Here is a 57,671-nt window from a genome sequence, read left to right on the forward strand (position 1 = left end):
TATGGGACATGATAAAGTAGTTGTTTCCGTTACTGCCGATGTAGACTTTACCCAGGAAAACAGAGAAGAAAACATCGTAGAGCCTGTTGATAAAGAAAATATTGAAGGAATCGCAATCAGTGCCCAGCGAATTACTGAAACCTTCACTGGGAATGCAGATCAGGCAGGTGGAATCCCCGAAGGAGGAAACCCTGGTGAAACCACTGGGGCTCAATACCTTGAGGGAGCAAACGGCAACGGAGATTATGAGAGAGTCGAAGAAACCATTAATAATGAGGTCAGCAGAATTCGCAAGGAAATCACTGAGAGTCCATACAAGGTGAGAGATCTTGGGATTCAGGTGATGGTCGAGCCGCCAACTCCAGATGACCGTAATTCATTGCCTCAGGAACGAGTAGAGGATATTACAAAAATTCTTGGTACCATCGTCAGAACGACAATTGATAAGGGTTCGTTAGGCGAAGAACTGACAGATGAAGTCATCGAAGATAAGGTCGTTGTATCCGTGCAGCCGTTTAACGGTAAAGTCACTTTCGATAATAATAATACTGTAGAGAAGCTGCCATGGTGGGTATACCTTGTTGGCGGAATATTGCTAGCAGGTATTGTAGTCTTATTACTTCTATTTATGAGATCGAGAAAGAAAGAAGTAGAAGAAGAAGAAGAATATGTAATGGAAGAAAAATATGAGCAAATTCGTGTTCCAGATGTGAACAAGGAATTTGAGACAGAAGGCACAATGAAGAAAAAGCAGCTGGAAAAAATGGCGAAAGAAAAGCCAGAGGATTTCGCAAAGCTATTGCGAACTTGGATTTCTGAGGATTAGGAGGAGGACCAATGGTGAGGAAAGACCAAAAGGAATTAACAGGAAAACAGAAGGCAGCAATCCTCCTGATCTCGCTTGGCCCAGATGTTTCTGCTTCGGTTTATAAGCATTTAAGTGAAGAAGAAATCGAGAAGCTTACACTTGAAATATCAGGTGTGAAGAAGGTTGACTCGCTGGCAAAGGAAGAAATTCTGGAAGAGTTCCACAGCATTGCCCTAGCGCAGGATTATATCACACAAGGTGGAATCGGTTACGCGAAGACGGTGTTGGAAAAAGCGTTAGGGACCGATCAGGCTGCTGTGATCATCAATAGATTGACCTCATCCCTGCAAGTAAGGCCGTTTGATTTCGCTCGGAAAGCGGATGCTGGGCAAATTCTCAATTTCATTCAAAACGAGCATCCACAAACAATTGCACTTATACTTTCTTATTTAGATTCAGCACAAGCAGGCCAGATTTTATCTGAACTGCCGCAGGATGTCCAGGCGGATATTGCACGCCGTATTGCAGTAATGGACAGCACATCACCAGAAATTATCAATGAGGTTGAGCAAATCCTAGAAAGAAAGCTTTCAGCCACTGTTACTCAGGACTATACGCAAACTGGCGGTATTGAGGCTGTAGTGGATGTGTTGAACGGAGTGGACCGTGCAACCGAACGCACGATTCTTGATGCTCTTGAAATCCAGGACCCAGAGCTTGCAGAGGAAATCAAAAAGCGGATGTTCGTGTTCGAAGATATCGTTACACTTGATAACCGTGCAATCCAGCGTGTTATCAGAGACTGTGAAAACGAAGATCTCATGCTTGCTCTTAAAGTTTCAAGTGATGAAGTGAAAGAAATTGTCTTTAAAAATATGTCTAAGCGTATGGTCGAAACCTTCCAGGATGAAATGGAATTCATGGGTCCTGTAAGGCTTCGCGATGTTGAAGAAGCACAATCCCGGATTGTAGCTATTATCCGTCGTCTGGAAGAAGCTGGTGAAATCGTCATTGCCCGTGGCGGAGGAGATGATATCATTGTCTAGGCTTATCAAATCCCAATACACCAGTAACATGCCAGCAGAAAAAAAGGTCATCTCTATCAGAGTATTGGAATCATCGGAACAACAGGAAGTCCCACAGGTTTTCACTCATACAGAAGATGAAAGAAGGCGGATCCTTGAGGGTGCTGTGGCTAAGGCGGATAACATTGTGTCAAAGGCCATGGAGGAAGCAGAACAGATTCGGCTGCAAGTCCAACTGGAACAGCAAGAATGGGATCAGCAAAAGTCTTTATTAACTGAAGAATCCAGGCAGCTGGGCTTTGAACAAGGCTATCAAGAAGGCAGAACCCAGGGGTATGAAGAGTACCGCCAAACAATCATGTTTGCTCAGGAAACGGTAGATGCATCGAAAAGAGATTACGAGAATCATATTGACTCATCAGAAAAGGTGATTCTCGATCTTGGAGTGAAAATTGCCGGGAAGATCATCGGGGAAAAACTAGCTGCAGATGAAGCGTTCCTTCCCCTGGTAAAAAGGGCGTTAAAAAACTCCAGGGATTATAAGGATATTCAGCTTCATGTACATCCGAAATACTATCAAGAGCTGCTCAATCAAAAGGATGAACTGATTGCCATCTTTCCAAAGGATATTGATTTCTATATTTACCCGGATGACGACCTTGAGGAGACATCATGCATCATCGAATCTGAAAATGGCAGGGTAGACGCAAGTGTAGACAGCCAATTGGAAGAAATGAAAAATAAGCTGTTTGAAATGCTGGAGAGTGAACAATAGTGAAGGCCAAAGATTTATTGGAACATGTCGACTTTCTGGATAGTTTTAAACGTTATGGACGTGTAAAAAGAGTTGTCGGCTTGATGATTGAGTCACAAGGGCCTGAAAGTTCAATAGGCGATGTCTGCTTTATTCATGTCGGTACAAAGAAAAAGCGGAGAATCCAGGCGGAGGTTGTCGGTTTCAAAGATGAAAACGTCATTTTGATGCCGTATACATCTCTTCATGATATATCACCAGGAAGTCTCGTTGAAACGACAATGAAACCACTTGAAGTTAAAGCAGGCCCGGGTTTGATTGGCAAAGTCGTTGATTCGTTAGGTGCTCCATTGGATCAATCAAGCCTGCCAAAAGGATTGGCGTCAGTTCCTACAGAACAAGACCCTCCCAACCCTTTGAGCAGACCGCCAATCTCGGAACCGATAGAAGTCGGGGTCAGGATGATTGACAGCCTGCTGACAGTTGGCAGCGGCCAGCGTGTTGGGATATTTGCCGGCAGTGGGGTAGGGAAAAGTACTTTGCTGGGAATGATCGCGAGAAATACTACAGCAGACCTGAATGTTATTGGGTTGATTGGAGAACGGGGCCGGGAAGTCAGAGAGTTCATTGAACGTGATCTAGGGCCTGAAGGACTAAAGCGTTCGATAGTTGTTGTTGCCACCTCAGACCAGCCTGCATTAATGCGAATCAAAGGAGCCTATACAGCAACAGCCATCGCAGAGTATTTCCGTGATAAAGGATTGAATGTCATGCTGATGATGGATTCAGTTACTCGTGTGGCTATGGCTCAGCGTGAAGTAGGTCTCGCAGTTGGAGAACCTCCTACCACGAAAGGCTATACTCCTTCAGTGTTCGCCATCCTTTCAAGGCTTCTTGAAAGGACAGGGACGAATGAATTTGGATCAATAACAGGCTTTTATACCGTCCTTGTAGATGGTGACGATATGAATGAACCTATTGCTGACACAGTAAGGGGAATCCTGGATGGCCACTTTGTATTAGACAGGGACTTAGCCAATAAAGGCCAGTACCCTGCATTGAATGTGTTAAAAAGCATAAGCCGAATCATGAACAATATTGTCGCCGATGAACATGTCAAGGCAGCTGAAAGATTGAGGGAATTACTAAGTACCTATATCAATGCTGAGGATTTGATTAATATTGGTGCATATAAAAAAGGTACATCTGCAGAGATAGATGAAGCGATTATGAGATACCCTCAAATCCTTGATTTCTTGAAGCAAGGCACCAATGAAAAAGTCTCAATAAATGAAAGTGTTCAAGCTTTATTGCAGTTAGTAAGGAAAGGTTGATGGATCAATGCGGTATCAATTCAAGTTTGATAAGATCCTTTCACTCAAGTCGAGAGAAGTGGACGAAGCACAAGTCGTATACCAGGATTCAGTGAAAAAGTTCGAAGAGGCGGCTGACAGGCTCTACCATCTTCTGAAGAAAAAAGAAGATCTTGAGAGCTTTCAATCAGACCGGCTGCTAGATGGTTTGCCGGTCCAGGAAATACGACACCATCAACAGTTTATCGGCAATCTTGAAAAATCCATTGCCCACTATCAGAAAGTCGTGATGAATGCGAGAAACATCATGAATTATCAACAAGTACAGCTTATGGAAAAAAATCAGGAAGTAAAGAAGTTTGAAAAAATCAAAGAGAAAGACCATCTACAATTTCTGGCAGATGAAAAGTATGCAGAAAGCAGGATGATGGACGAAGTCTCGATTCAGCAATACATGAACCGGGAAATTAGGTGATCAGCGTGGAGGAAAAAGAAAATCAGGATGGCAACAGGTTTCAATGGTTTTTATATGTGATAGCAATTCCTACCTTGTTTGCAATTGTTATTGCTTTGGTTGCGCTCTCGATTCTAGGGATCAATGTTTTCGATACAGCGAAGGACATCGGTGGCAAATTACCCTTCATATCTCAATATGTAAAGGAAGAAAAGCCGCTTTCCATAGATGAATTTGAAAAAAATATCATCAGCCTTGAAGCAGAAATTAAAGACCGCGAAGCACAAGTGGAACAATTGCAGTCTAAAGTCGACAGTAAAGATACACAGCTTAAACGAATGGAACTGGAAAAAGCACAGCTGCAAGCGCAAATAGAGGAATTAACCGCGATTCAGGAGGAAAACAAGAGAGCCTTCCGGGAAATCGTCAAGACCTATGAAACGATGTCAGCAAAGAGTGCCGCTCCGATTATTTCTAAAATGGGTACGGAGGAAGCAGTGAAGATTCTGACAAACATTAAACCAGAGTCACTTGCTGCCATAATGGAAAAGCTCCCTGCCGAAGAAGCGGCAAAGTATACAGAATTATTGACCAACGAAACGAACGGAAATTAGCCTGACGAAATCTGAGAGGAGGTGAGAAAATGGAAATAGGAGGTCTTGGATTTTTTAATACCATTGTTACGGGAAATCATAAAGTATCCGAAAAGGCAGTAAATGGGGGAAGCTTTGCTGGAATAATGTCCACAGTCTTATCCGGAAAGGCAGAGTCAACACCATCAACTGAATCTGCGAAGGGTGAAAAAAACCTTGAAAGTCTGGGTGCCTTAGCGGAAATGATCAACATAAAAGATCTCTTAGAGATGGAAGATGGAATGAAGTTGCTGGATGAATTGAATTCAGACTCTGAAAATCTATTAATTAAGGCGCTGGCGCATTTTGGAATCAACAAAGAAGACTTGAAACTTTTCATCCAAAAGTGGACCGGTAACAGTGAAGTTGATTTCGAAAGTGCTTCTGAAGATGAGCTGTTGTCATCCTTAGCGGCAATAATAACGGGAATCGCCAACCAAAATGGAAATCAATTACTGGTTAAGTTAGAAAAAAATGATTTGCAGACATTAAAGGCATTAAAGCTATTGGAGTTAATGACTAGGTATGCAGATGGGAACGAATATAAAAGCTCTGATTCTGTTAAAGAATCGCTGAAAAACCTTGGTGGGGAATTAAAGAACCTTTTAGAAACGAATAAACCAAATCCTCACACGGAATATTTACAAAAAAGATTTACCCAGTTAGCGAGTGATCTAAACCTTGCAAACTCAAAAAAAATAACTTTGACAGAGAGTAGCTCAGGATTAAGGACGGACGGTCCAGCAGGAACAGTTGCTTTTCTCCCACAGATGACAAAGGCTGAGCAATTGATGTTAACGATGAATAGCCCTGAAAGACCGGTTTCACCTGAACAATTAATGAAGCAATTTGAATCCATTCTATCAAAATCGCATTTCATGAACAGTGGGGGAACTCAAAAACTATTCATAAAATTATTCCCTGAGCACCTTGGCAGTATCCGTATAGAGCTTTTCCAAAAGGATCAAACGATGATGGCCCGAATCATAACTACATCTGGCACGGCAAAAGAAACGCTGGAATCCCAGATCAATGGTCTCAAGCAGGCCTTTGCGGCACAAAACCTTTCAGTTGAAAGAATTGAAGTGACACAGCAGCAGGCCCAGCAAGAACGATTCATGAATCGAGATTCTCAGCAGCAGGAGAGGCAGCCTGACAGAGGGAACCAGGAAAAGAAAGAAGAAAAAGGAGATTTTAACCTTTCCTTCGAAGAAGCACTGCTAAATACTGAAGCATAGGAGACAGAACATGGTGAATAGTATTAATTCTTCTTATCTGCTGTCGAATCTTCAAAAGGACAGGAAAGCGGGTTCAGATATTCTTGGGAAAGATGATTTCTTGAAAATCCTGATGACCCAGCTTCAGAATCAGGATCCTTTGAATCCGATGCAGGATAAAGATTTCATAGCCCAAATGGCAACATTTTCAACACTTGAGCAAATAACGAATATGGGAAAATCAATCGATCGATTTGTACAGGCTGAACAGCAAAATAAAATGATTTCCTATAGCCAGTTTGTGGGCAAAGATGTCACATGGCATAAGATTGAATCAGTAAATGGTGAGGAAACCGTTCAACAGGGAAATGGGAAGGTAGCCTCTGTGCAGTTCAAGGAAGACACCGTTTCTTTTGTGCTTGAGGACGGCACGACCCTGGAACCGGCGAACATCTCCCAAATCAATGAGTTGTCCAGTGAAAATCATATGTTGCAGGCGAGTATGCTGATTGGGAAAACAATTACCTATCTTGATGAAAATAAACAAGAAAAATCGGCTAATGTCCTGTCTGTTTCATTTAAGAATGGCAAAACATCTTATTTACTAGATGATGAAAATAATACAAGCATCATTTCTTCACAAATCACCAAAATTCAATAATGTAAGGAAGTGATGTAATGGATAAAACAAACTTTCATCCAATTCATTCACTGCCTGTTAACAGGACACAACAAAAACCTGTAAAAGCCAATAAATTAACACAAACACCTTTTTCCTTGCAATTGCAAAGTGCTATCCAATCAAAGAATGGACTAACAATAAGCAAGCATGCAGCTGCACGGCTGGAGCAGCGTGGAATTAATATATCGCAGGAGCGCTGGAACAGGATTGAGGAAAAAGTTAGTCAGGCTAAGGCCAAGGGCGTGAGTGATTCGCTTGTCCTGCTGAAAGACGCGGCGCTGATTGTCAGTGCAAAAAACAACACAGTCATTACCGCAATGGGAAGGCAGGAAGCAGCTGAACAAATATTCACCAATATAAATGGAACCATCGTTATGGAAAATTAAAAAATAAATAGGCTGGACCTTCACGGAGGCCTGGGCTGTGGACTGATTGAAGCAGCCCCCAAATCGAAAGGAGTTTTAAATAATGCTTCGTTCAATGTACTCAGGAATCAGTGGGATGAAAAACTTCCAAACAAAACTTGATGTGATTGGAAATAATATTGCCAATGTAAATACATACGGCTTCAAAAAGGGCCGTGTTACTTTTAAAGATACTATGAATCAAACCATCTCGGGCGCAAGTGCTGCTACAGAGAATAAGGGCGGAAAGAACCCAATGCAGGTAGGACTGGGCTCCACGATTGCGACCATCGATATGATCGACACTCAATCAAGCTTGCAAACTACAGGACGCGCTCTTGACCTTGCGATTGCAGGCGATGGATATTTTGTTGTAAAACAAGGGCAGTCCCAGATGTATACACGTGCTGGAAACTTCTATTTGGATGATAACGGAACACTCGTTACTGGTGAAGGTATGAAAGTGCAATCCTATAACCAAATTGGTCAGTTAGAAGATATCACTGTCAATGTTAATGCGTTGCTGCCTGCAAAACAGACGACTGAGCTAGTGATGAAGGGGAACCTTCCGAAGGATGCTAAGGGCAATTCAGAATTACTTCAGCAAATCAAAGTAGTGGATGATCTAGGCATTGAGCACGTAATTGATTTGAAGATCTCTCCTGTTAACGCAGCAGCTGGATCCTGGAATTTATCTTTTATAGATAGGTCGATCACTGTGGACCCTAACAATCCAAATGCCAATGTTGTTAATCAGCCAATTACAATTCCTGACTATAATCCTGCCAATCCGCCTGCGGATATGTCGATTACATTAAAGGTTAATGACGGGAATAATGGAGTCAGAGAACTGGCTGTACAAATGCCAGTCAAGGATTTAACAAAAGAAGGCGGTAGCATGGACGCTAACGCCTACCCTGATGGCAACACCCAGGGAGCTCTCGAAAGCTTCAATATTGGATCGACTGGTGAGATAAATGGTGTATTCTCAAATGGTTTAGTATTGACACTTGGACAGCTTGCATTGGCTAAATTCAGCAATCCATCAGGACTTTCAAAAGTAGGGAATAACACATTCCAGGAATCGGTTAACTCTGGTACAGCCAATATCAATGTTGCTGGAGAAGGAAGAGGATCGATAGCGGCAGGGGCGCTTGAAATGTCCAATGTTGACCTTTCAGAGGAGTTTACCGAAATGATCACGGCTCAGCGTGGTTTCCAGGCAAATACCAGAATCATTACAACATCTGATGAAATCCTCCAGGAGCTCGTAAACTTAAAACGATAGACTAGGAGAGGAGCAGGGCTGAAAGGGTAATCCTTTTAGCCCCCTGTGAATTATTGTGATTAAAGTAACTAAATTAAACGGCAAATCATTTAGAATTAATTCATTATTTATCGAAGTGGTTGAAGCTTTTCCGGACACAACGATTACATTAACCAATGGGCGAAAGTATGTCGTAAGGGAAAGTGAAGATGATGTAAGTAAATTAATCCAGGAATTTTATCAGAGTGTCGGCCTTCTAGGTGGGCGAGTGTTGGAGGAACAGAACCATGAAGAATAATAAGCTGGTAATGATTATGTCGGTCATGCTGGTAGCCATATTGCTCGTAGGGACTATTGCAGTTGTAGCGGTTATGAAGCTAAGTGCTGGGGATGGCGAAAAAGAACCAAGCATTGATGAAGTGCTGGAAGCTTCGGTGGACATCCCTGAAGTCACAACGAATCTGGCATCAAATGATTTTATTAAAATTTCTTTTAAAATCGAAACAGACGGCAAAAAAGCAAAAGAAGAGTTGCAAAAGAGAGATTTTCAGGTGAAAAACCTGATTATTTATGAATTATCCGAGAAAAAGGCGGAAGAGCTGCAAGGCAAGGAAGGCAAGATGAACCTTGAAGAAACCCTCAAAACAAAGCTGAATGACCTGATGCAGGATGGAAAAATCAATAAGGTCTATATAACGGGTTCTCTCCTCCAATAACAGAATGAATGAAATAACCGTAACCACATGGAGGTGAAGAGAATGTCGGGAGAGGTATTATCGCAAAGCGAAATAGATGCTTTGTTATCCGCTTTATCAACAGGAGAAATGGATGCGGATGAATTAAAGAAAGAACAAGTAGAAAAAAGGGTTAAAGTTTATGATTTTAGAAGAGCTTTGCGTTTCTCGAAAGACCAGATCCGCAGCCTTACCCGAATTCATGAAAACTTTGCCCGGCTATTGACGACCTTTTTCTCAGCTCAATTAAGGACCTATGTCAATATTAGTGTCGCGTCAGCTGATCAGATTCCATATGAGGAATTCATCCGGTCCATTCCCAAGATGACAATCTTGAATGTATTCGATGTAGAACCTCTCGAAGGCAGAATCCTGATGGAGGTTAATCCGAATATTGCATACGCGATGATGGACAGGCTCCTTGGAGGAAAAGGGACAAGTCATAATAAAGTCGATAGCTTGACTGAAATCGAAACCAGGATCATGTCAAATATGTTCGAGAAGGCTTTTGAAAATTTTCGGGAGGCTTGGAGCTCGATTTCTGATATCGATCCGCAGCTTTCAGAATTCGAAATCAATCCGCAGTTCTTGCAGATGGTTTCGCCAAATGAAACCGTCGTGGTCATTTCACTGAATACCACGATCGGAGAAGCAAGCGGAATGATCAATATCTGTATACCTCACGTGGTCCTTGAACCAATCATTCCTAAGTTGTCAGTGAAATATTGGATGCAGTCCGATAAGAAACAAAGCTTGCCAATCGAAAATTCAGTATTGCAAAGTGAAATCCGGAAAGCTGATGTATCAATTACAGCTGAAATTGGTTCATCTGAAATATCGATCCAGGACTTCTTAATGCTTGAGATCGGCGACGTGATTGAATTGAATCAGCAGATTGATAAACCATTACTGATAAAAGTCGGAGATATCCCTAAATTTGTAGGACAGCCAGGGAAAATCAACAAAAAGTTAGCCATTCAAGTGTTTGATACATTTAAGGGGGGAGACGATGATGGTGAGCGATGACATGTTATCTCAAGATGAAATTGATGCGCTTCTAAGAGGAAGCTCTGATGAAGCGGAAGAAACAGAAAGTACCATAAATGTAGATGACTATTTTTCTTTCATGGAAAGAGATGCGTTAGGAGAAATAGGCAATATATCATTCGGTAGTTCAGCTACCGCACTATCAACTTTATTGAACCAGAAGGTGGAAATTAATACCCCTACGGTTACAGCTGTGCACAGGTCAAAACTTGAAGAAGCTTTTCCAGATCCTTATGTAGCGGTGCAGGTATACTATACCGAAGGATTTACCGGCAGCAATATGCTTGTGATCCAGCAAAATGACGCTGCGATTATCGCTGATTTAATGCTGGGTGGCGATGGATTGAACCCAAGGGATTTACTTGATGAGATTCAGCTGAGTGCAGTACAAGAGGCTATGAACCAGATGATGGGATCTGCTGCAACCTCGATGTCGACAGTATTCAGTAAAAGAGTCGATATATCACCTCCGAATATCAATCTGTTGAATGTCGTTGAAGGTGAAGGAACTGATTCAATTCCTGAAGACGATATTTTGGTGAAGGTATCATTCTCGTTAAAGATTGGCAATTTGATAGATTCGAATATTATGCAGCTTTTGCCCGTCAGTTTCGCTAAAAGTCTGGTTGATGAATTATTGAATCCAGGTGGATCACCGTCGCCAGCACCACTACCTGAAACCCAGGCGCCAATTATGCCGCAAAATAATCAGGTTGAAATAAATAATGCAACTGCAAGTCAAGAACATCAGGACTACGCTCAATTTCAGCAAGTCCAGCAGCCGGTATATCAGGGCCATCAAGAGACAATTTATCAGCAGCAAGCTAATCAGGGATTTCCACAAGGACATGGCTATTCACAGCCAATGCAATCAGCACCACAGCATATAGGAAATGTGATGCCAGGTGCTCAGCCAACGGTTCAGCCAGCAGTATTCTCAAGTTTTGAGACAGTACAGACACAGCAGGCGGAGACAAAGAACCTGGATATGCTGCTTGATATCCCGCTGCAGGTCACAGTTGAACTTGGCAGAACGAAACGTTCGGTCAGGGATATCCTCGAGCTGGGATCGGGTTCAATTATCGAACTAGATAAACTAGCTGGAGAACCAGTCGATATTCTTGTTAACAATCGCCTGATTGCACAGGGTGAAGTAGTTGTTATTGATGAGAATTTTGGAGTCCGTGTTACGGATATAATCAGCCAGAGCGATCGCATTAAAAAATTGAAATAACCTACAGGAGGAATTCCAATGGCAAACAAGATTTTAGTCGTAGACGATGCGGCTTTCATGAGAATGATGATTAAGGACATTTTGACAAAGAACGGCTTTGAAGTTGTCGCAGAAGCAGCAGACGGTGCACAGGCACTTGAAAAATATAAAGAATTCCAGCCTGACCTTGTCACAATGGATATCACAATGCCGGAAATGGACGGCATCACTTCTTTAAAGGAAATCAAGAAGATCAATCCGAACGCAAAGGTCATCATGTGTTCAGCCATGGGCCAGCAAGCGATGGTCATTGATGCAATTCAGGCAGGCGCCAAAGATTTCATTGTAAAACCATTCCAGGCAGACCGCGTTATTGAAGCGATTTCCAAAACACTGAGTTAGTGAACTTTTATTATTTAGAGGGTGCGGCAATTGTTAAGATTAATCCGAACTGCCTCGACAATTCTTTTCTTATTAGCTGCTCTGTTCAGTCCGATTGGCATGGCGAGCGCAGAGCAGCTAAATAAAAGTGTGAAGGATTGTTTGAAAAACCCTGATTCGTGTGATGATGGTCAGGCAGAAAAAACAACAACAAACATATCAGACGATGAACAATCCGGGGTAGGGGTCGGATTCCTTGATTTTCTAAGAATGATCCTTGCTACCGCCTTTGTTGCAGCATTAATTTACTTTCTCCTCAAATTCATCAATAAGAAGAGCGTCATGTATAAAAGCTCCCAGCTTGTTGAGAATCTCGGAGGCACAAGCCTTGGCGCTAACAGGTCAGTCCAGATTGTTAAAGCGGGCAATAAGCTGCTCATTGTTGGTGTGGGAGAAAATATACAGCTATTAAAAGAAATAGACGACCCGGAAGAGTACAGCCAAGTCATCCAGGAATATAACAATAAAATGGAGCAGCTTGTACAGCCAAGCGATATTGTGACAAAGTTGCTTAAAAGAGCGAAGAAAGATGACGGCAATCAGCGTTCGGAATTTTCCGCGTTACTGAAGAATCAACTGAGTGATATGGCGAGCGGAAGAAAGAAAATGCTTGAGGAGATGCAAAAGAAAGGGTCAGAAAAAGATGAATGAGTTTATGGAGTTTTTCAACAGCAGTGCTCCTGAGAGTGTATCGACATCCGTAAAGCTGATGCTCCTGCTGACTGTACTTTCTATTGCGCCAGGCATCTTGATTTTAATGACAAGTTTTACAAGGATCATCATCGTTCTTTCCTTTGTCAGAACGGCGCTTGCAACACAGCAAATGCCGCCCAACCAAGTGTTGGTCGGTCTTGCGATGTTCCTGTCATTCTTCATCATGGCCCCTACTTTCCATGAAGTGAATGAACAAGCTCTGACGCCTTTATTCAATGAAGAAATCAATTTGGAGCAAGCGTATGAGAGGGCATCAATTCCTTTCAAGGAATTCATGAGCGCTCATACAAGGCAGAAGGATTTAGCGTTATTTCTTGAATATTCAAAGGCTGATACGCCTGAATCCGTTCAGGATATCCCTCTGACAGCCCTTGTTCCGGCATTTGCCATCAGTGAAATCAAAACAGCATTCCAGATCGGGTTTATGATATTTATCCCTTTTCTGGTGATCGATATGGTTGTGGCAAGTGTCCTGATGTCGATGGGGATGATGATGCTGCCGCCAGTCATGATTTCACTCCCATTTAAAATTTTGCTTTTCGTCATGGTAGATGGATGGTATTTAGTCGTGAAATCATTATTACAAAGTTTTTAAGCAGGTGAATGAAAATGACATCAGAAGCGGTTATTTCGATAGCTGAACGAGGAATTTATACAGTTTTAATGATTTCAGGTCCATTGCTGGTATTAGCACTGGTAGTTGGTTTGATTGTCAGTATTTTTCAGGCAACAACGCAAATACAGGAGCAGACACTGGCTTTTGTCCCGAAGATTGTGGCCGTCCTGGTCGGAGTCGTTTTCTTTGGTCCGTGGATGTTAAGTTATATGCTGAGCTATGCGAATGAAATATTTTCAAATCTTACAAGGTTTGTAGGCTGATGAGATGCTAGATTTTATTCCGTCGTTTCCGGCATTCCTGCTGATTTTTGTAAGGGTTACGTCCTTTTTCTTGATGATGCCTTTATTTTCATATCGGACGATACCTGCATCACATAAAGTAGGGCTCGGATTCATGCTTTCTATCATCATGTTCACTGCAATAGGTGCTCCAGAAATCGCAATAGACAACACGTATTTTATGCTGGTCATCAAGGAAGCAATGGTTGGGTTATTCATAGGCTTCATTGCGGCTTTGATGATGGCTGCCATCCAGATAGCAGGGGGATTCATAGATTTTCAAATGGGGTTTGCAATTGCGAATGTCATCGATCCACAAACAGGGGCACAAAGCCCGCTGATGGGCCAGTATTTATATACGATTGCTCTGTTGTTTCTGCTGACAGTCAATGGCCATCATTTGTTGATGGACGGAATATTTTACAGTTATGATTTTATCCCGATTGATCAGGTGATGATTCCATTTGGGAATGAAAATATTGCAGAATTCATCATCCTGGCTTTTAACAAAATGTTCATTATTGCCTTCCAAATGTCCTTGCCGGTTGTCGGCAGCTTGTTCCTGGTTGATGTTGCGCTGGGGATTGTAGCGAGAACCGTCCCGCAGTTGAATATATTCGTTGTCGGATTGCCGGTTAAAATTGCTGTCAGCTTTCTCGTGCTTATTGCGGTAATGGGTGTGCTGATCATGGTGATAACGGATCTGTTTTCCACCACTCTTGCAACTATGAGAGGGTTGATGGAATTGATCGGAGGAGCTTAAATGGAATTTTTAAGGTTAGACCTGCAATTCTTTGCGGGCGAGAAGACAGAAAAAGCGACTCCCAAAAAGAGACAGGACGCACGGAAAAAAGGACAGGTTGCCAAAAGCCAGGATGTCAATACAGCTATTGTTCTCCTTGCTGTGTTTTTGTTTTTGATGTTTTTTGGCAGTGTGATGATGGAGGGGCTTATCGGAATTCTTCGCCATTCCTTGCAAAATTATATGTTGATGGATTTGACAGCAACGAACATTGAATCCATTGTAATCGAAATATTGGGTGAACTGGTCATCTTCCTAGGCCCTGTCATGATTGTTGCGTTGATCGCAGGGGTGGCTGCCAACTACATCCAGGTTGGCTATATGTTTTCTACTGAAGCCATACAAATGAAACTTGAAAAAATCAATCCGATCAGCGGCTTCAAGAGAATCTTTTCCATGAGGGCTATTGTAGAATTGCTAAAATCAATCCTCAAAATCACCTTTGTAGGAGTGATTGCTTTCTCAGTTCTGTGGCTGAGATTGGACGAAGTCCTGCTGCTCGCAAATAAGAGTGTTGGTGCTGCATTGGCGACAATTGCCGGGCTGACGCTCCAAATGGGCCTTTTTGCTTCCGGAGCATTGCTATTTCTATCATTATTGGACTATCTTTACCAAAAATATGATTATGAGAAAAGTATCCGCATGTCAAAGCAAGACATGAAGGATGAGTATAAAAATATCGAAGGTGACCCTCTGATCAAGTCAAAAATCAAGCAGAAGCAAAGAGAGATGGCAATGCGGCGGATGATGCAAGAAGTCCCAAAAGCGGATGTGGTCATTACAAACCCGACCCATTTTGCGATCGCGTTAAAGTATGACGAACAGAAGTCCGATGCTCCGATTGTTGTAGCAAAGGGTGTCGACTTTGTCGCACAGAAGATTAAATTGATTGCCAAGGAAAATGATATTATATCTGTCGAGAACCGTCCCTTGGCAAGAGCTTTATACAGCCAGGCTGAAATCGGGGATGCCATTCCTGAAGAATTTTTCAAAGCGGTGGCAGAAATCCTGGCCTATGTGTATCAAACAAAAAATAAAGTGCTGTAATTCTTAGGTATGCAGTGTTTAGGAGAGAAGTACTATGTCAGCAAGAGATCTGTCCGTCCTGCTTAGTGTCATATTAATCGTAGCAATGTTGATCATTCCTTTTCCGCCATGGCTATTAAGTATACTAATCATGGTAAACATCTCAATTGCACTTCTGGTGCTTTTGAACACAATGAATATGACCGAGCCGCTCCAGTTTTCTGTTTTTCCTTCACTGCTGCTGTTGTTAACTTTATTCAGGCTTGGCCTGAATGTATCGACAACCCGTTCAATTTTGTCAAAAGGTGAAGCCGGCGGGGTGGTTGAGACTTTCGGTACCTTCGTTGTCGGAGGGAATGTGGTTGTCGGTATGGTTGTGTTCCTGATATTGATCATTATCCAATTCATCGTCATCACGAAAGGTTCCGAGCGTGTATCAGAGGTTGCAGCAAGGTTTACACTTGATGCGATGCCTGGTAAGCAAATGAGTATCGATGCTGATTTGAATGCCGGGATGATTTCCGAACAGCAGGCGCGTGAACGACGCGAAAAAGTAAGCCGTGAAGCCGATTTTTACGGCGCGATGGATGGTGCGAGTAAATTCGTAAAAGGAGACGCGATAGCGGGAATCATTATCGTCCTGATTAACTTGATCTTCGGAATTGTCATCGGCATGACTCAATTAGGGTTAAGTATTGGCGATTCGGCTCAAAAATTCTCACTACTGACTGTAGGAGATGGAATTGTCAGTCAAATCCCTGCACTGTTGATTTCGACAGCGACGGGTATAGTGGTTACTCGAGCTGCTTCTGACGGGAATCTTGGAATAGATATTACCTCACAGTTACTTGCTTATCCTAAAATGCTGTATGTCGGAGCAGCAACGATTTTCCTGTTGGGGCTGTTTACGCCAATCCACGATATGCTTACGATTCCGATTGCGGCATTGATGGCTTTTGGCGGGTACTCATTCTCCCGAGTTCCAGAGCCTGATAAGCAGCAGCTGCAGGAAATGGAAGAAGACATTCAGATGGACGAGATGAAAAGTCCTGAAAGTGTTGTCAATCTATTGAATGTTGATCCGATTGAGTTTGAATTCGGGTATGGGCTGATCCCGCTTGCAGACGCTAACCAGGGAGGAGACCTGCTTGACCGGATTGTCATGATCAGAAGGCAGCTGGCGATTGAGCTTGGCCTGGTCATTCCAGTCGTCAGGATCCGGGACAATATCCAGCTCCAGCCGAATGAATACAGACTGAAAATCAAAGGAAACGAAATGGCGAGAGGAGAGTTGCTTCTCGATCATTATCTGGCAATGAGCCCTGGCATTGATGATGATTCAATTGAAGGAATCGATACAATCGAACCAAGCTTCGGGTTGCCTGCTAAGTGGATTACGGAAGAAATGAAGGAACAGGCTGAAATCTTCGGCTACACTGTTGTCGACCCGCCTTCGGTTGTGTCGACCCATATTACTGAAGTAATCAAGGCTAATGCCCATGAACTGCTGGGAAGACAGGAAACGAAGCAGCTGATCGATCACCTGCGTGAAAGCTACCCGATCCTTGTCGAGGAAGCAACACCTAATCCGTTATCTGTTGGTGAAATCCAAAAAGTACTTGGCAAGCTGCTTAAGGAGAATGTATCAATCAGGAATCTGCCGATTATCTTTGAAACACTTGCAGATTACGGAAAAGTAACAACAGATACAGACATCCTTGCTGAATACGTTCGCCAGGCGCTTGCTAGACAAATCACGAACCAGTATTCGCGAAATGGAGAAACCTTAAAGGTGATTACACTATCAGGGCGAGTGGAAAAGGTCATTGCAGATGGTGTTCAGCAAACTGAGCACGGTAACTACTTATCTCTTGATCCCGCCGTTTCTCAAGGGATTTTGGAATCGGTGGCAAACCAGGTTGAACAATTGAGCATAATGGAACAAACACCGATTATTTTATGCTCCCCTGCGGTCAGGATGTATGTGCGCCAGTTGACTGAAAGGTATTTTGCACAGATTCCAGTATTGTCTTATAACGAACTTGAAGCAAATGTTGAAGTCCAAAGTGTCGGAGTGGTGAATGTAGAATGAAAGTGAAAAAGTATACAGCTTCATCCATGCCGGAAGCAATGAAACTAGTCAGAGGGGAACTTGGAAGTGATGCAGTAATCTTGAATTCTCGTGTCATCCAGACAGGAGGGTTCATGGGATATTTCAAGAAAAATAGCATTGAGGTAATTGCCGCCATTGACCCGGACACTGAAGCAAGCCAAAAGCCTGCAAGTATGGATAAACCTAATAAATATAAGCCGTCCTTAAAAGATGACGAAGCTAAAAAGGACTCACAGTCTGGAAGGATGAATCCTATAACGGTAACACCTCCAAAAGCCGACAGGGATCTTTTAAAAGAAATTTCACAGCTTAAGGAAATGTTAAAGGGAACGGGTAAAACAGAAGGAGTCTCTTTGCCAGAACCGGTGAGCAGGCAAATACAATGCTTGAGAGATCAGGAAGTAGACCACGAAATCATTGATGAATTGGCTGCAGTCCTTCTTGAAAAGTGGTACCTCGGCGGAGCGAAAGCAAGCGAGGAGGAAATCACTGAATGGATTGGCACAGCTATTGGACACAGGCTTTCTCCCCTTTCATTTGAAGGTGTTTCTTTTAAAAAGAAGTTCGTCAATGTTATTGGGCCGACTGGAGTAGGGAAAACGACAACACTGGCAAAGGTTGCTGCTGAATGTGTATTGAAGCACCAGAAGAAGGTGGCTTTTATTACGACAGACACCTATCGAATTGCGGCAATTGAGCAGTTGAAAACATATGCAAAGATCCTCGATGTCCCAATTGAAGTTTGCTACAACCTGGATGATTTCAAGGCTGCAACAGATAAATTCGCTGAGTATGACCTTGTCTTTATTGATACAGCAGGACGGAATTTCAGAAATCAAAAATATGTAAACGATTTGAAAAATGTGATTGATTTTGGTAAGGACATGGAAACTTACCTTGTCCTCGCTTTGACGGCGAAACAAAAAGATATGGAAGAAATACGCAGGCAATTTTCGCTGATTCATATTGATCAATTCATTTTTACTAAATTGGATGAAACGGCGGTTTACGGGTCGATGCTTAATATGGCAATAAAGTTCTCGACTGGAATTGCCTATCTGACCAATGGACAAGATGTGCCAGATGACCTGATCGAGGCAAATCCTGAAATGATTGCAAATACTATTCTTGGAGCAAGAAGCTATGAATGACCAGGCAGAAAAATTAAGAAACCGTCTTAAAATGGATACTCCAGCGAAGGAAGCGAAAACTCTTGCTGTGGTCAGCGGCAAGGGTGGAGTCGGAAAATCGAATTTTTCACTTAACTTCTCGATTTCTCTGGCCAAAAAGGGCTATAAGGTATTGCTGTTTGATCTTGATATCGGAATGGGGAATATCGAGATCTTAATGGGTAAAAATTCTTCGCTCTCCATTGCCGATTTTCTTTCAGGTAAATCATCGATGGAGGAAGTTATTTTTCAAGGGCCGCATGGCGTTGAATATATTTCAGGCGGTACAGGTTTAAGCCAGTTGGTCAGGATGGACCGTGATAGCGTCGAATATTTCATTTCCAGCTTAAGTGAGGTACTAAGAAAGTATGATTATCTTATTTTTGATATGGGGGCAGGATTGAACGAAGAAACTTTATCAATCCTGCTGTCTGTCAACGAGATATTCGTAATTACTACGACTGAACCAACTTCATTAATGGATGCATATGCCACTATGAAATACATCCATCTTGCAGATTCAGAATTGCCTTTCTATTTAGTGGTCAACAGGGCGGGTTCTGACAAAGAGGGCAATGAAACGATGGCAAGGCTCGAGGATGTTCTTGTTAAATTTCTGGGCAGGACGCCTACCAAGCTTGGGATTCTGCCAGATGATAAAACGGTTCAAGAAGCTGTGAAACGCCAAATACCATTCACATTGTTCAATGAAAGGTCACAAGCTTCTAAAGGAATGGCAGCAATTATCGAAAAATATATCAATAAAGAGAGCTACAATGCCGAAAAGAGAGATAACAGGAGTTTTACAGCAAGATTAAAACAATTCCTTTTCGAAAGGTAGTGGTCGAGTGGCAAAAATTAGAGTTCTCATCGTAGATGATTCGGCTTTCATGCGTAAGCTGATCAACGACTTTCTATCAGAACATCCAGAGATTGATGTTATTGGCGCAGCTCGTAACGGAGAGGATGCCATTAAAAAATGGCGGGAATTACGTCCGGATGTTATTACACTTGATGTCGAAATGCCAAAATTGAACGGGTTAGAAGTTTTGAAAACGATTATGAAAGAGCAGCCGCTTCCGGTTGTGATGCTTTCAAGCACTACGAAAGAAGGCGCTGACACGACTTTGCAGGCGATTCAAGCCGGAGCTGTGGATTTTGTGGCAAAGCCATCAGGCTCCATTTCTATTGATTTACATAAAATCAAAACGGAGTTAATCCAGAAGGTTTTATCAGCCAGTAAAGCCAACTTATCCAAAATAAACTTTCTTGAAGACTCCCAATCTGTTGGAAAGAAGCAAAAGAGTTCAATAGGTTCAGAGATCAAGGAAGTTCGGCATGTAACAACCAGGGGCTTTACCCGTGAATCCAAAAAGATTGTCTGCATTGGAACATCTACCGGGGGCCCGCGGGCATTGCAGCAGGTTATAACTTCATTGCCAAAAGATATTGATGTACCTGTACTTGTCGTCCAGCATATGCCGCCTGGTTTTACAAAGTCCCTTGCCAATCGACTTGATTCCTTAAGCCAGATAACAGTCAAGGAAGCGGAAGATGGAGAGCTTTTACAAAAAGGGACGGCTTATATAGCTCCAGGTGGATTTCATATGGAGGTTAAGAATTTAGGATCAACGCTGGCAGTCAGCCTTAGCCTATCACCGCCGCGAAATGGCCATCGACCTTCAGTCGATGTGATGTTCGAGTCCGTCAGCAGCGTCAAGAACTACTCTAAAATTGCTGTCATCATGACAGGAATGGGTTCAGATGGCTCCAAGGGACTGGTTGAGATGAAAAAAAGCGGCACAGTTAAAGCGATTGCCGAATCGCAGGAGACTTCAATCGTTTTCGGGATGCCGAAAGCAGCGATTGCAACGAACATGGTTGATGAGGTTGCGAATGTAGAAAACATTGCTCAATCAATCATGAATTATATATGAGGCCGGAGGTGCTGAGCACATGGAATTGAATCAATATCTTGAAGTCTTTATTGAAGAAAGTAAAGAACATTTACAGGCCTGCAATGAACAGTTGTTGGAATTAGAGAAGAACCCACAGGATTTATCGATCATAAATGAAATCTTCAGATCAGCCCATACTCTTAAAGGGATGTCAGCGACAATGGGTTACGAGGATCTGGCAAGTCTTACTCACCAAATGGAAAATGTATTGGATGCAATCCGCAATAACAGATTGACAACAACACCAGAAATTGTCGATGTTATTTTCATGGCTGTCGACCACCTAGAAGATATGGTTCAGTCAATCGCGTCCGGGGGCGATGGCAAAAAGGATGTTTCCGAAACAGTCGAAAAGTTGAAATTGATTGAAAAAGGGGAACCTCTCTCAGGTTCTGCCAAGAATGAGGTAGCTGCTACAGCAGTTTTAGAAGCCAATCAAGAATCCCACTATGATGAATTTGAATTGACCGTATTAAAACAGTCCAAAGAACAAGGATTCGGTGTTTATGAAATCGCCATCGCTCTGCGCGAAGATTGCTTATTGAAAGCTGCTCGGGTCTATATGGTGTTTGAGGTACTGGAGAAGCTTGGAGAAGTAATCAAAACCAACCCATCAGTAGAGCAGCTGGAGGAAGAACAATTTGACCATGAATTTACTGTAACAATTGTCTCAAAAGATAATCCAGAGGATATTAAAGGCATGATCATGAAGGTGTCTGAAGTTGTCAAAACTGACTTAAGATCCTTAGAATTTGATGACAAAATGAATGAAGAAACTATTGAAGCGGTGGATACTTCAAGAGCTCCAGGCGAATCCAATTCTCCTGCCCTTGATCAATCACAATCGAGTGCATCTGAAGTTTCTCCGGTTATAGATAAAAAAGGCAATGTCAAACAGCAAACTAACAGCAGTAAAACAATAAGGGTAAACATTGAGCGTCTTGATATTTTAATGAATTTATTCGAAGAGCTTGTAATCGACCGCGGCAGACTAGAGCAGATTTCCAAAGACCTCGAAAATAGCGAGCTTACTGAAACAGTCGAAAGAATGTCAAGGATCTCCGGTGACCTGCAAAATATCATCCTGAATATGCGGATGGTCCAGGTTGAAACGGTATTCAACCGTTTCCCAAGAATGATCCGTCAATTAGCGAGAGACTTAAATAAAAAGATCAACCTGGAAATCGTTGGTGCTGAAACTGAATTGGACCGCACTGTAATTGATGAAATTGGCGATCCGCTTGTACATTTATTGAGAAACTCTGTTGACCATGGAATTGAATCACCTGAAGTGCGCAGGGCAAAGGGCAAGAATGAAGAGGGTACTGTCATACTTCGTGCGTTCCACAGCGGAAATCATGTGTTCATTGAAATTGAAGATGATGGAGCTGGAATCAACAGGGATAAAGTTTTAAAGAAGGCAATCAGCAAGGGAATCATTACCGAGCAATCCGCTTCTGGCTTTACTGACAAACAGGCGTATGAATTAATTCTTTCATCTGGCTTCTCTACCGCTGATACAATATCCGATATTTCCGGACGCGGGGTAGGATTGGATGTTGTAAAGAATACAATCGAGTCATTGGGAGGATCAATCTCTATCGATTCAAAGGAAAATGAGGGAACCATTTTCTCGATTCAGCTTCCGCTGACATTATCGATCATCTCTGTGATGTTAGTCGAAATCCAGAAAGAAAAATTTGCTATTCCTTTGTCTTCGATCATTGAGACAGCCATAATCAAAGACACTGACATCATGAATGCGCATAATCAAAAGGTGATTGATTTTAGAGGCAAGGTCGTACCGCTGCTGTTCTTAAAGGATATCTTCGAGGTACCGTCAGAGCAGGCTGATGATCAATTCCACTCTGTCATTATCGTTCGCAAAGGAGATAAAATGGCTGGTTTGATTGTAGATTCATTCATCGGCCAGCAAGAAGTAGTCCTTAAATCACTAGGGAATTATTTAACGAATGTATTTGCGATTTCCGGAGCTACGATCCTCGGAGATGGGCAAGTAGCTTTAATAGTGGATTGCAATGCCTTAATAAAATAGGTTCCTGCTTAATTCAATGATGATGATATTTTAGGAGTGATGAAAATGGCTGAAAATCTGGTTTCAGACTTGAAAGTAATCGTGTTCCAGCTGAATGATAAAGAGTATGGTGTTCCAGTAAGCCAGGTGAAATCTATTGAAAAAATCATGCATATCACAAGGGTCCCTCATACAAATCCTTTTGTAAAAGGGGTAATGAACCTCCGGGGAGTAGTGACTCCGCTTTTGGATTTGCGCGTCAGGTTTGGTATGGGGGAACAAGCATACAACGAAGGTACCCGTGTAATCATTGTTTCTGTAGAAGATAAAGAAGTAGGACTGATTGTAGACGGCGCAAATGATGTTATTGATATCCCAACAAGCTCGATCGAACCACCGCCTGAAGTCGTGGGGATAGCAGCTGAAGGTTTTATTGATGGAGTAGCCAATCTGGATAAGAGGCTGTTGATTTTAATAGATTTGAACAAAATCCTTGAGTCTGATGAAGTTAAAGCTTTGTAAGTGAAGGGAATATAACTATGACTTTTCTAAAAAGCATTTCGGACATTCACCTTGATATATTAAAAGAGGTAGGAAATATTGGGGCAGGACATGCTGCAACGGCTTTATCAACTTTATTGGATAAAAAAATTGATATGAAAGTTCCCAGTGTCAGGGTCGTATCCTTTGACGAAGTGATGGACCTTGCCGGCGGACCTGACAATGTGGTGGCAAGTGTTTTTCTTCGGCTAGAGGGCGATGCTCCAGGGAGCATGTTCTTTATCCTTCCGCTTCCACAGGCGGAGAAATATATCGGACAACTTACAAAAAACCAATCATTCTCGTTTTCCGAAGAACATGATAATGAACTGGCATTATCCGCTCTCCAGGAATTAGGCAATATTTTATCAGGGTCATATTTATCTTCTCTTTCGGATTTCACAAAACTGAGCCTGTACCCTTCAGTGCCGGCTTTAAGTATAGATATGGTAGGAGCAGTCATCAGTTTCGGGCTGCTGGAATTGTCTCAGGTGAGTGATTATGCAATCGTAATCGATACGGCTTTGGATGAAGAAGAAGCCCAGCTTCCTGACAGTGTCAATGGCCATTTCTTTCTATTGCCAGATCCGGATTCGTTCCATATCATTTTTTCAGCATTAGGAGTAAGGGTTGATGCATAAAACAGCAGAAATCATCAAAGTTGGCATTGCTGATATGAATATCGTCAAGGTTCCGGATTCAATACGGACTACGGGTCTTGGTTCCTGTGTTGGTGTGGTATTGTATGACCAGGCAAGGGAAATCGCGGGTATGGCACATATTATGCTGCCGGATTCATCCTTATCTCGTGCGGAGCCGCTGAATAAAGCTAAATTCGCTAATACTGCCATCAAGGAACTGTTAAATACATTGGTAAAAACAGGAGCAAGACCTTCAGGAATAAAAGCGAAGATTGCTGGCGGCGCGCAAATGTTCCAGTTTTCCGGAAGCAGCGACATGATGAGAATTGGACCTAGGAATGTGGAAGCAGTTTTACAAGAATTGAAGGAACTAAGGATTCCGGTTTTAGCCCAGGATGTAGGCGGGAATAGCGGAAGGACAATTGAGTTCGACCCAAAAACCGGTTTGATGCAAATCAGGACTGTTAATAAAGGGAATAGTGAAATTTAATGGAAGTTGATTTATCTGATAGCTTCAAAGAATAATGCGTAATGCGCGTGAGGAGGATTACAATGGTACGAGGATCCACTTCGGAAGAACAGGTAACATGGGATAAATGGGTACAGTTCCGCGATCCGGATGCAGGTAATTTGCTGATAAAAAAATATATGCCACTTGTTTCCTACCATGTGCAAAGAATTTCAGTGAGTCTTCCGAAAAGTGTGTCTAGAGATGATCTAAAAAGTCTGGGAATGATTGGTTTATATGATGCTCTCGAAAAATTCGATCCAAACAGGGATCTGAAATTTGATACATATTCTTCATTTCGAATTCGCGGTGCGATACTGGATGGATTAAGAAAGGAAGACTGGCTGCCAAGAAGTACCCGGGAAAAGGCCAAAAAAATTGATGCAGCGATTGAGAGACTTGAACAGCGGTTTATGAGGAATGCGACCACCGAAGAAATTGCCAGAGAACTGAACATGGATGAAACAGAAATTTACACAACAATAAATGAACATTTTTTTGCGAATGTATTATCCATAGATGAACACCCAAGTGAAAATGATGAACGCGATAACCAGTCATTTGTGATCAAGGATGAAAAGGCTGAAATTCCTGAAGATAAACTCATTAAGTCTGAATTGCTGGAAGAGATTGCTGAAAAAGTTTCAAAATTAAATGATAAAGAACAACTTGTATTGAGCTTGTTTTATAAAGAAGAATTAACACTGACAGAGATTGGACAAGTCATGAATTTATCTACATCGAGGATCTCACAAATTCATTCAAAAGCGATATTTAAACTGAGAAAATGGTTAGAGACAGCTTAACAGAAGGCAGGAGATCAACTTGGCGACGGAAAATAAGGTGAAGTTATCCCATGACAGGCTTACAGCTGAATTGTTTCTGGATATCGGAAGTAAAGAGAAAGCTTTTTCCGTAGACGAATTAATGAATGTTTTAAAAAATGAAAAAATCGTGTTCGGTGTTAAGATGGATGTTATAACAAAAATCTCAGAAGATCCTAATTCTATCGAATATCCGATCACTATCGCTGCAGGAGAACCAAAAGAAGATGGTGCAGACTCTTATTTGCGCAACGAACTCCGGCAAAATAATCATGAGGACCATAAAGTCTTTAATTTTCGTTCTGTTATCCACATTCCATCAGTTAGAAAGGGTCAGTTGTTGGCATCTGTAGTACCGCCAACGAATGGACGACATGGGACAGATGTCACCGGGAAAACGATTCCCGCCAAGCCTGGGCGTCCCCTCAGGATCAAGCCGGGAAACAATGTGTTACTAGAATCTCAACAATTCTTTGCAGCATGTGATGGCCAGGTCAGCATTACTCAAAAATCAATCTCAGTCAATCCTGTTTTCGAAGTCAAAGGTGATCTTGATTTAAGGACAGGCAATATCGACTTTGTGGGGAATATCACCATTAAAGGGAATGTGCCAAGCGGATATGAATTGAAAGCCGGGGGAGACATCGTAGTCGATGGACTTGTCGAGGCAGCCAATCTCCATGCAGAAGGCAATATCATCATCAAGGGTGGTATAGCCGGAGCGATGAAAGGTAAGGTTTCAGCGGAAGGAAATGTGCTGGCGAATTACCTGAACCAGGCCAACGTAAAAGCAGGACAGGATATAATCGTGAAGTCTTCCATACTGCATAGTAAACTTACTGCTGCCGGCAATGTAGAATGCCGTACTGGGACAATCATCGGGGGGGCAATCTCTGCCGGCCGAAATATTTCCGTCAAGGAACTGGGAAATGAGCTTTTTACCAAAACCGAATTAGCCGTTGGCTGGGATCCATTGCTGGAAAAAGCTGAGCTCGAAACTCTCCAATCCATTGAAACAGCAAAAGCCAATATTAGAAAACTTACTGATATAGAAGTGAAGCTTGCTGAAATTGGCAAACGGTCAGGTGTACTTACTGCTGAACAAAAACAGATGATTGCGAAACAGCGGAATACAAGGCGGAATGTTGAAGCTGGTTTAGCTGAATTGCTTTCTGAACTCGAGTTTTTGCAAATTGAAAAACAGGATAGATTATTCTCGGCCTTATCCGTATACGATAGAGTATTTCCAAATACAAAGGTGTTTTTCGGGAAGTATGCGATCCTGACAAATCAGTTTTACAAGAAAGTTAGCTTTCATCTGGAAAATAGCGAGATTTCTATTCATCCGATTGTTGATACGGAAAGTCCACTAGTTAGGAAGTGACATGATGAGCCTCAAAGCAATCGAAATGCAGATTGCGCTTCCGAGGACACATGATGCCGGCAAGATACAGGAACAACTTCAGCAGCGGGGACAGCATCTTCAGGAGCATGCCACACAAAGTGTGACAAAGGAAGATGATTTAAAGCGCAAGACGGTGGTTAAAAATAATCAAAAGCAAGAAGCCCGCCTAAATCAGGAAGGCAGCCAATCAGGACAACAGGAGCAAAATGGCAGGGGAGATAAAAGGAACAAGAGTGACCAACCTGCACAGCACCACCACCCTTATAAAGGGAAGGTGATTGATTACAGCGGATAGAGGGATGTTATGACCACTTTTCTACTACTTTTAAGCCTCATTTTAAACGGTGCAGCAATCTTCGCAATTATCCTATTATACCTACGTCAAAATCGGCTTGTAGAAGCAGAGAAAAAGCAGGAAAAAATCATCAAAGAAATTGAAGAGATATTTTCAGCTTATCTCTTTGAATTAAAAGAGGAAAATGATAAATTCCTCGAAGTGATGACGAAAACAAAAGTTCAAAATCAAGCTAATGATAAAGGTCCGGCTGCCATCGTGGCGTCAGATAAGGACCCGGAAAAAGGCTTCGATCATAAAGCACAGGAAGAGCATCCGAATCGGCTTGGGAAAGGCATTGCCTACCATGCTGCCAGGAAGGCGTACAAGCAAAACCACGAGCCGGTACCAACTGATTTACATTTGGCTGAGAATGATATAATTGCAGTGGATTTACAGGAAACTAAAGTTGAATTAAAACAATTAAGTTTTATTGACCAGGTTCTGCACATGAAAAAACAGGGATTGACGATTGAAGAAATTGCCAGGGAACTGGATAAAGGGAAAACAGAAATTGAACTTTTGCTTAAATTTCGGCAAAAAACGCAAGAATAACTTGAATGTCAGTTTTATATATGCTATATTATCTCATGGTGTTAATACACACGTTCATTGATTCGGCCAGATGGTGCTGTTATGTCAGTTCCTGGCTGAAGATGATCTGGACGGAGGAAATCAAAACCATTAGGAGGAAACACAATGTCAGTAATTTCTATGAAGCAACTGCTTGAAGCTGGTGTACATTTCGGTCACCAGACTCGCCGTTGGAACCCTAAGATGAAGAAATATATCTTCACTGAGCGTAACGGCATCTACATCATCGACCTTCAAAAGACTGTTAAGAAGGTTGAAGAAGCATACAACTACGTGAAAGAGCTAGCTGGTAACGGCGGTACTGTTCTTTTCGTAGGTACTAAGAAACAAGCTCAAGATTCTGTTAAAGAAGAAGCAGCTCGTTCTGGTATGTACTATGTTAACCAACGCTGGTTGGGTGGAACTCTAACTAACTTCGAAACAATCCAAAAGCGTATCTCTCGTCTTAAGAACATCGAAAGAATGTCAGAAGACGGAACTTTTGAAGTACTTCCTAAGAAAGAAGTAGTTCAATTGAAGAAAGAGCAAGAGCGTTTAGAAAAGTTCTTGGGCGGAATCAAGGACATGAAGGGCCTTCCAGATGCTCTTTTCATCATTGACCCACGCAAAGAGCGCATCGCTGTTGCTGAAGCACGCAAATTGAACATTCCTATCGTTGGAATTGTTGATACAAACTGTGATCCAGACGAAATCGACGTAGTTATCCCTGCGAACGATGACGCGATCCGCGCAGTTAAATTGCTAACTTCTAAAATGGCTGACGCTATTATCGAAGCTAAGCAAGGCGAAGAAACCACAGAAGCTGTAGAAGCTTAATTTAAAATAAGGTGATATAGGGAAGCACCCTTTATCACCTTTTTTTAAGACTTATATTCCAGATAAATCCCATTGGGGTTTATATTGGCGAAATCAAGTTAAAATAAAGTATAGGTACATAAACCTGAGATTTTAGGAGGAATTTCATTATGGCAATTACTGCACAAATGGTAAAAGAATTGCGCGAAAAAACAGGCGCAGGTATGATGGATTGCAAAAAAGCACTACAGGAAACAAATGGTGATATGGAACAAGCGATCGATTTCCTTCGTGAAAAAGGTATCGCTAAAGCTGCCAAGAAAGCTGACCGCATCGCTGCTGAAGGAACAACTTACATTCTTGCTGAAGGCAATGAAGCTGTAATCCTTGAAGTAAACTCTGAAACAGATTTCGTAGCAAAGAACGAAGGTTTCCAGGTTCTTGTTAAGGAAATCGCTGAGCACCTTCTTAAGAACAAGCCTGCATCTGTTGAAGAAGCTAACGCTCAAACAATGGAAAATGGTGAAACTGTAGAAACTCGCATCAACAATGCAATCGCAAAAATCGGTGAGAAGCTTTCACTTCGCCGCTTTGAAGTGAAAACTAAAACTGATAGCGACGCATTCGGTGCATACCTTCACATGGGCGGACGCATTGGCGTACTTTCAGTTCTTGAAGGAACTACAGACGAAGCAGCAGCTAAAGATGTTTCTATGCACATCGCTGCATTGAACCCAAAATATGTTTCACGTGACGAAGTATCTCAAGAAGAAGTTGAGCATGAGCGTCAAATCCTTACTCAACAAGCTCTTAACGAAGGCAAGCCAGAAAACATCGTTGCTAAAATGGTTGAAGGCCGCATTAGCAAATATTTCGAAGATGTTTGTGTTCTTGACCAGGCATTCGTTAAGAACCCAGATCAAAAAGTTCGCCAGTTTGTTGAATCAAAAGGCGGTACACTTCGTGAGTTTACTCGTTACGAAGTAGGCGAAGGCATCGAAAAGCGTGAAGATAACTTTGCTGAAGAAGTAATGAACCAAGTAAACAAGAAATAATTTTAACTAGCCTATGTAATTGCAGGGAACACTCCAGTGTTCCCTGTTTTTGGACATAGCTTTAAAAAGGCTTTTCGATAAGCCTTAAATTACATATGGAGGTACCCTATGACGAGCCCTAAATACAAAAGAGTTGTTTTAAAGTTAAGTGGAGAAGCATTAGCCGGAGAACAAGGATTTGGCATCAATCCGTCGGTAATCAAAAATGTTGCAGACCAGGTGAAAGAGATTGCGGAACTGGGTGTGGAGGTCGCTGTTGTAGTAGGCGGGGGAAATATCTGGAGAGGCAAAATCGGTGAAGAAATGGGAATGGACAGAGCGACGGCAGACTATATGGGCATGCTTGCTACCGTCATGAATTCACTGTCATTACAGGACAGCCTGGAACAAGCGGGAATCGAGACAAGGGTTCAAACTTCCATTGAAATGCGCCAGGTGGCAGAGCCATACATCAGAAGAAGAGCAATCAGGCATCTGGAGAAGGCGCGCGTCGTTATTTTTGCAGCTGGAACAGGAAATCCGTACTTCTCAACGGATACGACAGCTGCACTGCGTGCTGCTGAGATTGAAGCAGATGTTATCCTTATGGCGAAAAATAACGTTGATGGCGTCTATTCTGCAGACCCGCGAGTTGACAAAAACGCAACAAAATATGAAGAATTATCATATCTGGATGTGTTGAAGGAAGGTCTGGCAGTCATGGATTCAACAGCTTCATCCCTGTGTATGGACAATGATATCCCGTTAATTGTATTCTCTATTATGGAAAAAGGTAATATTAAACGAGCGGTAATGGGTGAAACAATCGGAACAATCGTTAGGGGGAAAAACTAATGCCAAAACAAGCAATTGCTAACGCGAAAGAAAGAATGTCAAAAGCGATCCAAGCTTATACCCGCGAACTTGCCAGCATCCGTGCAGGCAGAGCAAGTGCCTCTCTTTTAGACAGAGTGCAGGTGGATTATTACGGAGCACCTACTCCAGTCAATCAACTTGCAGGTATTTCTGTACCGGAAGCGCGTCTTTTGGTCATCCAGCCATATGATAAAACAATCCTTGGCGAAATTGAAAAAGCGATCTTAAAGTCTGATCTTGGCCTGAATCCTTCAAACGACGGATCAATTATCAGGATTGCGATTCCTCAGCTGACTGAGGAACGACGCAAGGAGCTTGCAAAGCAAGTTAAAAAGGAAGCTGAAGAAGCAAAAATCGCAGTCCGTAATATTCGCCGCGACGGCAACGAAGATCTGAAGAAGCTAGAGAAAAACGGAGAAATCACAGAAGATGATCTTCGTGGATATTCTGACGATATTCAAAAGCTAACGGATGAGCATATCGCAAAAATCGATCAGATTACAAAAGACAAAGAAAAAGAAATCATGGAAGTTTAATACTTCTACTGTAGTCAACATCGAAAACCCTCTGTTTTCCAGGGGGTTTTTTCTCTATACATATAGCGGGTGAACCAAAGTTTTGACAACCAGAGAGTTTACGAAAACGGCCTAAATGATAGAATATAATAATATTGGCTGGTATATTCTGTTTTACTGCTAAACAACATACTCTGTATATAAGGTTCCTTATGTGAAGGAACGGGCTGGAATTGAATATTAAACTGTAGTCCAACGGTTTATAGAGATATCTTTTTTCTTTTTTGGTATGATAGTGGCATATGGAAATGAAAGAGAGAAGAAAAGGATCGCTTTTAAAGAGCTGTCCGGCTTCAGCGCCAAACGAGTTGCCAGGGAAAGTAAGTGCCTGGATGTATGACTAATTGGAGCTAAAGATAATCTTTTGGGGGAGCTGTCCGAATGTTAAATAAAATGAATCCGTGGAAGAAGGAGCAAAATCCTTCCAGTTTCCGTGATCGCGTACTTCAAATTAAGGATCATGAAGTCCCTTCCCATGTTGCCATTATCATGGATGGTAATGGGCGTTGGGCTAAAAAACGCGCTTTGCCCCGGGTTGCTGGCCATCATGAAGGCATGAAAGTTGTCCGCAAAATAACCAAGCTAGCCAATGAACTTGGTGTTAAAGCACTTACTGTTTATGCTTTTTCTACAGAAAACTGGAAAAGACCTAAAATGGAAGTTGATTTCCTGATGAAACTGCCCGAAGAATTTCTTGGCACCTTCCTTCCAGAATTAATAGAAGAAAATGTCCGTGTCGAAATGATTGGATATATGGATATGCTTCCTGAGCATACGAAAAGGGCAGTCGGAAAAGCGATGGAAGATACAAAAAATAATACTGGTCTTGTCTTGAACTTTGCCCTTAACTATGGGAGTCGGGCAGAAATCCTGGACGGTGTTAAAAGAGTCATGGATGATGTCAAAAATGGTAGGATTACCGAAAGTGAGCTGAATGAGGAAGTCTTCTCTTCTTATCTCATGACAAAGGATTTGGATGATCCTGACTTGTTAATCAGGACAAGTGGTGAAATCCGCTTAAGCAATTTTATGCTTTGGCAGCTGGCATACACGGAGTTCTGGTTTACTGATGTACTATGGCCAGATTTTGATGAAGAACATTTTGTCGAAGCAATTGAAGCATTCCAGGGCCGGCAACGGCGTTTTGGAGGAGTATAAAAAAGGTGTGAATAAATAAATGAAACAGAGAATCATTACAGCAGTCATAGCAGCGGCTGTTTTTCTTCCAATCGTAATTTTTGGAGGCTGGCCATTTATTGCAATGGTTTACCTAATCGCTTCCGTAGCATTATATGAAGCACTCAAGATGAAGCAATTAAAGCTTTTCTCTGTTCCGGGAATTCTTTCTTTGGTTTTATTATGGATTTTCTTGATTCCCGACCAATATAGCGGATTTCTTAATGAAATTGATTATACAAAACTGGAGCTTTTCTTTCTTGGAGTGCTTTTATTTCTGACATATACGGTCATAACTAAAAATCGCTTCACTTTTGAGGAAGTTGCTTTTTCAATCATGTCGACACTTTATGTTGGACTTGGTTTCTATTTCTTCATTGAAACTAGAGAAGCAAACCTGACATTTGTGTTTTATTCACTATTCATTATATGGGCTACCGATTCAGGAGCTTATTTTATCGGACGGGCAATTGGCAAACATAAGCTTTGGCCTGAAATCAGTCCGAATAAGACAACAGAAGGCTTTTTTGGCGGAATAGTTTCTGCACTTGTAGTTGCCGTGCTGTTCAGTGTGTTTGGAGATATGAAAGTACCGACTATGATCCTTCTTGTCGCGACTGCATTTTTGTCTGTGTTTGGCCAAGTAGGGGATCTTGTCGAGTCAGCACTAAAACGCCATTACAATGTTAAGGATTCAGGGAATATTCTCCCTGGACATGGAGGCATGCTTGACCGCTTTGACAGCTTGTTATTTGTCTGGCCGTTGATTCATTTATTCCATTTGTTGTAATCGAGCCATCATACGGCTAAAACTGACAAAACCACTGAATTTTGATTATACCGGGTACGTACTAATTCCCGTTGGAGATATTAGGAGTGAAATTTGTGAAAAGAATCAGTTTGTTGGGAGCGACTGGATCGATAGGGATCCAGACGCTTGATGTAATCAGGGAGCATCCTGAAGAGTTCAAGCTTGTATCGATGTCTGCTGGCAGGAACGTAGAACTTACCAGGAAAATCATAGCTGAATTTTTTCCGGAACTGGTTTCAGTGCAAGAGAAGGACGATGCAGAACGGTTAAAGGCAGATTTTCCAAACGTGAAAATTGTGTATGGACTAGAAGGTCTTGAGGAGGCTGCAGTCTTTCATAAGTCGGATATACTTGTAAATGCAGTTCTCGGAAGTGTTGGGTTAAACCCCACGCTAGAGGCCATTAGATCCGGAAAAACGATTGCGATTGCGAATAAGGAAACGCTGGTCACTGCCGGCCATATTGTGATGGGAGAGGCGAAGCGTCATAACGTGCCCATCCTTCCGGTCGACAGTGAGCATTCGGCAATTTTTCAGGCCTTGCAGGGTGAAAGAGAAAAAAATATAGAGAGACTGATCCTCACGGCATCGGGAGGAAGTTTCAGAGATCGCACGAGGGAAGAATTGCAGGGTGTAACAAAAGCAGATGCATTGAACCACCCTAACTGGTCGATGGGGGCAAAAATTACGATTGATTCCGCAACAATGATGAATAAAGGGTTGGAAGTCATTGAGGCGCATTGGCTATTTTCTCTCCCATATGATGATATTTCTGTCATTCTCCATCGTGAAAGTATCATTCATTCGATGGTAGAATTCCATGACACGAGTATTATGGCTCAATTGGGAACACCGGATATGAAAGTGCCAATTCAATACGCTCTTACATACCCAGACAGGCTCCCATTAATTTCGGGAAAAAGACTGAACCTGGCGGAAATTGGCCGGCTTCACTTTACGGAAATGGATTTCGATCGTTTCCACTGCCTGAAGTTTGCTTATGAAGCTGGTCGGGCAGGAGGCACCATGCCTGCGGTCATGAATGCTGCAAATGAAGCAGCGGTAGCATCCTTTTTGGACGACAGAATCACCTTCCTCCAAATTGAAGACTTGATAGAGAGAGCAATGGAAAGCCATAGCATCATAGAAAATCCTGACCTTGAAACGATTCAAGAGGTTGACAAAGAGACAAGAAGGTATGTAAAGTCACTACTATAAATTTAAGTCTCAAGAGTGGATTCTTATCCTATTAAAAGGTGGTTAGAAAATTTGAATACAGTTATTGCCTTTATCGTCATTTTCGGTGCCCTGGTATTCTTTCATGAACTTGGACACTTGATTTTCGCTAAACGAGCAGGTATCCTCTGTCGTGAATTTGCAATTGGATTCGGTCCAAAGGTCTTTTCTTTTAAGAAGAATGAAACGACTTATACCATCCGTCTCCTTCCAATCGGAGGGTTTGTCAGAATGGCTGGCGAAGATCCTGAAATGATTGAGATCAAGCCAGGGCATAGAATAGGATTGCTTTTTAACAAGAGTGAAGAAGTTCAAAAAATCATTCTGAATAATAAGGAAAAGTATCCTGATGCACGAATAGTGGAAGTGGAAAGAGCCGACATTGAACATGAACTTTTTGTTAAAGGTTATGAAGAAGGGGAGGACGACAGCAAGCTGACAACCTTCCCAATAAGTAAAACAGCGGTTCTTGTCGAGAACGGGGTAGAGACGCAGATTGCTCCGTTTGACAGGCAGTTCGGTTCCAAGACGCTTGGACAAAGAACAATGGCAATTTTCGCTGGACCGATGATGAACTTTATCCTTGCGATGGTGATTTTCATCATCCTTGCTTTGTTCCAGGGAATCCCTTCGAACGAACCTGAGTTGGGTAAGCTTACTCCAGATGGGAGTGCACTCAAAGCAGGACTACAAGAAGGGGATGTTGTCAACAGCATTGAGGGATCTGAAGTTTCCAGCTGGCAGGATGTTGTGGAAATCATTCGAAAAAATCCAGGAAATGAACTGGACTTCTCGATTGTGCGTGATGGAGAGAGTATGGAGGTTCCGGTTACACCTGCGGCACAAGATGTTGAAGGGGAGAAAATCGGATTAATCGGTGTATACAACCCTGTGGAAAAATCGCCGTTAAAATCTCTTGCCTACGGTGTGAAGGAAACATATTTCTGGACAGTAGAAATCTTTTCAATGCTAGGCAAACTTCTGACCGGCCAATTTTCAATAGATGCATTATCAGGACCGGTGGGCATTTATGTTTCCACTGACACGGTTGCCAAATCCGGTATCTTCTATCTAATGAAATGGGCCGCGATCCTGAGCATCAACTTAGGGATCATGAATCTCCTGCCATTCCCGGCACTTGATGGCGGCAGGTTGACCTTCTTTGCGGTTGAAGCACTAAGAGGAAAACCGATCGACAAGCAAAAGGAAGGAATGGTCCACTTTGTTGGCTTCGCATTATTAATGCTGCTGATGCTCGTGGTCACCTGGAATGATATTCAAAGATTCTTCCTGTAAGATAACATATCTACTGACACAATAATCTTCCTGCCCGGACCGCACCGGGCAGGAATATTTTTTTTATATGAAATAATCATTTTTTAAATGATTAATCAAAATGGTAATATCAAACACAGGTAACGATACAAGCAATTTATGTTATAATAACCTTTGCTATTAAACACGATTACATCCAACTAGAGTTGTTTTTAAACGGGCAAATCCGCCCGATAGATAGAATTAAAGCTTTTCAGATGGGAGAGAAATAACCATGGGTGATCTTTCTTCAGGGAAAAAAGAAAGGTTTCAGCTCCTGCTGCAGCAGCTGCAGCTAACAGAAGATGCAATTGTCACTCATTTTCAAAATGCTGAAATTGACAGGGTAGTGATTGAAAAACAGGCAAGGAAATGGCATTTCTTTTTCCAGTTTGAACGAATTATCCCTTGTCAGCTGTATAGCACATTCATTGGCAAGCTGGAACAGACTTTCTCACATATTGCGAAAATATCATACTCCGTAAGAGTACTTGAACAGGCAATCAGCGACGAGAAAATCCTTGATTACTGGAAGTCGTGCATTAAAGAAATAGATGGCATCGCGCCTCCGTTGTTAAAACTCCTGAATGAACAAGTTCCACAAATCCAGGGAACAAAAATCATTCTAACAGCAAGAAACGAAGCCGAAGGGCTAGCGCTTAAGCGTAAATATGGTGGCATTATTGCTGAGATCTACCAGAGCTTCGGATTTCCTTTACTGACGATTGATACGGTCGTAAGTGAAGAAAGTTCTTCAGACGAATATGAAAAATTCATGAAGGCAAAAGAGAAGGAAGACCAGGAACGCGGTCTGATGGCAATGATCGAGATGCAGAAGAAGGAAGCTGAACAAGCCAAGGGAGATGGGCCGCCGCAGGATGGGCCTGTAAATATTGGGCTTACGATCAAGGACGATGCTGACTTCCGCAAGCTTGAAGACATCGTTGATGAAGAGCGCCGCGTAGCTGTCGAAGGTTATGTATTCTTTGCCGAAACGAGAGAACTTCGCAGCGGCAGGACGCTTTTAACATTCAAGATTACCGATTACACAAGCTCCATCATGGTAAAAATGTTCTCGCGCGATAAAGAAGACGCCGCTATTTACCAGCGTATTACAAAAGGAATGTGGCTAAAGGTAAGAGGAAGTATCCAGAACGACACTTTTGTCCGCGATCTTGTCATGATCGGAAATGACGTTAATGAAATCAAACCTAAAGGAAGAATCGATTCTGCTCCTGTAGGCGAAAAAAGAGTCGAGCTTCACCTTCATTCACCGATGAGCCAGATGGACGCGGTGACTCCTGTCAGTGCACTTGTTGCCCAGGCAGCAAAGTGGGGGCACAAAGCTGTAGCGATTACGGACCATGCAGTCGTCCAATCCTATCCAGAAGCATTTGGGGCAGGAAAGAAAAACGATATTAAGATTCTTTACGGTGTGGAAATAAACCTTGTTGATGATGGTGTGCCGATTGCTTATAATTCCGCACACAGAGTGCTTGCAGATGATACGTATGTCGTATTCGACGTCGAAACAACAGGTCTGTCAGCTGTATATGATACCATCATTGAACTGGCTGCGGTTAAAATACGCGGCGGAGAAATTATCGACCGGTTCGAGTCATTTGCAAACCCGCATCATCGTTTATCGGCGACGACCATCAACCTTACCGGGATTACCGATGATATGGTCCGCAATGCACCGGAAGTAAGTGAAGTGCTGAAAAAGTTCCAAGAATGGACAGGCGATAGTGTCCTGGTTGCCCACAACGCCTCATTCGATATGGGCTTCCTGAATGTCGGCTATAAGAAAATCGGTTTTGGCAAAGCACCAAATCCGGTTATTGATACACTCGAACTTGGGCGTTTCCTTTATCCTGATATGAAGAACCATAGATTGAATACATTAGCCAAGAAATTCGATATTGAATTGACACAGCATCACCGTGCGATATATGATGCCGAGGCTACGGGCTATCTATTGCTCCGTATGCTGAAGGATGCTGCTGAAAAAGGCCTTGAATACCATGACCAGCTGAATGACAATATGGGCCAGGGTAAAGCCTACCAGCGTGCACGGCCTTACCATGCAACATTGATGGCCCAGAATGAAGTCGGCATGAAAAATATCTTTAAATTAGTATCAATAGCACATATTGATTATTTTTACCGTGTGCCACGAATCCCGAGATCCGTTTTAAATAAACACCGTGAAGGGATCCTGATAGGGTCGGGCTGTGACAAAGGTGAAGTTTTTGAGGGTATGATGCAGAAGGGGCCTGAAGAGGTCGAAGAGGCAGCACAGTTTTATGATTACCTCGAAGTCCATCCAAAAGCTGTTTATGCACACTTGCTCGAGCTGGAACTAGTCCGTGACCAGAAAGCCCTTGAGGATATCATTAACAATATCGTCAAGCTTGGAGAGAAGCTGGACTTGCCAGTGGTTGCTACAGGCAATGTTCACTATCTGAATGAAAATGACAAGATATACCGTAAAATCCTGGTCAATTCCCAGGGAGGCGCCAATCCGCTGAACCGCCATGAGCTTCCTGACGTGCATTTCAGGACAACAAATGAAATGCTTGATGCCTTTAAGTTTCTGGGAGAAGCAAAGGCTAAAGAAATTGTTGTGGAAAATACAAACAAGATTGCTGACATGATCGATGTCATAAAGCCAATCAAGGATGATCTATACACGCCGAAAATTGAGGGCGCAGACGAAGAAATGCGCAGCATGAGCTATGGAATGGCACGCAGTATTTACGGGGATGACCTTCCTGAGATCGTTGAGGCGCGTCTTGAAAAAGAATTGAAAAGTATCATAGACAACGGGTTTGCGGTTATTTACCTGATTTCTCATAAGCTTGTTAAAAAATCATTGGATGACGGTTACCTAGTTGGTTCTCGTGGATCGGTCGGTTCTTCTTTCGTCGCGACCATGACCGAAATCACGGAAGTCAATCCGCTTCCGCCACACTATGTTTGCCCTAAATGTAAAAAATCTGAGTTCTTCAATGATGGATCAGTCGGTTCAGGTTTTGACCTTCCCGACAAGGATTGTCCGGATTGTGGAATCAAATATAAAAAAGACGGCCATGATATCCCGTTTGAGACCTTCCTTGGTTTCAAAGGAGACAAGGTTCCCGATATCGATTTGAACTTCTCGGGTGAATATCAGCCGCGTGCCCATAACTATACAAAAGTTTTGTTCGGAGAGGATTACGTTTACCGTGCGGGGACGATTGGTACTGTTGCGGATAAGACGGCCTATGGTTATGTAAAAGGCTACCAGGGTGACAATAACCTGCAGCTTCGCGGGGCGGAGATTGACCGTCTTGCATCCGGCTGTACTGGTGTAAAACGGACTACTGGACAGCACCCTGGCGGAATCATCGTAGTGCCGGATTACATGGATATTTTTGATTTTTCACCCATCCAGTTCCCGGCTGACAGCAGCACATCAGAATGGAAAACAACCCATTTTGATTTCCACTCGATACACGATAACTTGTTGAAGCTGGATATCCTGGGCCACGATGACCCAACCGTGATCAGGATGCTCCAGGATTTAAGCGGGATCGACCCTAAAACAATTCCGACTGATGACCCTGAAGTCATGAAGATTTTCAGCGGGACAGAATCAATTGGTGTGACTGAAGAACAAATCATGTCGAAGACTGGATCATTGGGTATTCCGGAATTCGGGACGCGCTTTGTTCGCCAGATGCTTGAGGATACGAAGCCAACGACATTCTCGGAGCTCGTACAGATATCGGGTCTTTCCCACGGTACGGATGTTTGGCTCGGAAATGCACAGGAATTGATCCATAACAACATCTGTAACCTTAGCGAAGTAATCGGCTGCCGTGATGATATCATGGTATACCTGATCTACCAGGGACTTGAGCCGGCATTTGCTTTTAAAATCATGGAATCTGTCCGTAAGGGTAAAGGCCTGTCAGATGAAATGGAAGAAGAAATGCGCAAGAATAAAGTGCCGGAATGGTACATTGATTCTTGTAAAAAGATCAAGTACATGTTCCCTAAAGCCCACGCGGCTGCTTATGTTTTGATGGCAGTCAGGATTGCCTATTTCAAAGTGCACCATCCGCTTATGTATTATGCAGCGTACTTCACAGTCAGGGCAGATGACTTTGACGTCGATGCAATGGTCCGTGGTTCAGAGAGCATCCGGGCGGTGATTGAGGAAATCAACGCTAAGGGGCTTGAAGCTTCGACAAAAGAAAAGAACTTGATGACCGTCATGGAACTCGCGCTTGAAATGTGCGAGCGTGGTTTTGGATTCGCTAAAGTTGATCTATACAAATCGAGCGCCTCAGAATTCATCATCGAGGGCGATAAGCTGATCCCGCCATTTAATGCAATACCTGGACTCGGAACGAACGCGGCTATTAATATTGTTAAAGCCCGTGGAGAAGGAGAATTCCTGTCTAAGGAGGATTTGCAGCAGCGCGGTAAGATCTCCAAAACTATTCTTGAATACCTGGACAACCATGGCTGCCTTGAGGGCATGCCAGACCAGAACCAGTTATCATTGTTCTAATTTAGCTTTTTGGAAAAGCAAGCTATAACTGCCGTTTGTTTGCAATAAATATCTGGTTATGTTATATTTTTATTGGAAATACTAAGGATATCTCTGGCAGATGAGAGTGGGGCAACCCGCTCTTTCTTGTTTGTTAGGCACTTTTACGGGGATAAAAACCAAATAGTGATTAAGTAATGAGGTTGTGTCAAAGGAGGGATTTTATGAGCAAGGTTACCGAAGTTGTGGAAGAGCTAGTAACTCCCATCTTAAATGAAAACGAACTAGAATTGGTGGACATTGAATATGTCAAAGAAGGAAAGAACTGGTTCCTGCGCGTATACATTGATAAGGACAACGGAATTGATATCGAAGAATGCGGCATCGTCAGTGAGCGCCTTAGCGAAAAGCTCGATGCCATTGATCCAATCCCGCATAACTACTTTTTGGAAGTCTCCTCACCAGGTGCAGAACGTCCGCTGAAAAAGGAGAAAGATTATCAAAAAGCAATTGGCAAGAATGTCTTCATCAAGACCTATGAACCTATCGATGGTGAAAAGGCTTTTGAAGGAGTCTTAACTGATTATAATGGGGAAACTGTCACTGTTGATGTGATGATTAAAACTCGCAAGAAAACAGTCGTTATCCCATTTGATAAAATTGCCAGTGCGAGACTCGCTGTCACTTTTTCATAATCTGTCCAGAAAATATCTTCAGTTAATTAATTAAAGGATCGTTTCGAACCTGTTGTTTTTAGGCAAAGCTCAAGCATGCTTAAACGCTATCCTCCCCTTGGTGGCAGAAGAAAACGTTTAAGGTTTGAGCTGGTGGACAGAGGGCAGAGTATCGAAAAGAGCCTTACAAAGTAGGGTAGTAAAAAAGGGGGATTTGTATCTCATGAGCAGCGAATTGATGGATGCTCTTACGATTCTTGAAAAAGAAAAAGGAATTTCCAGGGACATCTTAATTGATGCAATCGAGGCGGCGCTTATTTCAGCATATCGACGTAACTTTAACCAAGCGCAAAACGTCCGTATTGATTTAAACCTTGGCAATGGTTCCATGCGCGTTTTTGCGAGGAAAGAAGTAGTCGATGAAGTTTTCGATCCGCGTTTGGAAATCTCATTGGAAGATGCACAGAAAATCAATCCGAATTACGTGGTTGAAGATGTCGTTGAACTTGAAGTCACGCCAAAGGATTTCGGAAGGATTGCTGCGCAGACTGCGAAGCAGGTAGTTACTCAGCGTGTCCGTGAAGCAGAAAGAGGAATCATCTATTCTGAATTCATTGATCGTGAAGAAGATATCATGACAGGTATCGTTCAGCGTCAGGATCCAAAGTTCATCTATGTAAGCCTGGGGAAAATCGAGGCGATCCTGCCAGCGAATGAACAGATGCCGAACGAACATTATAAGCCTCACGACCGCATCAAAGTATTCATCACCAAGGTTGAAAAAACCACTAAAGGTCCGCAAATCTTCGTTTCCAGAACCCATCCGGGACTGTTAAAGAGACTTTTCGAGATTGAAGTTCCCGAGATTTATGACGGAACTGTTGAAATTAAATCAGTGGCTCGTGAAGCAGGGGACCGATCTAAGATCTCTGTTCACTCAGACAATCAAGAAGTGGATCCAGTTGGTTCATGTGTCGGGCCTCGTGGAAATCGTGTCCAGGCTGTCGTTAATGAGCTTAAGGGTGAAAAAATCGATATCGTGAAATGGTCTGAAGACCCAGTCGTATTTGTTGCCAACGCGTTGAGCCCATCAAAGGTTCTTGATGTCATTGTCAACGAAGAAGAAAAAGCGACTACGGTTATTGTTCCTGATTATCAGCTGTCTCTTGCAATCGGAAAGCGCGGACAAAATGCGCGTCTTGCCGCAAAGTTGACTGGCTGGAAGATTGACATCAAAGCAGAAACTGAGGCAAGGGAATCCGGGATTTATCCTCGTGACAATGAGCCGCTTTTGACTGCAGATGACGATTTTGAAGATGAAGACATCGATTAAGGTGAGGTGAATGATCGTGAACAGCCGCAAAAAGGTTCCTATGCGAAAATGTGTCGCTACCGGTGAAATGAGACCGAAAAAAGAACTAGTTCGCATCGTTCGCTCCAAGGAAGGAGAAGTATCCGTCGACCTGACAGGAAAAAAATCAGGGCGAGGCGCTTATCTTTCTAAAGATAAAGAAGCAGTGCAATTAGCAAAGAAACGAAATATATTGTCCAAACAGCTTGAAACTCAAGTGGACGATGCAATATACGATGAGTTGAATGACCTCATCGAAAAGGAGAGCAGACTATCCTGATGAACTCAAATCAATGGATGTCATTGCTTGGCTTAGCCAATCGAGCACGGAAAATTATTTCAGGGGAAGAGCTTTCCGTCAAAGAAATCAGAAGCGGGAAGGCGAAGCTCATTTTGCTTTCTGCGGATGCATCCGCAAATACTACAAAAAAGATTACCGACAAGTGCAAATCGTATAATGTGCCTTACAAAGTGGTCCCGGACCGGAATCAGCTAGGCCAGGCGATCGGCAAGGAAGCACGTGTTGTAGTAGCCCTGTTGGACGAGGGTTTTGCAAAAAAACTGTTGACGTTGCTCGATTAATTCTAGCGGGGGTGAAGATATGAGTAAAACACGCGTTTATGAATATGCAAAGAAGCATAATTTATCGAGTAAAGACGTGATTATAAAATTAAAAGAAATGAATATTGAGGTTTCTAACCACATGACTGCAATGGAAGACGAGACCGTAAAGAAACTGGATGCTGTTTTTATTAAAAAAGAGGGTAAGCCGCAGGCAAAGCCCCAGCAGCAGAACCAGCAAAAGGGTTCACAGGGACAGCAAGCCCAGAACCGCAATCAGGGCCAAAAGCCTAACCAGGGACAGAATCGCAATCAATCCCAAAATCAGCAAAACAACAACCAGGGACAGCCAAAAGCTCAGCTAAAGACAACAGCTAGCGCTTTTTCAGACGACGAGCGTCGTGCAACAACTCCTGAGAAAGTGAAAACTTCAGCAGTAGCTAAAAAGCCTGGGAACTCCCAGCCTTTCAACAAAAACAATAAGAGCAAACAAAATAAGAATAAAAACCAGCAAAACCAGAATAAGGGCAGACAGAATCAGCAGCAGGCCCCACAACAGCCTAAGAAGGTTAAAGAGCTTCCTTCGAAGATTACTTTCAGTGAATCTCTAACAGTAGCTGAATTAGCCAAGAAGCTAAACCGTGAGCCTTCTGAGATTATCAAGAAGCTCTTTATGCTTGGTGTAATGGCTACGATCAACCAGGATCTGGATAAGGATGCAATTGAACTGATTGCAACTGATTACGGAGTAGAAGTTGAAGAAGAAATCAAGATTGACACAACTGACCTTGAGGTTTATTTCACAGAAGATGATGAAGCATCTATGGTTGAAAGACCATCAGTTGTAACAATCATGGGTCACGTTGACCATGGTAAAACAACCTTGCTTGATTCAATCCGCAACACGAAAGTGACTGCAGGAGAAGCAGGCGGCATCACTCAGCACATCGGTGCATACCAGGTAGAAGAAAACGGCAAAAAAATCACATTCCTTGATACACCTGGTCACGCAGCATTCACAACAATGCGTGCTCGTGGTGCAAAGATTACCGATATCACAATCCTTGTTGTAGCTGCAGATGACGGTGTTAAGCCACAGACTGTGGAAGCATTGAACCATGCTAAAGCTGCCAATGTACCAATTATCGTAGCGGTTAATAAAATGGACAAACCAACTGCAAATCCGGATCGTGTTATGCAGGAGCTAACTGAATACGGACTTGTTCCAGAGGCGTGGGGCGGCGAAACAGTTTTTGTTCCGATTTCTGCCTTAACAGGAGAAGGTCTCGATAACCTGCTGGAAATGATATTGCTTGTTGGTGAAGTTGAAGAATATAAAGCAAATCCTGATCGAAATGCTATCGGTACTGTAATTGAAGCGCAGCTTGATAAAGGCCGCGGATCTGTTGCTACTTTGCTTGTCCAAAACGGTACATTGAAGATTGGTGATCCAATAGTAGTCGGCAATACCTATGGACGTGTTCGTGCAATGGTAAATGACCTAGGCCGCCGGGTTAAAGAAGCTGGCCCTTCAGCCCCTGTAGAAATCACAGGCTTGAATGATGTTCCGCAAGCAGGCGATCGTTTTGTAGTATTCGATGATGAAAAGACTGCCCGCCAGGTTGGAGAAATCCGTTCACAGCAGGCTGTTCAGGCACAAAGAAGCGAAAAAGCGCGCGTCAGCCTCGATACATTGTTTGAACATATGAAACAAGGGGAAATGAAAGACCTAAATCTAATTATTAAAGCCGACGTCCAAGGTTCAGTTGAAGCACTTGCTGCAGCATTGCAGAAACTGGATGTGGAAGGTGTAAATGTAAGAATCATTCACACTGGTGTTGGTGCGATCAATGAGTCTGACATCACACTTGCAGCAGCTTCTAACGGTATCGTCATCGGTTTCAACGTCCGTCCGGACAACAATGCTAAGCGCGCTGCAGAATCAGAGAGCGTCGATATCCGACTTCACCGCATTATTTACAAAGTGATCGAAGAAATCGAATCAGCGATGAAGGGTATGCTTGATCCGGTTTATGCTGAAAAGATCATCGGCCAGGCTGAAGTCCGCCAGACCTTCAAGGTATCGAAAATTGGTACGATTGCCGGATCCTACGTTACTGACGGTAAAATCAGCCGTGACAGCGGCGTCCGTTTAATCCGTGACGGTGTCGTCATCTTCGAAGGAGAAGTCGATGCACTGAAACGCTTCAAGGATGATGCCAAGGAAGTAGCTCAGGGATATGAGTGCGGTATTACCATTAAAAACTTCAAAGACGTCAAGGAAGGCGACGTTATCGAAGCATATATCATGGAAGAAGTGGAACGTTAATGGTAGTAGGCTTAGCAGCCTGTGAATGCATCATCTATGATGCTCATTCTCTAAAAGAAAAGAGAGCTGTCTTGCAGCGGATTATTACAAGGCTGAAGCAGAAGTACAATATTTCGGTATCTGAGGTAGATCATCACGATGTTTGGCAGCGGACAACAATTGCAGTTGCAGCCGTATCGGCATCGAAGGTGTCCACTGAAAGAGAGCTTCAAAATGCCTTGAAAATGATTGATTCTTTTCCGGAAATAGAACGTACCATCACCGAAATAGAATGGCTTTGATAGAACGAGGTGATTGAAAATGGGTCATAGAGTAAATCGTGTTGGCGAACAAATGAAGAAAGAAATAGGCGATATCATCAGCCGAAAAATCAAGGATCCGCGAGTAGGTTTCGTAACAGTAACGGATGTCGAGGTTACAGGGGACCTTCAGCAGGCAAAGGTGTATATCTCTGTTTTAGGCGATGAACAACAGAGGGAAGACACTCTTAAAGGATTAGCGAAGGCCAAGGGCTTCATCAGGACAGAAATTGGCCAGCGAATCCGCCTAAGAAAGACTCCTGAACTGATCTTTGAATTTGATGAAACGATGGCTTATGGTAATCGTATCAATTCTCTAATCCATGAGCTGCATAGGGAAGAGCAGCCTGGAGAAGAAGAGCAAGAAAAGGACAATGATTAAACGGATAGACATAATTGTCTGGACCGTTGATCTTGATAGGAAAAATGGATAGACACTTTTGTCTATCCATTTTTTTCGATAATAATCGTAAAAACGAATACATAGAAAAAAAGGTTGAGAAAACAGCCTAATACATAAAAGAATCGAGGAAATAGAAAATGGAAGGGATTCTGCCTCTTTTTAAACCAGCGGGAATGACATCGCATGATTGCGTGTTTAAACTCAGGAAACTGTTAAGAACGAAGAAGGTCGGGCATACAGGCACACTTGATCCTGATGTGACTGGAGTATTGCCAATTTGTGTGGGCAAAGCGACAAAAATCGCCGAATACATTACAGATGCAGGAAAGGCATATGAGGGTGAAGTCACCCTTGGATTCACGACCACTACGGAAGATGCTTCGGGTGAGAAGGTCGAGGAAAAACAAGTGGACAGAGTCATAACAAAAGGTGAGATTCTAAAGGTCCTTCAGTCGCTGGAGGGTGAAATTGAACAGACACCTCCGATGTATTCTGCTGTAAAAGTAAACGGAAAAAAATTATACGAATATGCTAGACAAGGGATTGAAGTTGAAAGGCCAACAAGGAAGGTCACTATTTATGGCATAGAGCTTCTTGATGACAGAGAGTTGTTTGAAGGTCAGCAGGTTAGCTTTAAATTCCGGGTATCATGCAGCAAGGGCACGTACATTCGAACATTGGCAGTGATGATTGGTGAAAAATTAGGCTATCCTGCACATATGTCTTCCCTGGTGAGAATCCAATCCGCTGACTTTACTATTGAGGACTGCTATACCTTTGAACAGCTTGAAGAATTGGCACAAGAAAGCGAGCTGGAAACTGCTCTGCACCCATTGGAAGCTGGTATTTCTTATTTGCCGAAATATCGCATTAATGATAAAGTAGCAGAGAAAGTGAAAAATGGGGCATTGCTTACGATCCCTGAGGATTTTAAGGGGATTGAGGGTCCTATCGTAGTAGAAACAGAAGACGAAAAAGCGCTCGCGATCTACAGGGCACACCCAACCAAAATTGGGATGATGAAGCCTGATAAAGTACTAAGAAATGAGCAGTAGTCTATCTTTTGCTTTTTCTTATAAATAAGCAATTATTGCAATTGTCTTGATAAATGAGCAGCTGGGTCAGAAAAGGTGAGTATTATCGTGAAATTGATTAAGCTAAACCACCCTCATGAGTATAGAAAAGAAGATTTTCCAGCGATGGCTATGGCACTGGGCTATTTTGACGGAGTACATTTAGGGCATCAGCAGGTAATCGAAGAAGCAAAAAAAGAGGCTGAAGCCAAAGGATTGAAGAGTGCGGTCATGACCTTTGATCCTCATCCTTCTGTGGTTCTTGGCAAGAGCGTCCAACACATTGAATATATAACACCTTTGGATGAAAAAACTCGAATAGTCGAGGAAATGGGTGTAGATTACTTATTTGTTGTTAATTTCTCAATCGAATTCTCAAGTCTTTTGCCCCAGGAATTTGTCGATCAATATATCATAGGATTGAATGTACACCATGTTGTGGCAGGATTTGATTATTCTTACGGCAAAATGGGGAAAGGGAATATGGAGACAATCCAGTTCCATTCGAGAGGTAAATTCGATTTTACAGTAGTATCAAAGCTGTCCAATCAAGATGAAGAAAAGGTTAGCTCTACCTTGATCCGTACCATTTTAAGGGACGGAAAGGTGGAGGAGATGCCAGGTTTGCTAGGGAGATTTTATACGACAAAGGGAACCGTTATAAATGGAGAGCGCCGAGGTCGAACAATTGGTTTCCCGACTGCGAATGTTGGCATCGAAGACCAGTACATTCTCCCGCCAACTGGAGTTTACGCTGTAAAGATTCAGGTTGAAGGGGTATGGCATGAAGGAGTCTGCAATGTTGGCTATAAACCAACCTTCCACAAGGAAAAAAAGGACAAACCTTCTGTTGAAGTCCACATCTTCAATTTCAACAAAGAGGTTTACGGTGAAGCCGCAACAATCGAGTGGCACCTCCGGTTGAGAAGTGAACGGAAATTCGAGGGAATACAGCAGCTTGTTGCCCAAATCGAAAAAGATAAGCAACAAGCACTCCTATACTTTGAAAAAAACCAGGGTTAGACTTGCTTTTTGTCGTAAAAAGATGTATTCTTATTAACGTATCAAAAAAGAACCTTTGCTTGGCAAGTCGAGTCACCGACGCTTGCTCGGTAACAGGGGATTACTAATTGGAGGTGAATCGGATGGCAATCACAAAAGAACGTAAAAACGAACTTATCAACGAATTCAAGACTCACGAAAGTGATACTGGATCACCAGAAGTTCAAATCGCTGTCCTTACTGCAGAAATCAATACATTGAACGACCACTTGCGCGTTCACAAGAAGGACCACCACTCACGTCGCGGTCTTTTGAAAATGGTAGGTAAGCGTCGTAATCTTTTGACTTACCTTCGTAACAAGGATGTTGCTCGTTACCGCGAGTTAATCAACAAGCTTGGTCTACGTAGATAGTCTGTAAAAGCGGGATTTATCCCGCTTTTTTATTAGGCAAATTTTTTGGATGTACATAACATTATATTGATATTAAGCGTTGTATTTTGGCGCATACTATAACATAAAAGTTTTCTCCTGAAGCAGGACAGGCAGTTTAAAACGAGGTCTGATTAACCAGACTCGTCTTATGTGTTTTAATCTCTTTTATAAAGGTATATTTGTTATAAGACAGGCAATGGTACTGTTTTAAATAATTTTCCCAGATAGTAAATCTGGATGGATTTTCATGGTAGAGAGGGGCTTAAATGTATGGAACAAGAAAAACAAAGTTTTTCCTTTGACTGGGCAGGCCGTAAGCTGACAGTCGAAATAGGGCAGCTTGCTAAGCAGGCAAATGGAGCTGTACTTGTCCGTTATGGCGATACAGCGGTACTTAGTACTGCAACTGCTTCAAAAGAACCGAAGAATTTAGACTTTTTCCCGCTGACAGTAAATTATGAAGAAAGATTATATGCTGTTGGTAAAATCCCAGGTGGTTTTATTAAGCGTGAAGGACGTCCAAGCGAGAAGGCTATCCTTGCCAGCCGCTTGATTGACCGTCCAATCCGTCCGTTATTTGCTGATGGTTTCCGTAATGATGTACAGGTAATCAGCATTGTGATGAGTGTGGATCAAAATTGTTCATCTGAAATGGCTGCAATGTTTGGTTCATCACTGGCGCTATGTGTTTCCGATATTCCGTTTGAAGGGCCGATCGCTGGTGTGACAGTTGGAAGAATTGATGGCAAGTTCGTCATTAATCCATCTGTTGAAGAAACAGAAAAGAGCGATATGCATCTTGTCGTTGCAGGTACAATGGATGCGATTAACATGGTTGAAGCCGGTGCGGATGAGGTTCCTGAAGAAGTAATGCTTGAAGCGATCATGTTTGGACATGACGAAATCAAGCGTCTTATTGCTTTCCAACAGGAAATTGTGGCACAGGTTGGTAAAGCGAAGCGCGAAATTACTCTCTTTGAAATAGACAAAGAATTAGAAGCAGAAGTACGCGGGATTTGCGAACCAGACATGCTTGCTGCAATCCAGGTACAAGAAAAGCATGCACGCGAAGATGCAATTAAAGAAGTTAAAAATTCCATTGTTGCTCGCTATGAAGAGCAGGAAGCGGATGCAGACAAGCTTAAAATGGTGAAACAGATCCTTGATAAAATCGTCAAAGGCGAAGTACGCCGCTTGATTACGGAAGAAAAAGTCCGTCCAGACGGCCGTGGAGTAGACGAAATCCGCCCGCTTTCTTCAGAGGTAGGCTTGCTTTCCCGAACTCATGGTTCCGGCTTGTTCACAAGGGGACAAACACAGGCTTTGAGCATTTGTACGCTTGGAGCAATGGGTGATGTTCAAATCCTTGACGGACTTGGAATAGAAGAAGAAAAACGTTTCATGCACCATTATAACTTCCCGTTATTCTCAGTAGGTGAAACTGGACCGATTCGCGGACCAGGCCGACGTGAAATTGGGCACGGTGCACTTGGCGAACGTGCGCTTGAACCTGTTATCCCAAATGAAAAAGACTTCCCATATACAGTCCGCCTTGTATCCGAAGTTCTTGAATCAAATGGTTCTACTTCACAGGCGAGTATCTGTGCAAGTACATTAGCTTTGATGGATGCTGGTGTGCCGATTAAAGCACCGGTTGCTGGTATTGCTATGGGTCTAATTAAATCAGGAGAACACTACTCTATTCTCTCTGATATCCAGGGTATGGAAGACCACCTTGGTGACATGGACTTCAAAGTAGCCGGAACGGCAAAAGGTGTTACGGCATTGCAGATGGATATCAAGATCGATGGGTTATCCCGTGAGATACTTGATGAAGCTTTACAACAGGCGAAAAAAGGTCGTATGCATATCCTGGAATCTATGCTTGCCACTATCAAAGAACCACGCGAGCAGCTTTCAAAATATGCTCCGAAAATCATTACGATGTGGATCAAGCCGGATAAAATTCGCGACGTCATTGGGCCAAGCGGAAAACAAATCAACAAGATCATCGAAGAAACTGGCGTAAAAATCGATATCGAACAAGATGGTACGGTATTTATTGGTTCAGTAGACGAAGAAATGATCCAAAAGGCCAAGAAAATCATCGAAGATATCGTCCGTGAAGTCGAAGTCGGAGAGATGTATCTTGGTAAAGTCCGCCGCATCGAAAAGTTTGGTGCGTTCGTGGAAATCTTCCCTGGAAAAGACGGTTTGGTACACATTTCCGAGCTTGCTGAAGAGCGGGTAGGAAAAGTTGAAGATGTCCTTAAGCTCGGAGATGAACTTCTAGTTAAGGTCACTGAAATCGACAAGCAAGGAAGAGTCAATCTTTCACGCAAGGCAGTGTTGAAAGAACAGCGTGAAAAGGCTGAAAAACAATCATAAAATAAGAAATGCCGATGCGCCTCGAAGGGCTAGGCGCTGGAGCTGGACACAGATTTCAGTTTCTTATAAAACATTGAAAGGCCGGGGGCAATCCGGCCTTTTTTTGATTTTCTCACAAATTATTTTTAACACCCCCGGCTCATCCGAAGCATTCCACGCAAGCTAGTAGTCACGCTCTGTTTTTTCTTTGATGGCTGACAATGGTCTTTCGTTCTACCTTGTCCTTCTGTTTCATAAAATAAAATAAGGCCTTGTTTGTACATTCGAGACTCAAAGCCAATTTTATGAAGAGACCTTACAGAAGAGGAGGCGCATTAAATGAGAAAATTTTTATTAATTTCTGTCATGTTGATTGCGGGCTGGACCATGGTGAATAATCCATTCTCTCATACATATGTAACAGGGCTAAAAGCCGGGACACTTGCGGTGACAGGGAATGTGAATTCATTAATGTCAGAAATCGAAATGAAAGCAAAAGAATTTGAAGTTGAACCATCGGATGCCAGGAAGGATCCGGTCTGGAAGGTAATCCCCGGCTACAATGGTCTTAAAGTAGATGTAAAAAAGTCATATAGCAAAATGGAGAAGGAAGGGAAATTTGATCCGGAAAAGCTGGTCTTTAAACAGGTTCCTCCTGAAATCCATCTAAGTGATTTGCCGCCTATGGCCATTTACAAAGGGCATCCTGAAAAGCCAATGGTCAGCTTTATTATCAATGTAGCATGGGGGAATGAGTATTTGTCCGGGATGCTGGCGACATTGAAGAAGCATAATGTGACCGCTAGTTTTTTTCTTGAAGGCAGATGGGTAAAGAATAATCCGGGTATGGCTAAAATGATTGCTGATGCGGGCCATGAGATAGGAAACCATTCATTTACGCATCCAAACATGAAGCAGCTTTCTGCTCCTAAAATCAATGAAGAGATTAGGAGGACAAATGAAGTTATTGAAGCAGTGACCGGGGTGAAAACCAAATGGTTCGCTCCACCGAGCGGGTATTACAAGGACGAGGTAGTTGAAATTGCTGCAGCCCATCAATTAGGGACTGTCATGTGGAGTGTTGATACAATCGACTGGCAGAAGCCAACGCCAGAAAAACTGATCGACAGGGTGATGGGTAAGGTGCATAATGGCGCAATGATTTTAATGCATCCAACAGAGTCGACTGCTGCCTCGCTCGACCAATTAATCACAAAAATAAAAGATAAAGACCTGCAAATTGGAACTGTATCAAATATGTTGAGTGAAAATCGGATAGTATCTGCAAAAAAAATGAAAGAATAGCATTGTATTTGGAAAAAGTAAGTTAAATGGACTATACTAAGTAATGCAGAAGTTTTAGCAGCAGGTTCCAGAGGAGGAATATAATGATAAAGAAATATACATGCCAAAACGGTGTAAGAATCGTACTAGAACAAATCCCAACTGTCCGTTCTGTCGCAATCGGAGTATGGATCGGAACGGGCTCCCGTAATGAAAGCCCAGAGAATAATGGGATTTCCCATTTCCTTGAGCATATGTTCTTCAAAGGCACCAAAACAAGGTCTGCCAGAGAAATCGCAGAGTCCTTTGACAGCATTGGCGGCCAGGTGAATGCATTCACTTCCAAGGAATATACCTGCTATTACGCTAAGGTGTTAGATAATCATGCACAATATGCACTTGAAGTTTTAGCTGATATGTTCTTTAATTCTACCTTTGATTCAGAGGAGCTAAATAAAGAGAAGAACGTTGTAAATGAAGAAATCAAGATGTATGAAGATACACCAGATGATATCGTCCATGATTTACTTAGTCAGGCTGTTTATGGTGACCATCCACTGGGGTACCCAATCCTGGGTACGGAAGAAACGCTCCAAAGTTTTACAGGAGAAAAATTGGAACAGTATATGCATGATACGTACAGACCGGAAAACGTCGTCATTTCCATTGCTGGGAACGTTCCGGAATCTTTCATTAATAATGCTGAAAAATTCTTCGGCTCATATGAAGCGAGCAAAGAGAAGATGGAATATGAGAAACCAGAGTTCCACGCAACACAGGCTTCCAGGAAAAAAGAAACTGAACAAGCACATCTGTGCCTTGGGTTTGAAGGCTTGCAAATTGGCCATTCAGACGTCTATAGCCTAATCGTATTGAACAATGTACTGGGAGGCAGCATGAGCAGCAGATTGTTCCAGGAGGTACGTGAACAACGCGGCCTTGCTTATTCTGTATTTTCCTATCACTCCGCTTATCGTGACAGCGGAATGGTGACGATTTATGGCGGCACAGGAGCAAATCAGCTTGGCGTTTTATATGAAACAATTCAGGACACGCTCACGAAGCTGCGAGCAGACGGCATTACGGAGAAGGAACTCAACAACAGCAAAGAGCAGCTTAAAGGCAGTCTGATGCTAAGTCTTGAGAGCACAAACAGCCGTATGAGCAGAAACGGAAAAAATGAACTCCTGCTAGGAAGACACCGCTCCCTTGATGAGATCGTCGAACAAATCGACCAGGTGACCAAGGATAGCGTAGACGGCATGGCAAATAAGATCTTTACAGACAAATACTCTGTTTCGCTGATCAGTCCAAATGGCGAACTGCCAAACGTATAAAATCGTCCCATCGACAGCAGCTTCCATATGAAGCTGCTGTTTTTGATCCATTCAGGGCAAGGGCGGATACTAGTATAACTTGGTGATTCTTGACAGCTTTATGATCTTCTTCTGAAAAGCTGTCAAGAAAACGAAGGAATCGTGACAGGTTTGGCCGCTGCACTTGAAAAGCTGTCAAGAAAACGAAGGAATCGTGACAGGTTTGGCCTCTACATCTGAAAAGTTGTCAAGAAAACGAAGGAATCGTGACAGCTTTGGACACTGCACCAGAAAAGCTGTCAAGAAAACGAAGGAATCGTGACAGGTTTGGCCTCTGCACTTGAAAAGCTGTCAAGAAAACGAAGGAATCGTGACAGGTTTGGCCTCTGCACTTAAAAAGCTGTCAAGAAAACGAAGGAATCGTGACAGGTTTGGCCTCTGCACTTGAAAAGCTGTCAAGAAAACGAAGGAATCGTGACAGGTTTGGCCTCTGCACTGGAAAAGCTGTCAAGAAAACGAAGGAATCGTGACAGCTTTGGCCTCTGCGCCTGAAAAGCTGTCAAAATAACAGCAGATTCATGATAACAATACCCCTTTTTTAACGGATATGTATTCTAAAAAACTTCCTGGATTGATACATATATAATAAGGACAAAGTGACAGGGGGAGGGCATCATGAAACTAAGTGAACTTGGAGGAAAAGAAATCGTCGATGTAAAGAGGGCAGAAAGATTGGGCGTCCTTGGTCAGACGGATTTGGAAATCAATGAAAGAACCGGACAAATAGAGGCTTTGATTATTCCGTCTTTAAAATGGTTCGGCCTCCGCAAACAATCAGGAGAAGTAAGGGTACCATGGAAGCATATCAAAAAAATAGGATCAGACATGATTATCATTGACATCCCTGATGATGAAGAGTAAAAGCGGGCCTAAAGCCGGCTTTATTTTTTTGCCTATGTATTTAGGGATCATTGTTTTTAAACTAATACAATTTTGAGCGCTGGCCAATGGCTGGCGCTTTTCTTTTATGGAAAACTCACCTATTCCCAGTCTGATACATATGATGTTGAAGTAGTTCGAAATGAATGAAATTTATATTCCAGGATTAATGGAAAAGAAGGTGATTGTTCTCATGCTGACAGGAATGCAAATCGCGGTTATCGGCGGTGATGCGAGACAGCTGGAGATTATTCGCAAGCTGACAGAGCTTGATGCAAAGCTTTCTTTAATAGGCTTCGAGCAGTTGGATCATGCTTTTACAGGTGCCTCAAAAGAAAAGATAGATGAAGTTGATTTTTCCGTACAGGATGCTTTGATCCTGCCTGTGCCAGGTACGAGTATGGAGGGCCAGGTCGAGACCATTTTCTCGAATGAAAAAGTAGTCCTTATAAAAGAAATGCTTGAAAAAACACCTGAACATTGCACAGTTTATTCAGGTATCAGTAATTCCTATTTAACTGGGATTACAAATCAAGCGAACAGGAAACTCGTACAGTTATTCGCTCGTGATGATGTTGCAATATATAACTCGATTCCGACGGTCGAAGGAACGATCATGATGGCAATCCAACATACGGATTTCACTATCCATGGCTCAAGGATAGCTGTTCTCGGCCTTGGAAGAGTTGGGATGAGTGTCGCGAGAACCTTCCATGCCCTTGGAGCCAAGGTGAAGGTAGGGGCCCGGAAAAGCGAACACATTGCAAGGATTTCGGAAATGGGGTTAGAACCTTTCCTTTTATCCGATATAGGCAAGGCGGTCTCGGATTCCGATATTTGCATCAATACGATTCCTAATCAAATTGTTACTGCCTCCGTCATTTCGAGGATGCCTGCTCATACTTTGATCATCGACCTTGCATCCAAACCAGGTGGAACGGATTTTCGCTATGCGGAAAAACGTGGAATCAAAGCATTGCTTGCACCTGGATTGCCAGGAATCGTTGCCCCGAAAACAGCGGGACAAATTTTGGCGAATGTTCTTTCTCAGCTGCTTATGGAAGACTTTATAAACCGAAAGGAGAAAGAAGTATGAGTTTAAAAGGTAAGAAGATTGGTTTTGGATTAACAGGCTCACATTGTACGTACGACGCTGTTTTTCCGGAAATTGAAAAGTTGGTGAATGCAGGCGCTGAAGTTTTACCTGTTGTCACATTCACAGTTAAAAATACAGAAACACGTTTTGGAAAAGGTGAAGATTGGGTACAGCGGATTGAAGAACTAACAGGTAATAAAGTGATTGATTCGATTGTAAAGGCAGAACCTCTAGGTCCAAAAATCCCTCTGGATTGCATGGTCATTGCGCCGCTGACTGGTAACTCCATGAGCAAGTTTGCAAATGCAATGACAGATTCGCCAGTTTTGATGGCTGCCAAAGCAACATTAAGGAACCAAAAGCCAGTTGTCCTTGGTATTTCTACTAACGATGCATTGGGGCTTAACGGCGTAAACCTTATGAGGCTGATGGCAACCAAGAATATTTACATGATTCCTTTTGGCCAGGATGATCCAGTGAAAAAGCCAAATTCAATGGTTGCAAGAATGGAAATGCTTTCCGAAACAATCGTTGAGGCAATGAATGGAAAACAGTTACAACCCGTATTAGTCGAGCGTTACAAGGATAACTAAGGAGAAATTTCAGGCTTTTTTCGAAATCATTGTTGCTAGCGGGAGTAAAATTTGGTTTATGGATAGCCATATCCGTTCAGAGGTCATACAGAAATGAGTTTGAGAGCCTCTAAGGTTGCACGTGTTCAAGGGAATGTGCGGATAGCAACAATCGATGCGAAAAGAGTCTGTTTTTTTTAAAAAAACAACACAAACACAGCATATTTTATTTTGGAAATGCTTTTCTCCGGCAGTGAAGCAAAATGTTTCTTTTCTTAATGATTGATTATGATAAAATATAGGATAATATACTAGGCGGTTATTTCTTATAGACCGCCGTTTTATACTTATGATTCAAACAACCTCAGCTAAAATGCGGGGTATTAAAACGATATTGGTAGTGGAAGGGGAAACAGCAATGTCAGAGAGAAAAGGTTACCGTGTAGCAGTAGTTGGAGCAACAGGAGCAGTAGGTCAGCAGATGATCCAGACGCTTGAAAGCAGGGACTTCCCTGTGTCTGAGCTATTATTGTTGTCATCATCAAGATCAGCTGGTACAAAGGTTCAATATAAAGGCGAAGAGTTGACAGTACAGGAAGCCAAGCCAGAAAGCTTTGAAGGTGTAGATATCGCCTTGTTCAGCGCAGGAGGAAGTGTTTCCAAGGAACTGGCACCAGAAGCAGTCAAACGCGGTGCGATTGTTGTGGATAACACAAGTGCATTCCGTATGGATGAAAACACTCCGCTTGTCGTGCCTGAAGTAAATGAGGAGGATCTGCATTCACATAATGGGATCATCGCTAACCCGAACTGCTCTACGATCCAGATGGTCGTTGCATTGGAGCCATTACGGAAAAAGTTCGGCCTGAAAAAGATTATCGTATCCACGTACCAGGCAGTATCTGGTGCAGGTGCTGCTGCTGTCGAGGAGCTGGAGGAGCAGACACAGGCAATCCTGAACGGAGAAGAATATGAACCTAAGATCCTTCCGGTCAAGTCAGCCGATAAGCACTACCAGATTGCATTCAACGCCATTCCCCAGATCGATACATTCGTAGATAACGGTTTTACGTATGAAGAAATGAAGATGATCAATGAAACTAAAAAAATCATGCACATGCCTGGACTGCAGGTAGCGGCAACATGTGTACGCCTGCCGGTAGGCACAGGTCATTCAGAATCGGTGTATATTGAAATTGGGCAGGACGATGTTTCTGCAGCAGAAGTGAAAGAGCTTTTAGCTGATGCACCGGGAGTTGTCCTGCAGGATGATCCTGAACAGCAGCTTTATCCAATGCCTGCATTCTGTGTTGGCAAAAATGACGTTTTTGTCGGCAGAATCAGGAAGGATCTAGACAATGACAAAGGCTTCCATATGTGGGTCGTTTCTGACAACCTGTTAAAAGGGGCAGCATGGAATTCAGTCCAGATTGCTGAAAGTCTTGTAAAGCTTGGAATAGTAAAGTAAACACAAAATTGATTTAATGACAGAAATTCTGAGGTGTTACGATGAAAATAATCGTTCAAAAATTTGGCGGTACTTCTGTCCGAGACGAACAAAGCCGCATCCAGGCGATGAGTCATATTAAGAAGGCAATCGCGGATGGGTACAAAGCGGTGGTAGTCGTTTCTGCGATGGGCAGGAAGGGAGATCCGTACGCTACTGACACTCTCCTCAGCATGCTGGGAGGAAGTGACAGCAAGATCAGCAAGCGGGAGCATGATATGCTATTATCATGCGGAGAAACGATTTCAAGTGTTGTTTTTACCAATATGCTGCTTGAAAATGGCATTAATGCAACTGCGCTTACAGGTGCTCAGGCTGGTTTCAGGACGAATAGCGAGCATACGAACGCAAGGATACTTGATATGAAGTGCGACCGATTGCTAAGAGAACTGGATCAGGTCGACGTAGTCGTCGTGGCAGGATTCCAGGGTGCTGCAAAAAATGGGGACGTGACTACAATCGGCAGGGGCGGCAGTGACACATCGGCGGCGGCACTCGGCGCGGCGTTAAACGCTGATTGGATTGACATCTTTACCGATGTCGAAGGAATCATGACT

The 57,671-nt window shown here is 42.8% G+C and carries 59 protein-coding genes (2 of these 59 running past the window's edge); all 59 read left to right on the forward strand.

Annotation, left to right across the window (positions count from 1 at the left end):
• Nucleotides 1–826, forward strand: partial view of a flagellar basal-body MS-ring/collar protein FliF gene (fliF, locus tag J7E32_RS00290; protein ID WP_214901987.1) — the 3' portion only. It extends 776 nt beyond the left edge of the window; 826 of the gene's 1,602 nt are visible here — the last part of the coding sequence; the start codon falls outside the window, past its left edge; the stop codon is at nt 824–826.
• Between the two features lie 11 nt (nt 827–837).
• Nucleotides 838–1,854 (forward strand): flagellar motor switch protein FliG, encoded by a 1,017-nt coding sequence (gene fliG / locus J7E32_RS00295; protein WP_023614895.1) that lies wholly within the window; start codon nt 838–840, stop codon nt 1,852–1,854.
• The gene (gene fliH / locus J7E32_RS00300; RefSeq protein WP_286182522.1) at nt 1,838–2,608 is read left to right on the forward strand and encodes a flagellar assembly protein FliH; all 771 of its coding nucleotides are present in this window, start codon (nt 1,838–1,840) and stop codon (nt 2,606–2,608) included. The genes fliG and fliH overlap by 17 nt, the downstream gene beginning before the upstream one ends.
• Nucleotides 2,608–3,921: a flagellar protein export ATPase FliI gene (gene fliI / locus J7E32_RS00305; RefSeq protein ID WP_214901992.1), complete on the forward strand. Its 1,314-nt coding sequence runs from the start codon at nt 2,608–2,610 to the stop codon at nt 3,919–3,921. Before fliH ends, fliI begins: the two co-directional genes overlap by 1 nt.
• Nucleotides 3,922–3,928: 7 nt before the next feature.
• On the forward strand, nt 3,929–4,375 hold the full coding sequence (gene fliJ, locus J7E32_RS00310; RefSeq protein ID WP_214901995.1) for a flagellar export protein FliJ: 447 nt from the start codon (nt 3,929–3,931) through the stop codon (nt 4,373–4,375).
• Nucleotides 4,376–4,380: 5 nt separating this feature from the next.
• Nucleotides 4,381–4,968, forward strand: coding sequence for a MotE family protein (locus J7E32_RS23145; RefSeq protein ID WP_353653998.1), 588 nt, complete (start codon nt 4,381–4,383; stop codon nt 4,966–4,968).
• Between the two features lie 29 nt (nt 4,969–4,997).
• Nucleotides 4,998–6,224, forward strand: coding sequence for a flagellar hook-length control protein FliK (locus J7E32_RS00320; RefSeq protein WP_214902007.1), 1,227 nt, complete (start codon nt 4,998–5,000; stop codon nt 6,222–6,224).
• Nucleotides 6,225–6,234: 10 nt separating this feature from the next.
• Nucleotides 6,235–6,864, forward strand: a complete 630-nt coding sequence (gene flgD / locus J7E32_RS00325) for a flagellar hook assembly protein FlgD (RefSeq protein ID WP_214902008.1) — start codon at nt 6,235–6,237, stop codon at nt 6,862–6,864.
• Between the two features lie 17 nt (nt 6,865–6,881).
• Entirely contained in the window at nt 6,882–7,271 is a 390-nt protein-coding gene (locus J7E32_RS00330) for a TIGR02530 family flagellar biosynthesis protein (RefSeq protein ID WP_214902011.1), read from the forward strand.
• A gap of 82 nt (nt 7,272–7,353) precedes the next feature.
• Nucleotides 7,354–8,577 (forward strand): flagellar hook protein FlgE, encoded by a 1,224-nt coding sequence (locus tag J7E32_RS00335; RefSeq protein ID WP_214902014.1) that lies wholly within the window; start codon nt 7,354–7,356, stop codon nt 8,575–8,577.
• Between the two features lie 55 nt (nt 8,578–8,632).
• Nucleotides 8,633–8,854, forward strand: coding sequence for a flagellar FlbD family protein (locus J7E32_RS00340; RefSeq protein WP_214902017.1), 222 nt, complete (start codon nt 8,633–8,635; stop codon nt 8,852–8,854).
• Nucleotides 8,844–9,272, forward strand: coding sequence for a flagellar basal body-associated protein FliL (gene fliL / locus J7E32_RS00345; protein ID WP_214902020.1), 429 nt, complete (start codon nt 8,844–8,846; stop codon nt 9,270–9,272). The genes J7E32_RS00340 and fliL overlap by 11 nt, the downstream gene beginning before the upstream one ends.
• 42 nt (nt 9,273–9,314) lie before the next feature.
• Nucleotides 9,315–10,316 carry a flagellar motor switch protein FliM gene (gene fliM, locus J7E32_RS00350; RefSeq protein WP_214902023.1) on the forward strand — a complete coding sequence of 334 codons (1,002 nt, stop codon included), beginning with the start codon at nt 9,315–9,317 and terminating at the stop codon, nt 10,314–10,316.
• Entirely contained in the window at nt 10,303–11,571 is a 1,269-nt protein-coding gene (fliY, locus tag J7E32_RS00355) for a flagellar motor switch phosphatase FliY (protein ID WP_214902576.1), read from the forward strand. Before fliM ends, fliY begins: the two co-directional genes overlap by 14 nt.
• 18 nt (nt 11,572–11,589) lie before the next feature.
• Nucleotides 11,590–11,952: a response regulator gene (locus J7E32_RS00360; RefSeq protein ID WP_041967240.1), complete on the forward strand. Its 363-nt coding sequence runs from the start codon at nt 11,590–11,592 to the stop codon at nt 11,950–11,952.
• Nucleotides 11,953–11,973: 21 nt separating this feature from the next.
• The gene (locus J7E32_RS00365; RefSeq protein ID WP_483297586.1) at nt 11,974–12,642 is read left to right on the forward strand and encodes a flagellar biosynthetic protein FliO; all 669 of its coding nucleotides are present in this window, start codon (nt 11,974–11,976) and stop codon (nt 12,640–12,642) included.
• Nucleotides 12,635–13,300: a flagellar type III secretion system pore protein FliP gene (gene fliP, locus J7E32_RS00370; RefSeq protein WP_214902033.1), complete on the forward strand. Its 666-nt coding sequence runs from the start codon at nt 12,635–12,637 to the stop codon at nt 13,298–13,300. Before J7E32_RS00365 ends, fliP begins: the two co-directional genes overlap by 8 nt.
• Nucleotides 13,301–13,314: 14 nt before the next feature.
• Nucleotides 13,315–13,584 (forward strand): flagellar biosynthesis protein FliQ, encoded by a 270-nt coding sequence (gene fliQ, locus J7E32_RS00375; RefSeq protein WP_214902580.1) that lies wholly within the window; start codon nt 13,315–13,317, stop codon nt 13,582–13,584.
• Nucleotides 13,585–13,588: 4 nt separating this feature from the next.
• Nucleotides 13,589–14,365 (forward strand): flagellar biosynthetic protein FliR, encoded by a 777-nt coding sequence (fliR, locus tag J7E32_RS00380; protein WP_214902036.1) that lies wholly within the window; start codon nt 13,589–13,591, stop codon nt 14,363–14,365.
• Complete coding sequence (gene flhB / locus J7E32_RS00385; protein ID WP_214902039.1) at nt 14,366–15,451, forward strand: flagellar biosynthesis protein FlhB; 1,086 nt, start codon at nt 14,366–14,368, stop codon at nt 15,449–15,451. It begins immediately after the preceding gene.
• Between the two features lie 34 nt (nt 15,452–15,485).
• The gene (flhA, locus tag J7E32_RS00390; protein WP_214902042.1) at nt 15,486–17,522 is read left to right on the forward strand and encodes a flagellar biosynthesis protein FlhA; all 2,037 of its coding nucleotides are present in this window, start codon (nt 15,486–15,488) and stop codon (nt 17,520–17,522) included.
• Nucleotides 17,519–18,694, forward strand: coding sequence for a flagellar biosynthesis GTPase FlhF (gene flhF / locus J7E32_RS00395; RefSeq protein WP_214902044.1), 1,176 nt, complete (start codon nt 17,519–17,521; stop codon nt 18,692–18,694). The genes flhA and flhF overlap by 4 nt, the downstream gene beginning before the upstream one ends.
• The gene (locus tag J7E32_RS00400) at nt 18,687–19,553 is read left to right on the forward strand and encodes a MinD/ParA family protein (protein ID WP_214902046.1); all 867 of its coding nucleotides are present in this window, start codon (nt 18,687–18,689) and stop codon (nt 19,551–19,553) included. The genes flhF and J7E32_RS00400 overlap by 8 nt, the downstream gene beginning before the upstream one ends.
• Nucleotides 19,554–19,560: 7 nt before the next feature.
• Complete coding sequence (locus tag J7E32_RS00405) at nt 19,561–20,649, forward strand: protein-glutamate methylesterase/protein-glutamine glutaminase (RefSeq protein WP_214902048.1); 1,089 nt, start codon at nt 19,561–19,563, stop codon at nt 20,647–20,649.
• Nucleotides 20,650–20,668: 19 nt separating this feature from the next.
• Nucleotides 20,669–22,726, forward strand: coding sequence for a chemotaxis protein CheA (locus J7E32_RS00410; protein ID WP_214902050.1), 2,058 nt, complete (start codon nt 20,669–20,671; stop codon nt 22,724–22,726).
• Between the two features lie 45 nt (nt 22,727–22,771).
• Complete coding sequence (locus J7E32_RS00415; RefSeq protein ID WP_483297587.1) at nt 22,772–23,227, forward strand: chemotaxis protein CheW; 456 nt, start codon at nt 22,772–22,774, stop codon at nt 23,225–23,227.
• 17 nt (nt 23,228–23,244) lie between these two features.
• A complete protein-coding gene (locus tag J7E32_RS00420; RefSeq protein WP_214902054.1) occupies nt 23,245–23,886 on the forward strand; it encodes a chemotaxis protein CheC in 642 nt (213 codons plus the stop codon).
• Nucleotides 23,879–24,376, forward strand: coding sequence for a chemotaxis protein CheD (locus J7E32_RS00425; protein WP_214902056.1), 498 nt, complete (start codon nt 23,879–23,881; stop codon nt 24,374–24,376). Before J7E32_RS00420 ends, J7E32_RS00425 begins: the two co-directional genes overlap by 8 nt.
• Nucleotides 24,377–24,438: 62 nt before the next feature.
• Nucleotides 24,439–25,200, forward strand: a complete 762-nt coding sequence (locus J7E32_RS00430) for a FliA/WhiG family RNA polymerase sigma factor (protein ID WP_214902058.1) — start codon at nt 24,439–24,441, stop codon at nt 25,198–25,200.
• Nucleotides 25,201–25,219: 19 nt separating this feature from the next.
• On the forward strand, nt 25,220–26,602 hold the full coding sequence (locus J7E32_RS00435) for a flagellar assembly protein A (protein WP_214902060.1): 1,383 nt from the start codon (nt 25,220–25,222) through the stop codon (nt 26,600–26,602).
• A gap of 1 nt (nt 26,603) precedes the next feature.
• Nucleotides 26,604–26,918, forward strand: coding sequence for a hypothetical protein (locus tag J7E32_RS00440; RefSeq protein ID WP_286182526.1), 315 nt, complete (start codon nt 26,604–26,606; stop codon nt 26,916–26,918).
• Nucleotides 26,919–26,927: 9 nt separating this feature from the next.
• The gene (locus J7E32_RS00445) at nt 26,928–27,512 is read left to right on the forward strand and encodes a hypothetical protein (protein WP_214902062.1); all 585 of its coding nucleotides are present in this window, start codon (nt 26,928–26,930) and stop codon (nt 27,510–27,512) included.
• 144 nt (nt 27,513–27,656) lie between these two features.
• A complete protein-coding gene (rpsB, locus tag J7E32_RS00450) occupies nt 27,657–28,367 on the forward strand; it encodes a 30S ribosomal protein S2 (RefSeq protein WP_041967225.1) in 711 nt (236 codons plus the stop codon).
• A 149-nt stretch (nt 28,368–28,516) separates the two neighbouring features.
• Nucleotides 28,517–29,401, forward strand: a complete 885-nt coding sequence (tsf, locus tag J7E32_RS00455) for a translation elongation factor Ts (protein WP_214902064.1) — start codon at nt 28,517–28,519, stop codon at nt 29,399–29,401.
• 108 nt (nt 29,402–29,509) lie between these two features.
• Nucleotides 29,510–30,235: a UMP kinase gene (gene pyrH, locus J7E32_RS00460; RefSeq protein WP_214902066.1), complete on the forward strand. Its 726-nt coding sequence runs from the start codon at nt 29,510–29,512 to the stop codon at nt 30,233–30,235.
• Entirely contained in the window at nt 30,235–30,792 is a 558-nt protein-coding gene (gene frr, locus J7E32_RS00465; protein WP_214902068.1) for a ribosome recycling factor, read from the forward strand. The genes pyrH and frr overlap by 1 nt, the downstream gene beginning before the upstream one ends.
• A 420-nt stretch (nt 30,793–31,212) precedes the next feature.
• The gene (locus tag J7E32_RS00470; RefSeq protein WP_214902070.1) at nt 31,213–31,989 is read left to right on the forward strand and encodes an undecaprenyl pyrophosphate synthase; all 777 of its coding nucleotides are present in this window, start codon (nt 31,213–31,215) and stop codon (nt 31,987–31,989) included.
• Nucleotides 31,990–32,008: 19 nt separating this feature from the next.
• Nucleotides 32,009–32,797 (forward strand): phosphatidate cytidylyltransferase, encoded by a 789-nt coding sequence (locus tag J7E32_RS00475; protein WP_214902073.1) that lies wholly within the window; start codon nt 32,009–32,011, stop codon nt 32,795–32,797.
• A gap of 95 nt (nt 32,798–32,892) precedes the next feature.
• Nucleotides 32,893–34,035, forward strand: a complete 1,143-nt coding sequence (gene dxr, locus J7E32_RS00480; RefSeq protein WP_214902076.1) for a 1-deoxy-D-xylulose-5-phosphate reductoisomerase — start codon at nt 32,893–32,895, stop codon at nt 34,033–34,035.
• A gap of 51 nt (nt 34,036–34,086) precedes the next feature.
• Nucleotides 34,087–35,349 carry an RIP metalloprotease RseP gene (gene rseP, locus J7E32_RS00485; protein WP_214902078.1) on the forward strand — a complete coding sequence of 421 codons (1,263 nt, stop codon included), beginning with the start codon at nt 34,087–34,089 and terminating at the stop codon, nt 35,347–35,349.
• Nucleotides 35,350–35,602: 253 nt separating this feature from the next.
• Nucleotides 35,603–39,928: a PolC-type DNA polymerase III gene (locus J7E32_RS00490; RefSeq protein ID WP_214902081.1), complete on the forward strand. Its 4,326-nt coding sequence runs from the start codon at nt 35,603–35,605 to the stop codon at nt 39,926–39,928.
• Between the two features lie 203 nt (nt 39,929–40,131).
• Entirely contained in the window at nt 40,132–40,602 is a 471-nt protein-coding gene (gene rimP / locus J7E32_RS00495; RefSeq protein ID WP_214902084.1) for a ribosome maturation factor RimP, read from the forward strand.
• 202 nt (nt 40,603–40,804) lie between these two features.
• Nucleotides 40,805–41,914, forward strand: a complete 1,110-nt coding sequence (gene nusA, locus J7E32_RS00500) for a transcription termination factor NusA (protein WP_214902087.1) — start codon at nt 40,805–40,807, stop codon at nt 41,912–41,914.
• Nucleotides 41,915–41,930: 16 nt separating this feature from the next.
• Nucleotides 41,931–42,212, forward strand: coding sequence for an RNase P modulator RnpM (gene rnpM / locus J7E32_RS00505; protein WP_214902090.1), 282 nt, complete (start codon nt 41,931–41,933; stop codon nt 42,210–42,212).
• Nucleotides 42,212–42,514: a YlxQ family RNA-binding protein gene (locus J7E32_RS00510; RefSeq protein WP_214902094.1), complete on the forward strand. Its 303-nt coding sequence runs from the start codon at nt 42,212–42,214 to the stop codon at nt 42,512–42,514. The genes rnpM and J7E32_RS00510 overlap by 1 nt, the downstream gene beginning before the upstream one ends.
• A 19-nt stretch (nt 42,515–42,533) precedes the next feature.
• The gene (gene infB / locus J7E32_RS00515) at nt 42,534–44,822 is read left to right on the forward strand and encodes a translation initiation factor IF-2 (RefSeq protein WP_214902097.1); all 2,289 of its coding nucleotides are present in this window, start codon (nt 42,534–42,536) and stop codon (nt 44,820–44,822) included.
• Nucleotides 44,822–45,103 carry a DUF503 domain-containing protein gene (locus J7E32_RS00520; protein ID WP_041967211.1) on the forward strand — a complete coding sequence of 94 codons (282 nt, stop codon included), beginning with the start codon at nt 44,822–44,824 and terminating at the stop codon, nt 45,101–45,103. The genes infB and J7E32_RS00520 overlap by 1 nt, the downstream gene beginning before the upstream one ends.
• A 19-nt stretch (nt 45,104–45,122) precedes the next feature.
• On the forward strand, nt 45,123–45,503 hold the full coding sequence (gene rbfA / locus J7E32_RS00525; RefSeq protein WP_214902098.1) for a 30S ribosome-binding factor RbfA: 381 nt from the start codon (nt 45,123–45,125) through the stop codon (nt 45,501–45,503).
• A 158-nt stretch (nt 45,504–45,661) separates the two neighbouring features.
• Complete coding sequence (gene truB / locus J7E32_RS00530) at nt 45,662–46,579, forward strand: tRNA pseudouridine(55) synthase TruB (RefSeq protein WP_214902100.1); 918 nt, start codon at nt 45,662–45,664, stop codon at nt 46,577–46,579.
• A gap of 87 nt (nt 46,580–46,666) precedes the next feature.
• Nucleotides 46,667–47,620, forward strand: coding sequence for a bifunctional riboflavin kinase/FAD synthetase (gene ribF / locus J7E32_RS00535; protein WP_214902102.1), 954 nt, complete (start codon nt 46,667–46,669; stop codon nt 47,618–47,620).
• Nucleotides 47,621–47,742: 122 nt separating this feature from the next.
• Entirely contained in the window at nt 47,743–48,012 is a 270-nt protein-coding gene (gene rpsO / locus J7E32_RS00540; RefSeq protein ID WP_023614845.1) for a 30S ribosomal protein S15, read from the forward strand.
• 291 nt (nt 48,013–48,303) lie between these two features.
• Nucleotides 48,304–50,421: a polyribonucleotide nucleotidyltransferase gene (gene pnp, locus J7E32_RS00545; RefSeq protein ID WP_214902104.1), complete on the forward strand. Its 2,118-nt coding sequence runs from the start codon at nt 48,304–48,306 to the stop codon at nt 50,419–50,421.
• A 318-nt stretch (nt 50,422–50,739) separates the two neighbouring features.
• Nucleotides 50,740–51,705 carry a polysaccharide deacetylase family protein gene (locus J7E32_RS00550; RefSeq protein WP_214902106.1) on the forward strand — a complete coding sequence of 322 codons (966 nt, stop codon included), beginning with the start codon at nt 50,740–50,742 and terminating at the stop codon, nt 51,703–51,705.
• 83 nt (nt 51,706–51,788) lie between these two features.
• Nucleotides 51,789–53,021, forward strand: a complete 1,233-nt coding sequence (locus J7E32_RS00555) for a M16 family metallopeptidase (RefSeq protein ID WP_214902108.1) — start codon at nt 51,789–51,791, stop codon at nt 53,019–53,021.
• 654 nt (nt 53,022–53,675) lie between these two features.
• Nucleotides 53,676–53,921: a YlmC/YmxH family sporulation protein gene (locus J7E32_RS00560; RefSeq protein ID WP_023614840.1), complete on the forward strand. Its 246-nt coding sequence runs from the start codon at nt 53,676–53,678 to the stop codon at nt 53,919–53,921.
• 211 nt (nt 53,922–54,132) lie between these two features.
• Nucleotides 54,133–55,035 carry a dipicolinic acid synthetase subunit A gene (dpaA, locus tag J7E32_RS00565; protein WP_214902585.1) on the forward strand — a complete coding sequence of 301 codons (903 nt, stop codon included), beginning with the start codon at nt 54,133–54,135 and terminating at the stop codon, nt 55,033–55,035.
• Entirely contained in the window at nt 55,032–55,628 is a 597-nt protein-coding gene (locus J7E32_RS00570; RefSeq protein WP_102262234.1) for a dipicolinate synthase subunit B, read from the forward strand. The genes dpaA and J7E32_RS00570 overlap by 4 nt, the downstream gene beginning before the upstream one ends.
• A gap of 397 nt (nt 55,629–56,025) precedes the next feature.
• Nucleotides 56,026–57,075, forward strand: a complete 1,050-nt coding sequence (gene asd, locus J7E32_RS00575) for an aspartate-semialdehyde dehydrogenase (protein ID WP_214902110.1) — start codon at nt 56,026–56,028, stop codon at nt 57,073–57,075.
• A 41-nt stretch (nt 57,076–57,116) separates the two neighbouring features.
• A protein-coding gene (dapG, locus tag J7E32_RS00580) for an aspartate kinase (protein WP_214902119.1) crosses the window boundary here: on the forward strand, nt 57,117–57,671 show its 5' end (the start). Its footprint extends 690 nt past the window's final position; only the first 555 of its 1,245 coding nucleotides appear in the window; it begins with the start codon at nt 57,117–57,119; its stop codon lies beyond the right edge, outside the window.

The sequence above is a fragment of the Bacillus sp. ISL-55 genome (assembly GCF_018613155.1).
In the GTDB taxonomy this organism is placed as follows: domain Bacteria; phylum Bacillota; class Bacilli; order Bacillales; family Cytobacillaceae; genus Mesobacillus.

Bases quoted from the DNA above. Each gene is read 5' to 3' on its own strand.
- J7E32_RS00520 (WP_041967211.1), top strand. From the start codon at position 44,822: ATGGTAGTAGGCTTAGCAGCCTGTGAATGCATCATCTATGATGCTCAT.
- J7E32_RS00445 (WP_214902062.1), top strand. From the start codon at position 26,928: ATGACCACTTTTCTACTACTTTTAAGCCTCATTTTAAACGGTGCAGCA.
- J7E32_RS00555 (WP_214902108.1), top strand. From the start codon at position 51,789: ATGATAAAGAAATATACATGCCAAAACGGTGTAAGAATCGTACTAGAA.
- J7E32_RS00430 (WP_214902058.1), top strand. From the start codon at position 24,439: ATGGTACGAGGATCCACTTCGGAAGAACAGGTAACATGGGATAAATGG.
- flhB (WP_214902039.1), top strand. From the start codon at position 14,366: ATGGAATTTTTAAGGTTAGACCTGCAATTCTTTGCGGGCGAGAAGACA.
- fliJ (WP_214901995.1), top strand. From the start codon at position 3,929: ATGCGGTATCAATTCAAGTTTGATAAGATCCTTTCACTCAAGTCGAGA.
- flhA (WP_214902042.1), top strand. From the start codon at position 15,486: ATGTCAGCAAGAGATCTGTCCGTCCTGCTTAGTGTCATATTAATCGTA.
- fliP (WP_214902033.1), top strand. From the start codon at position 12,635: ATGAATGAGTTTATGGAGTTTTTCAACAGCAGTGCTCCTGAGAGTGTA.
- J7E32_RS00410 (WP_214902050.1), top strand. From the start codon at position 20,669: ATGGAATTGAATCAATATCTTGAAGTCTTTATTGAAGAAAGTAAAGAA.
- asd (WP_214902110.1), top strand. From the start codon at position 56,026: ATGTCAGAGAGAAAAGGTTACCGTGTAGCAGTAGTTGGAGCAACAGGA.
- J7E32_RS00560 (WP_023614840.1), top strand. From the start codon at position 53,676: ATGAAACTAAGTGAACTTGGAGGAAAAGAAATCGTCGATGTAAAGAGG.
- fliL (WP_214902020.1), top strand. From the start codon at position 8,844: ATGAAGAATAATAAGCTGGTAATGATTATGTCGGTCATGCTGGTAGCC.
- J7E32_RS00400 (WP_214902046.1), top strand. From the start codon at position 18,687: ATGAATGACCAGGCAGAAAAATTAAGAAACCGTCTTAAAATGGATACT.
- J7E32_RS00360 (WP_041967240.1), top strand. From the start codon at position 11,590: ATGGCAAACAAGATTTTAGTCGTAGACGATGCGGCTTTCATGAGAATG.
- flgD (WP_214902008.1), top strand. From the start codon at position 6,235: ATGGTGAATAGTATTAATTCTTCTTATCTGCTGTCGAATCTTCAAAAG.
- fliQ (WP_214902580.1), top strand. From the start codon at position 13,315: ATGACATCAGAAGCGGTTATTTCGATAGCTGAACGAGGAATTTATACA.
- J7E32_RS00420 (WP_214902054.1), top strand. From the start codon at position 23,245: ATGACTTTTCTAAAAAGCATTTCGGACATTCACCTTGATATATTAAAA.
- dpaA (WP_214902585.1), top strand. From the start codon at position 54,133: ATGCTGACAGGAATGCAAATCGCGGTTATCGGCGGTGATGCGAGACAG.
- fliG (WP_023614895.1), top strand. From the start codon at position 838: ATGGTGAGGAAAGACCAAAAGGAATTAACAGGAAAACAGAAGGCAGCA.
- J7E32_RS00335 (WP_214902014.1), top strand. From the start codon at position 7,354: ATGCTTCGTTCAATGTACTCAGGAATCAGTGGGATGAAAAACTTCCAA.
- infB (WP_214902097.1), top strand. From the start codon at position 42,534: ATGAGTAAAACACGCGTTTATGAATATGCAAAGAAGCATAATTTATCG.
- J7E32_RS00425 (WP_214902056.1), top strand. From the start codon at position 23,879: ATGCATAAAACAGCAGAAATCATCAAAGTTGGCATTGCTGATATGAAT.
- tsf (WP_214902064.1), top strand. From the start codon at position 28,517: ATGGCAATTACTGCACAAATGGTAAAAGAATTGCGCGAAAAAACAGGC.
- nusA (WP_214902087.1), top strand. From the start codon at position 40,805: ATGAGCAGCGAATTGATGGATGCTCTTACGATTCTTGAAAAAGAAAAA.
- pnp (WP_214902104.1), top strand. From the start codon at position 48,304: ATGGAACAAGAAAAACAAAGTTTTTCCTTTGACTGGGCAGGCCGTAAG.
- rimP (WP_214902084.1), top strand. From the start codon at position 40,132: ATGAGCAAGGTTACCGAAGTTGTGGAAGAGCTAGTAACTCCCATCTTA.
- fliH (WP_286182522.1), top strand. From the start codon at position 1,838: ATGATATCATTGTCTAGGCTTATCAAATCCCAATACACCAGTAACATG.
- flhF (WP_214902044.1), top strand. From the start codon at position 17,519: ATGAAAGTGAAAAAGTATACAGCTTCATCCATGCCGGAAGCAATGAAA.
- J7E32_RS00550 (WP_214902106.1), top strand. From the start codon at position 50,740: ATGAGAAAATTTTTATTAATTTCTGTCATGTTGATTGCGGGCTGGACC.
- fliM (WP_214902023.1), top strand. From the start codon at position 9,315: ATGTCGGGAGAGGTATTATCGCAAAGCGAAATAGATGCTTTGTTATCC.
- frr (WP_214902068.1), top strand. From the start codon at position 30,235: ATGCCAAAACAAGCAATTGCTAACGCGAAAGAAAGAATGTCAAAAGCG.
- fliR (WP_214902036.1), top strand. From the start codon at position 13,589: ATGCTAGATTTTATTCCGTCGTTTCCGGCATTCCTGCTGATTTTTGTA.
- J7E32_RS00510 (WP_214902094.1), top strand. From the start codon at position 42,212: ATGAACTCAAATCAATGGATGTCATTGCTTGGCTTAGCCAATCGAGCA.
- J7E32_RS00570 (WP_102262234.1), top strand. From the start codon at position 55,032: ATGAGTTTAAAAGGTAAGAAGATTGGTTTTGGATTAACAGGCTCACAT.
- J7E32_RS00475 (WP_214902073.1), top strand. From the start codon at position 32,009: ATGAAACAGAGAATCATTACAGCAGTCATAGCAGCGGCTGTTTTTCTT.
- fliY (WP_214902576.1), top strand. From the start codon at position 10,303: ATGGTGAGCGATGACATGTTATCTCAAGATGAAATTGATGCGCTTCTA.
- J7E32_RS00490 (WP_214902081.1), top strand. From the start codon at position 35,603: ATGGGTGATCTTTCTTCAGGGAAAAAAGAAAGGTTTCAGCTCCTGCTG.
- rbfA (WP_214902098.1), top strand. From the start codon at position 45,123: ATGGGTCATAGAGTAAATCGTGTTGGCGAACAAATGAAGAAAGAAATA.
- J7E32_RS00330 (WP_214902011.1), top strand. From the start codon at position 6,882: ATGGATAAAACAAACTTTCATCCAATTCATTCACTGCCTGTTAACAGG.
- J7E32_RS00320 (WP_214902007.1), top strand. From the start codon at position 4,998: ATGGAAATAGGAGGTCTTGGATTTTTTAATACCATTGTTACGGGAAAT.
- J7E32_RS00440 (WP_286182526.1), top strand. From the start codon at position 26,604: ATGATGAGCCTCAAAGCAATCGAAATGCAGATTGCGCTTCCGAGGACA.
- rpsB (WP_041967225.1), top strand. From the start codon at position 27,657: ATGTCAGTAATTTCTATGAAGCAACTGCTTGAAGCTGGTGTACATTTC.
- rpsO (WP_023614845.1), top strand. From the start codon at position 47,743: ATGGCAATCACAAAAGAACGTAAAAACGAACTTATCAACGAATTCAAG.
- J7E32_RS00470 (WP_214902070.1), top strand. From the start codon at position 31,213: ATGTTAAATAAAATGAATCCGTGGAAGAAGGAGCAAAATCCTTCCAGT.
- pyrH (WP_214902066.1), top strand. From the start codon at position 29,510: ATGACGAGCCCTAAATACAAAAGAGTTGTTTTAAAGTTAAGTGGAGAA.
- J7E32_RS00415 (WP_483297587.1), top strand. From the start codon at position 22,772: ATGGCTGAAAATCTGGTTTCAGACTTGAAAGTAATCGTGTTCCAGCTG.
- truB (WP_214902100.1), top strand. From the start codon at position 45,662: ATGGAAGGGATTCTGCCTCTTTTTAAACCAGCGGGAATGACATCGCAT.